Source organism: Dactylosporangium sp. NPDC051087, from assembly GCF_055586325.1.
In genome coordinates, this window is record NZ_JBVJIJ010000012.1 from 1 (window position 1) to 53,344 (window position 53,344).

Below are 53,344 nucleotides of genomic sequence, written 5' to 3' on the forward strand. Positions count from 1 at the left end.
GGTAATGCTTCATAGCCATAGTCTTCCAGGACTCCCATCCACCCGAACCACTCAAGATCCAGGTTCCAGGTGTCCAAGATCAGGGGTCAACTCCCGGTCTGGCTGTGAGCGCGGGTGCCTCGTTGTGCGTCGTGGTTGGTGTTGCGCTCGCCCGTCGGGTGGCTCCTGGGTGTCGGCGCCCCGTTGGCCCGGGTGGGTGGCGCTCTGTGGCGGGCTGGCCGTGGGTCCGGCTGTGAGTCGTGGCGAGCCTCGCTGAGCGTCGCCGTCGGTGTCGTGCTCAGGGCCACCGGCACCCGCTGCCTTTCGATCGGCCCCAATCCAGGGATGCTCTGTCGCCGGGCCTCGAATGACCTGGTGCCCCCGTCGTGGTGGCGGGGTGGGGCTCTTCGTGAGGTGGCTGCGGGGCAGTCGACGCCGGGGGCGGGGGCCGTGATCCGTCGCGGTGAGGCGATGTGCACGGCGATCATCGGGTGTTCCCGGTTCGATGCCGGTAAGGACGGTCATCATGCCGTTGCGGTGCGCCGTGAGGACAAGCGGCCGCGAGCCCGGGCTGTGGCGAGGCCGTGACCGGCGTTCGACCGGCTCGCCCGCGGCGGCCAGATCCAGATGGTGGTCGACCGGCTCGCTGCCGGTCGCGCTCTTACCAGGGCGCGTCGCGGACCTGCATCCCCGGCAACGCGAGAACCTGCACCCGCCACGGCCACGTGACCGCCCGTGGCCCGTTGCACACCGTGCCGGGCCCGATCCGACGACGGCCCGGGCCCGGTCATCGGCCGCTCCGGCAGGCCGGGGTGCCTACCTGGTCGCGGGGCCGGTCCAGCAACGCTGGGGAAGCTGTTCGGCTGGTTGCGTTCGTCCCGGTGGCCTGCCGAGTCGTGGGCACGAACGGGCGCCGGTGCGCCACGGCGCAGGAACATGCCCGGCCCTGGAACAGCGGGGCCGGGCACGTGCTGGGCGGGGTCAGTGGCGGCAGTCCCAGCGGAACGGGTCGTACGAGCCGCCGTTCTGCTTGCCGGCCGCGCCTGCGAGGACCCGGCCGTCGGCGGTCATCGAGGTGATGTTGATCCGGTCGTACGTGGGGGGCAGGGGCAGTTGGAGCAGGGTGGTGCCGTTCCAGAGGGCCGCGTCGGTGAAGCGGTTGACGACGACCGTGCCGTCGGCGGCGATGCTGTTGCCGCCCGCGAACACGTCGGGCGCTTCGAGGAACTCGACTTTGCCGGTGGACAGTTGCCAGCGGGCCGGTTTGACCGGGCCGCTGCCGGTGCGCCGGCCGGTCGACGGGTCGAACTTGTCGAGCACCAGGACGTTGACCATGCCGACGGCCCAGTCGCCGGCGACGCGTTGCGGGGTGCCGCCCGGCATTCCCGGCGGGACGGGCATGGGGGAGCCGGTGCCGTCGGGCTTCCACAGGTACGGCTGCTCGCCCTGGTTGAGGTGGCCGACGATGCGGCCGTCGTCGGTGATGTCCTCGGCCGCCGACGACTTGCCCGAGGGGGTGGCGAGCAGCACCGGCGTGCCGGGTGCGGTGTGCCGCCACAGGACGGCGCGGAACTTCCGGTCCGGCATGGTCGCCTCGCCGACGATGTCGCCGGCGGCGTTGATGCCGGACGGGGCGACCGACAGCGCGCCCGGCGGCTTCGGCAGCGGGACGCGGGTGCCCTCGGCGGTGGTGCGGAAACCGTTGGTGCCCGACGCTTCGACGCCGACGGTGATGCCGGACGGGTTCATGCCGGTGACGTGGATGCGCGCGCCGGCGGTGTACTGCTGGACGGGTACGCCGTCGCGGTACAGCACCAGCAGGCCGGGGTCGGGGGCGCGGCTGAACGCCGTGTAGTGCCCGCTCGGGTCGGTGTACACGCCGCCGATCTCGCCGCCGACGTCCAGCGCCGTGACGGTGCAGCCGGTCGGATGGACGCCCGAAGAAGATGACGGCGACGAAGGTGACGGCGAGGAAGGTGACGGCGAAAAAGGCGAAGGCGACGGCAGGGACGGCAACGGCGACGACGTCGGGCGGACCGCGACGGCGACCCCGGCGAGGGTGGCGAGCACGGCCAGCGCCGCGCACACCCCGGCCGCGACGCCGCGGCGGCGGCGGACCCGCGCCCGGCCGGCCGTGATGACGTCGTCGACGCGGACCCGGCTGTCGGGGACGGCCTCGTCCGTCAGGATCGCGAACGGGTTGTCGGTCATGCCCCACTCCTAAGGCTCTCGCCGAGCATGCGGCGCAGGCTGCCCAGACCGGTGAACGTCTGCCGCTTCACGGTGCCCTCCGACCGGTTCAGCAGCCGCGCGACCTCGGCGATCGGCAGGTCGCACAGGAAGCGCAGCACGACGACCGTGCGCTGCCCCTCGGGCAGGCGGCGCAGCGCGGCCCGCAGCACCATCCGCTGCTCCACGAGTGGGTCGTCGGCGGCGACCGGCAGGTCCGGTGTGGTCTCGCGCAGCTGGACCTTCGCCCACCAGCGGCGCCGGTCGCTGAGGCAGGACCGCACGATCATCGTGTGCACGTAGGCGTCGAGGTTCTCCACCTCGCGCATCCGGTTCCAGCGCTGGTACAGCACGGTCAGCGTGTTCTGCACGGCGTCGTCGGCCCTGTCCCGGTCGCCGAGCAGCTGGTAGGCGACCCGGTGCAGCCGTGGTATCCGGGCCTGCGCGTAGAGGCTGAAGTCATGTTCCCGATCCGGGCGCACGTGGTGGGTCCCTTCCCTGGACGTTCCACCAGGTTTGATGCCGCCCGGCACCCGCGGGGTTGACGGTGCCCCGGAAAAAGATCAAGGGAGTGATCATTACAGATACTGCGAAAGGCGATGGTGGCGCCGGCGGGACCGTCCGGAATAGCATCGACCGGTATCTTGGCAGCAGGACCGATACATCGGTATCGGCCCTGCCGCGGATCATTGATGTTCGGGATTTGAGGAATCGGGAAAAGCGTCAGCCGGTCACATCGAAAACGCCGTGCTTGGTGTCGGACACGAACGACTTCCAAGCGGCTGGACTGAACCGTAGAACGGCTCCGTCCGGATTCTTGCTGTCGCGCACGCCGACAGCGGTGGCAACGACCGCGACCTCAACGCAGTTGTTGCCGCCGTTGCCGTTGCTGTGACTGCTTTTACGCCAGCCGGCATCGGTGAATTGGGCGGACAATCGGATACACCTCCTTTCCCGTGAGCGGACCTGAACGGACCTGAACGGACCTGAGCGGGATGCTCAGTCGAGCAGGCGTTCGATCAAGGTCACCGTCTCGGACTCGCTGAGGGTCTTCGTCTCCAGCCGCTCGAACTCGTCGCGGTAGCGGGTGACCTCCGCAGGCTGCTCCTCGTAGTAGTCCCCGGCAAGGCCCTCCAGGTAGATGACATCCAAGTGGGCGACGTCCGGGAACTCGAGGAACGTGATCGATCCGCCCATGAACGGGTGCTCGCCCGCGGTGAACGGCACGATCCGCAGCGACACGTTGGGCAGCGCCCCGACCCGCAGCAGCTTGCGCCGCTGCTCCTGCATCACTGACGGACCGCCGACCACCCGGTGGATCACCGACTCGTCGATCAGGGCCACCAGCTGCAGCGGGTTCGCCGAGGTCAGCCGCTCCTGGCGGAGCCGGCGCAGGGACACCCGCCGCTCGATGGACTCCCTGGTGTCGTTGCGCCGGCCGATGCCGATCAGCGCCCGCATGTAGTCCTCGCTCTGCAGCAGGCCGGGCAGCACGATCGGCTCCCACACGCGGGTGATCGACGCGTCCGCCTCCATGCCGACGAAGTTGCCGGGCCGCATGACGTCGCGGTAGTCCGTCCACCACGTGCGCTGCTTGCTCTGCCGGGCCAGGGCGAGCAGGGCCTCGCGGTAGGCCGGGTCGCTGACCCCGTAGAGGGTCAGCAGGTCGTTGACGTCCCGGGCGTTGACCGGCACGCGCGCGTTCTCAATTCTGGTGACCTTGGCCGAGTGCCACTCGAAGTGCCGGGACACGGATTCCTGCGTGAATCCGGCTTCTTCGCGACTTTTCTTCAGTTCCGCGGCCAGTCGACGGCGGCGAAGCGTCGGGCCCTCGTCCTTTGCGGCGTCAATGTCCACGGTATTGATCATATGCAATTTGCGGGATGCGCATACCCCGAGTCTAGTACTCGTTGCACTACGCGCCGTGTCTGGTACATGATGCTCGGGACATCGAAGCCAGCACATTCGCATGCTGGTCCGTTTCGCTGACGTGCTCGGGGCAGACTCGAGGGAGCGTGGTCGCGATGCTTGCCAACAGCTATTACCTGATTGCCCACGATGATCGAACCGGACGTTCGCGGCTGCACCCACGGGCCGCCGGACTGGGACTGGCCTCCGCGCTGCTCGGCGAGCTGATGCTGTACGGACGGCTGCGCGCGATGACAGGGGACCTCTACGTCGTGAGCCAGGAGCCGCCCGGCGACTCCCTGGCGCACACCGTCCTGGACCTGCTGATCGCGCAGCCGCAGCACCGTGAGATCCGCACCTGGCTGGCGTATCTGGCCGCCGACGCGACCGACCAGGTCGGCGAGCGGCTGCTGCGGGCCGGCGTGGTCGAGCCGGTCACCCGGCGCAAGCTGCTCAGCGCGCAGACGCTGTACCTGCCGCTGTCCGCCGAGCAGCGCAACACCGCCGCGTGGGAGTCGATCCGGCTGTCCGAGGCGCTCGCGCACCGCCGCTCCATGGCGCTCAACGACCGGGCCCTCATCGCCATCGTCGTCGCGACCGGGCTGACCCGGCACGTGTTCGCCGGCGTGCAGGAGCAGCGCGAGTGCATGCGGCAGCTGCCCGCGATCATGGCGTCGCTCCCGGACGACCTGGTCCAGCTCGTGCAGTACACCGAGGCCGCGGTGGGCTCCGCCCTGGCCGTGGGCCGCCGGTGACCCGCACGGTGGGCCGTCACCACTATCACCGCGGGAAGCTGCGCACCAGCACGGCCGACCGCGTGAGGAGACCGAACATGGCACGTTTCTCCCCGAGCGGGCCCGACATCGTGACCCGGGGGCTGGCCAGCAACCGGCTCGGCGTGCCGTCCGTGGTGTTCTTCGGGGTCGCCGGCGCGGCCCCGCTGACCGTGATCCTCGGCGCCATCTCGACGATCTACGCGGTGGTGGGCAACACCGCCGTGCCGCTGGTGTACTTCGTGGCGGCGCTCATCCTGTCGCTGTTCACCGTCGGGTTCGTGGCGATGAGCCGGCACATCGTCAACTCCGGCGCGTTCTACTCCTACATCAGCCACGGGCTGGGCCGCGTCGTCGGGGTCGCCGCCGCGTTCGTCGCGCTGCCGGCGTACGCCGCCATGCAGATCGGCCTGTTCGGGCTGCTCGGCGTCGTCGCCTCCGGGATCCTCGCCGCCAGCGGCATCAAGGCGAGCTGGTTCGTGTGCGCGCTCGTCGGCTGGTTCCTCGTCGCGGTGCTCGGCGTGCTGTGGGTCGACCTCAGCGGCAAGGTCCTCGCCGTGCTGCTCACCGCCGAGATCACCATCGTGCTCATCTACGACGCGATCATGGTCGCCCACCCGGCCGGCGGCAAGGTCAGCACCGAGGCCCTGGCACCGGCGCAGCTGCTGACCCCCGAGGTCGCGGCGATGCTGGTGCTCGCGATCGCCGGGTTCGTCGGCTTCGAGGCGACCGTCGTGCTGTCGGAGGAGGCGAAGGACCCGAAACGCACCATCGGGCGGGCCACGCACTGGGCGGTCCTGCTGCCCGGGCTGCTGTGCGGGGTCTCCGCCTGGGCGATGTCGGTCAACACCGGCGCGGGCAACATCGTGCAGGCCGCCAAGGACGAGGAGACCGACCTGGTCTTCACGCTCGTCACGCCGTACGTGCCCGAGGCGCTCATCAACGTCGGGTACATCCTGTTCCTCACCAGCGTGTTCGCCGCGGCCCTGGCGTTCCACGCGGCCGTCGCCCGCTACCAGTTCGCCCTCGGCCGGGAGCGGGTGCTGCCCAGGCTGTGGGGCGTGGCGCACCCACGCACCGGCGCCCCGCTGATGGGCTCGATCACGCAGAGCCTGCTCGCGCTCGGGGTGCTCATCGTGTACTGGTTGACGAACACCAACGCGCTCATCCACCTCTTCGCGTGGGGCACCACCGTCGGCGGGCTCGGCGTGCTGATGCTCATGTGGGGCGCGTCCGCGGCGGTCATCGCGTTCTTCGTCCGGCACCGCCGGCGGGAGAACTTCTGGCGCGCGCAGCTCGCCCCGACGCTCGCGTTCCTGCTCCTCAGCGCGGTCCTGGCGGCGACGATCATCGGCCTGGGCGACCTGCTGCAGGTCGAGGGGGACTCGATCTTCAACTGGGTCTTCTCCGCCGCGTACGCCGCCTTCGCGCTCGTCGGCGTCGTCTGGGCGCTCGTCATGCGGGCCGCCCGGCCGGAGGCGTACGCCGGGATCGGCCGAGGCGCCGAGCAACGGGTGATCCCCGACGGCGCCGGGCTGCCCGTCTCGCACTCGCTGCCGCGGACCGCGGACGTCGCCCACCACTCATAGCTCGTCTGCGCACACCGAGAAAGGATGCTCATGACGCACGCCATTCAGGATGTCGTCGTGCGCGACATCGAGCCGGTCGACACCGGCGACATCACCGAGGTCCTGGTCGCCGCCATGAGCGACGGCCCGGTCGCCCGCTGGATGGCGCCGGACACCGACGACCGCCGCGAGTACAGCCCCGAGTACTTCGCCATCTTCGCCGAGCACGCCGTGCGCTTCGGCGAGGTGTACGTGACCCACGACCCGCTCGACGGCCGGCTGTCCGGGGTCGCCCTGTGGTTCCCGCTGACCCGGGCGATCCCGCCGCCGGTGGACTACGACCGGCGGCTCAAGGAGGCGGCGGGCCCCGCGTTCGACCGGGCGTGCCGGCTCGACGCGCTCCTGGACGAGGAACACCCGATCGTGCCGCACCACTACCTGGCGTTCCTCGCCGTGCGACCGGAGCGGCAGAACCTCGGCATCGGCAGTTCCCTGCTCGCCCGGCACCACTGGCGGCTCGACCGGGCCGGCCTTCCCGCGTACCTGGAGTCCAACGACCCGCGCAACCGGGAGCTGTACCTGCGGCACGGGTACGAGAGCCGCCCGCCGATCATGCTGCCCGACGGCCCGCCCGTCTGGCCGATGTGGCGCCCGCCGCACCCGTGAGCGACCGTCCCGCGGCACCGGAACTCCTCATCGACCTCGACCGCGTGGCGGCCGGCTACCGTGCCGTGACCGAGGGCCTGCCCGGGGTCGCGGTGCACTACGCCGTGAAGTGCAACCCGCACCCGGAGGTCCTGGCCGAGCTGCACGGGCTCGGCTGCCGGTTCGAGGTCGCCTCGGCGCCGGAGCTCGACCTGCTGGCCGGGCTCGGCGTCGACCCGGCCGGCGTGCTGTACAGCAACCCGGTGAAACCCGTCGCGCACATCGCCCGCGCGCACGCGAAAGGCCTGTGGCGCTTCGCCTTCGACGCCGAGGAGGAGCTCGACAAGCTCGCCGCCGCCGCACCCGGCTGCGCGGTGTTCGTGCGGCTCGCCGCGCACCAGATCCGCAGCGGCGTGCCCAGCGAGGGCAAGTTCGGCGTCGACGCCGCCACCGCGACGGCGTTGCTGCTCGCCGCCCGCGACCGTGGGTTGCGCCCGCTCGGCGTCGCCTTCCACGTCGGCTCGCAGATGCTGCTGCCGCAGGCGTGGCGGGCGCCGCTGCGCGCCGTCGCGCAGATCATGGACAAGCTCGCCGCCGAGCAGGTGATGCTGGAGATGGTGAACGTCGGCGGCGGCTTCCCCGCCCGGTACACGGGCCCGGTGCCGCCCCTGTCCGACTACGCCGCGGCGATCGCCGCAGGCCTCGCCGGCCTGCCCTACGAGGTCCCGGTCGTCGCCGAGCCGGGCCGCGCCGTCGTCGCCGGGGCGGGCACCCTGCGGGCCACCGTCATCGGCACCGCGCTGCGCCACGGCCGGCGCTGGGTCCACCTCGACGTCGGCGCCTTCAACGGCCTGATGGAGAGCCTGGAGACCGGCAACGAACTGCGCTTCCCGGTCACCGACTCACTGGCCGCCACCGCCCGCGAGCGCTGCCACCTCACCGGCCCGACCTGCGACAGCCAGGACACCATCCTGTTCGACGTCGAGCTGTCCGCCGGCCTGCGCGCGGGCGACGAGGTGTTCATCGGCAGCGCCGGCGCGTACACCAGCGTCTACGCCTCGTCGTTCAACGGCTTCGCGCCGCCGCCGGTCAGGTGCGTGCGGGGGAGCTAGCCAGGCACTGGACCGGTACTGGACGGGCACTAGACGGGGGTCCTGGCGGCGCTGGCCCGCACGACCAGTGACGGCGCGAGGTGCACCGGGCCGTCGGGCAGGGGCGTGCCGTCGAGCCGGGCGACGAGCAGGTCGACGCTGCGCCGGCCGAGCTCGGCGAAGTCCTGGTGGACGGTGGTGAGCGGGGGCAGGAAGTAGCCGGACTCGGGCATGTCGTCGAAGCCCACGATGCTGACGTCGTCCGGCACCGTACGACCCGCCTCGTGGAACGCCCGCAGCACGCCCAGCGCGATGTGGTCGTTGCCGCAGAACACGGCCGTGACGCCCGGGTCGGCGGCGAGGACCTGGCCGCGCAGGTAGCCGGACCGCGCGGACCAGTCACCGGCGGCGACCGGCGGCACGGGGGCGCCCGCCGCGTGCAGGGTCTGCCGCCAGCCGTCGATGCGGTCCCGGCCCTCGGGCCAGTCGGCCGGGCCGGGCACGTGGTGGACGGTGCGGTGGCCGAGGTCCAGCAGGTGCCGGGTGGCGAGGCAGGCGCCGCGGACGTTGTCGACGCGCAGCATCGGCACGGCCCCGTCGTCGGCGCCGCCGACCCCGACGGCGGGGGTGCCCGGCGGCGCCTGCGCGAGCGCGTCGGCGACGGAGTTCTTCGGCGCGATCGCGATGATGCCCTCGACGGCCTGCGCGCACAGCTGCTCGACGGCGTCGAGCACGGCGTGCCGGTCCAGGGACCGGACGGTGGCGATGCTGACGTAATAGCCCGCCTCGCGGGCCGCCTTCTCGATGCCGTAGATCATCGAGGCGGGACCGGCGAGGGTGGTCTCGAAGCCGATCAGCCCGATCGTGCGGGACCGGCTGGTGACCAGGGTCCGCGCGGCGAGGTTGCGACGATAGTTGAGGATCCGCACGGCGTCCAGGACCCGGCTCCGGGTGCCGTCGCTGACGTTCGGCAGGTCGTTGAGCACCCGCGACACGGTCTGGTGCGACACCCCGGCCAGGCGGGCCACGTCCCGCATCCCGACCTTCCTCGGCGGCGGCACCGGCACGGCGTCGGGTGCGGCCCCACCGGCGTGCGCGACCGGTCCCCGCCGGCTGCGGTCCGGCCCGGCGGGGGAGGGGAACCCGGCCCGCCGCACCGGCGCGGCCATGAAACTTCCACCGCCGGCGGACCCGTCGCCGGCCGGGCCCCCGGCCGGGCCGGTGGGCGCGGTGCCGGGCGTGAACGGCGCCCCGGGGCGTCCCGGCACCGGGCGGCCGATGTCCGGGGACATCCGCCGGGTGGCGGAAAAGTCACGCGAAGGAGGCGTTGCGTGACGTTCCGTCGAACCGTCGCCGTTCTGCGTGCCGGGAGCGATACGTTCCGTAGCGATGGGAGCGCGTTCGGTTGATTCGGGGGCGGCAGCGGCGGCGCGAGCGGAGGCTCCGCGGTCCCGCCCGGAGCGCGCGGGGTGGGCCAACGGGCACCTCCGGTCACGAATCGACGTCACAGACTTGACGCCGGGGATGAGAACGCTAACACTCTCGACATACAACCGCGATGGCCAATGTAATCCAGGCCGGAGCGAGGTACCCCCATCGCCACACACCCCGGCGGTGGGGTGGTCCGCCCTTGAATGTGAACGTTCACTCGTACCCGCGCAGGACACCCCGTGAGGAGAAGTAGTGCTGAAGAAGTGGTCCGCGGCCGTGCTCAGCGGCCTGTTGGTGGTCGGTGCGCTCAGCGCGTGCGGCGGCGAAGGTGACGACGCCGGCAGCGGCAAGAAGGACGACGGCAAGATCACGATGGGCTTCGCCCAGGTCGGCGCCGAGTCCGGCTGGCGCACGGCGAACACGAAGTCGGTCCAGGAGGCCGCCACGGCCGCCGGGATCGACCTGAAGTTCTCCGACGCGCAGCAGAAGCAGGAGAACCAGATCAAGGCGATCCGCAGCTACATCGCGCAGAAGGTGGACATCATCGCCTTCTCGCCGGTCGTCGAGTCGGGCTGGGACACCGTGCTCAAGGAGGCCAAGGACGCCAAGATCCCGGTGATCCTGACCGACCGCGCGGTCGACTCGAAGGACACCTCGCTCTACAAGACGTTCATCGGCTCCGACTTCGTCCTCGAGGGCAAGAAGGCCGGCGAGTGGCTGGTCAAGGAGTACACCGGCAAGACCGACACGGTGAACATCGTCGAGCTGCAGGGCACCACCGGCTCCGCCCCCGCCAACGACCGCAAGTCCGGCTTCGCCGACGTCATCAAGGCCGACCCGAAGTTCAAGGTCATCGCCTCGCAGACCGGTGACTTCACCCGCGCCAAGGGCAAGGAGGTCATGGAGGCCTTCCTGAAGGCCAACCCGAAGATCGACGTGCTCTACGCGCACAACGACGACATGGGTCTCGGCGCCATCGAGGCGATCGTGGCGGCCGGCAAGAAGCCCGGCGTCGACATCAAGATCATCACGGTCGACGCGGTCAAGGACGGCATGACGGCCCTGTCCGAGGGCAAGATCAACTACATCGTCGAGTGCTCGCCGCTGCTCGGCCCTCAGCTGATGGACCTGGCCAAGAAGGTCCTCGCCGGTGAGACGATCCCGCAGCGGGTGCTGACCGAGGAGACCACGTTCACGCCGGAGCAGGCCAAGGCCGCGCTGCCGGACCGCAAGTACTGAGAGGCGCAACCATGGGGACCGCAATGCTGAGCATGAGCGGCATCAGCAAGCAGTTCCCCGGCGTCAAGGCCCTCGAGGGTGTGGATTTCCGCCTGTACCAAGGGGAGATCCACGCCCTCATGGGTGAGAACGGCGCCGGGAAGTCGACGCTGATCAAGGTGCTGACCGGTGTCTACGACATCGACGAGGGCGAGATCACCCTCGAGGGCCGGCCGGTCCGGTTCGCCGGGCCGCAGCAGGCCACCGAGGCCGGGATCAGCACCGTGTACCAGGAGGTCAACCTCTGCGCGAACCTTTCCGTCGCGGAGAACATCTTCATCGGCCGTGAGCCGACGAAGTTCGGCCGGATCCAGTGGGGCGTCATGCGCCGCCGCGCGACCGACCTGCTCCAGCGCATGGAGCTCGACCTCGACGTCACCGCACAGCTGTCGACCTACTCCCTCGCCGTGCAACAGCTCGTCGCCATCGCCCGCGCCATCGACGTCGACGCGAAGGTCCTCGTCCTCGACGAGCCGACCTCCAGCCTCGACGCCGGCGAGGTCGCTCAGCTCTTCCGCATCATGCGGCAGCTCAAGGCGCAGGGCATCGCGATCGTGTTCGTCTCACACTTCCTCGACCAGATCTACGAGATCTGCGACCGCATGACCATCCTGCGCAACGGCCGGCTGGTCGGGGAGCATCTCGTCGCCGACATCAGCCAGGTCCAGCTGGTCAGCCTCATGATCGGCAAGGAGCTGGCGCTGCTGGAGCGCCTGGAGGACGCCGGCAAGCGCTCGTTCGAAGCGGCCCCCGCGGTCGCCCGGGCACACGACCTCGGCCGCACCGGCGCCGTCGAGCCGTTCAGCCTCACCATCCACAAGGGCGAGGTCGTCGGGCTCGCCGGCCTGCTCGGCTCCGGCCGCACCGAGCTCGCCCGGCTGTTCTTCGGCGCGGACAAGGCCGACAGCGGCCGGCTGGAGATCGACGGCAAGCCGGTCGCCATGCACGGACCGCGCGCCGCCATGAACCACGACATCGCCTACTGCTCCGAGAACCGCAAGACCGAAGGCCTCGTCGAGGAGCTGTCGGTCCGGGAGAACATCATCCTGGCCATGCAGGCGGCCCGCGGCTGGACCCGCCCGCTGCCCCGCCGCCGCCAGGACGAACTGGTCCAGAAGTACATCGACGTCCTGAACATCAACCCGAAGGACCCGGAGCTGCCGGTCCGCAACCTCAGCGGCGGCAACCAGCAGAAGGTCCTCCTCGCCAGGTGGCTCATCACGGAGCCGCGGCTGCTGATCCTCGACGAGCCGACCCGCGGCATCGACATCGGCGCCAAGGCCGAGATCCAGCGGCTCGTCGTCGAGCTCTCCGACGGGGGCATGGCCGTGCTGTTCATCTCCGCCGAGCTGGAGGAGGTGCTGCGGCTCAGCCACCGCATCGGCGTCCTGCGCGACCGGCGCCTGGTGACGCAGCTGGACAACACCGACGCGGTCGACCTGGACCGCCTCACCGAGACGATTGCGAGCGGCACCTGATGGCGGCGATCACCAAGCACAGGCTGTTCTGGCCGGCGGCGGTCACAAGGCTATTGTGGCCGACAGTGATCTTGGTCGTGCTCCTCGTCACCAACGTGTTCTTCTCCGGCGGCTTCTTCAAGGTCGAGCTCCGCGACGGCCACCTGTACGGCAGCATCATCGACATCCTGCGTGCCAGCGCGCCCCTGGGCCTGGTCGCACTCGGCATGACGCTTGTGATCGCGACCGGCGGCATCGACCTGTCCGTCGGCGCCGTCGTCGCCATCGCCGGCGCCCTCGCCTGCCTGCGCATCAGCGAGCTCGACAACCAGAACAGCGTCACCGGCGTGCTGCTCGCCGTCGGGCTCGCGCTGCTGCTGTCGCTGGTGCTCGGCGTCTGGAACGGGTTCCTCGTCGCCACCGTCGGCATCCAGCCGATCATCGCGACCCTGATCCTCATGGTCGCCGGCCGCGGCCTCGCCCAGCTCATCACCGACGGGCAGATCATCACGATCAACAGCAGCCCGTACAAGATGATCGGCGCGGGCTACTGGCTCGGGCTGCCGCTCAGCGTCATCATCGCCGTCGGCGTCGCCGTCCTCGCCGGCCTGATCGTCCGCCGCTCGGCGCTCGGCCTGCTGCTGGAATCCGTCGGCGGCAACGCCGAGGCGTCCCGGCTCGCCGGCATCAAGTCCCGCTGGCTGATCCTCATCGTCTACGTGTTCGCCGGGCTCTGCGCCGGCATCGCCGGACTGATGATCAGCTCCAACGTGTCCAGCGCCGACGGCAACAACGCCGGCCTGCTCATCGAGCTCGACGCGATCCTCGCCGTCGTCATCGGCGGCACGTCCCTGGCGGGCGGCCGCTTCTCGATCGCCGGCACGATCCTCGGCGCCGTGATCATCAAGACGCTCGACATCACGATCTACACCGTCGGCATCCCGCCCGAGGTGACGCTGCTGTTCAAGGCGGTCGTCGTGGTCGTCCTGTGCCTCGCCCAGGCGCCGAAGTTCCGCGAGAAGTTCCAGCGCCGCCGCCCGTCCACGCCCGCCGCACCGCAGGCCGCCCAGAAGGTGGAGGTGACCGCATGACGACGTTCGAGACGTTGCAGAAACGCATCATCCGCAGACCGCAGCAGCGCCACATCCCCGTCCTGGCCACCCTCGCGCTGCTGTGCCTCATGTACGGCGCCGGCGTGGTGCGGTACACCGGCTTCAGCGACACGCAGATCGTGCTGAACGTGTTCATCGACAACGGGTTCCTGCTCGTCGTCGGCGTCGGCATGACGTTCGTGATCCTGACCGGCGGCATCGACCTGTCGGTCGGCGCGGTCGTCGCGCTCACCACGATGATCTTCGCGTCGCTGGTGCGGGCCGGGTGGTCGCCGATCGCGGTCCTGCCGGTGGTGCTGCTCGTCGGCGCCGTCATCGGCCTCGCGATGGGCTGCATCATCCACTTCTTCGACATCCAGCCCTTCATCGCCACGCTCGCCGGCATGTTCCTCGCCCGCGGCCTCTGCTACGTCATCAGCACCGAGGCGATCCGGATCGACAACGCGCTCTGGACGTCCCTCGCCGACTACAAGATCCGCTTCGGTGGGTTCCACATCTCGTGGAGCGTCGTCATCTCGATCGTCGTGGTGCTCGTCGCGGCATACGTCCTGGCGTACACCAGACTCGGCCGCAACATCTACGCCATCGGCGGCAACCAGCAGTCCGCGATGCTCATGGGCCTGCCCGTCGGCCGGACGAAGATCGCGGTCTACACGATCAGCGGCCTGTGCTCCGCGCTCGGCGGCGTGCTGCTGACCTTCTACACCTCCTCCGGCTACGGGCTGCACGCCCTGGGCATGGAGCTCGACGCGATCGCGGCCGTCGTCATCGGCGGCACCGTCCTCACCGGCGGCTCGGGCTTCCTCTTCGGCACCGTCCTCGGAGTCCTCGTGCTCGGCCTCATCCAGACCATCATCACGTTCGAGGGCACCCTCAGCTCGTGGTGGACCAAGATCGTCATCGGTGCGCTGCTGTTCGCGTTCATCGTGCTGCAGCGGGCCGTGGCGCGGAGAACCTCATGACGAGATATGTAGTCGGCGTCGACTTCGGTACCCTCTCCGGCCGGGCCGTCGTGGTCCGGGTTTCCGACGGCGCCGAGGTGGGCACCGCGGTCCACGAGTACCGGCACGGCGCGGTCGAACAGGCCCTGCCGGCGACCGGCGAGGCGCTGCCCCCGCACTGGGCGCTGCAGATGCCCGGCGACTGGATCGACGTGCTGCGGTTCGCGGTCCCCGCCGCGCTGCAGGGCATCGACCCCGCTGCGGTTGTCGGCATCGCCACGGACTTCACGGCGTGCACGTTCCTGCCGGTGCTCGCCGACGGCACCCCCCTCGGCGACGTGCTGCCCGACCGCCCGCACGCCTATCCGAAGCTGTGGAAGCACCACGCCGCGCAGCGGCAGGCGGACCGGATCAACGCGCTCGCCGCATCCCGTGGCGAGGCGTGGCTCAGCCGGTACGGTGGCAAACTCTCCTCGGAGTGGCAGCTGGCGAAGGCCCTGCAGGTCCTCGAGGAGGACCCGGACGTGTTCGCCCGGGCCGACCGCTTCATCGAGGCCGCCGACTGGATCGTGTGGCAGCTCGCCGGCATCGAGACCCGCAACGCGTGCACCGCCGGGTACAAGGGCGCCCATCAGGACGGCGGCTACCCGTCCAGGGACTACTTCGAGGCGCTGCACCCCGGCTTCGGCGCGTTCCTCGACAAGACCGACGGCCCGCTGGCGCCGCTCGGCGGGCTCGCCGGCCGGCTCACCGCCGAGGCCGCCGCGTGGACCGGGCTGCCGGAGGGGATCGCGGTCGCCGTCGGCAACGTCGACGCCCACGTGACCGCCCCGGCCGCCCAGGCCGTCGACGCCGGGCAGCTCGTCGCCATCATGGGCACCTCCACCTGCCACGTGATGAGCGGCGCCGTCCTCGCCGACGTGCCCGGCATGTGCGGGGTCGTCGCCGACGGGATCGTCCCCGGCCTGTACGGCTACGAGGCCGGCCAGTCCGGCGTCGGCGACATCTTCGGCTGGTTCGCCGGCTTTGCGTCCGCGGACCACGACCGGCTCACCGCCGCGGCCGCCGCGCAGCGCCCCGGCCAGCACGGCCTCGTCGCGCTTGACTGGCACAACGGCAACCGGTCGGTCCTCGTCGACCACCACCTGTCCGGCGTCATCGTCGGGCAGACCCTCGCGACCCGTCCGGAGGACATGTACCGGGCGCTGATCGAGGCGACCGCCTACGGCACCCGCACCATCGTGGAGACCCTGGAGACCGCCGGCGTGCCGGTCACCGAGTTCATCGCCGCGGGCGGGCTGCTCAAGAACACATTCCTGATGCAGCTCTACAGCGACGTGCTGCGCCGCCCGATCAGCGTCATCGACTCCGAGCAGGGCCCGGCGCTCGGCTCGGCGATCCACGCCGCGGTCGCCGCGGGCGAATACCCCGACGTGCGGGCCGCCGCGGCGGCGATGGGCAAGGTCAAGCGGGCCGTCTACACACCCGACGAGGCCGCCGCCGACGTCTACGACCGACTCTACGCCGAGTACCGGCAGCTGCATGACTACTTCGGCCGCCCCGGCGGCAACGAGGTGCTGCACCGCCTGCGGGAGCTGCGCGAAGAGGTGGCCCGATGATCGCTCAGCTGCGGCAGGAGGTCTGCGAGCTGCATGCCGAGCTGATCCGCTGGGGGCTGGTCACCTGGACGTCCGGCAACGTCTCGGCCCGCGTCCCCGGTGAGGACCTCCTCGTCATCAAGCCGTCCGGGGTCGGCTACCACGAGCTGACCCCGCAGAAGATGGTGGTCTGCGACCTCGACGGCAACCTCGTCGAAGGGGAGCACGCACCGTCGAGCGACACCGCGGCGCACGCCTACGTGTACAAGCACATGCCGCACGTCGGTGGGGTCGTGCACACGCACAGCCCCTACGCGACGGCGTGGGCCGCCCGCGGCGAGCCGATCCCGTGCTCGATCACCGCCATGGCCGACGAGTTCGGCGGCGACATCCCGGTCGGCCCGTTCGCGCTGATCGGCTCCGACGCGATCGGCCGCGGCATCGTCGACACGCTCACCGGCCACCCCTCGCCGGCGGTGCTGATGCTGCAGCACGGCCCCTTCACCATCGGCGCCACCGCGAAGGCCGCCGTCAAGGCCGCCGTCATGTGCGAGGACGTCGCCAGGACCATGCACTTCGCCCGGCAGCTGGGCGCCGTCGAGCGGCTGCCGGACCAGGCCGTCGCCTCGCTGCACGACCGCTACCAGAACGTCTACGGCCAGCCGCAGGGCGGGCAGAGGAGCACATCATGACGCACGAGGTCTGGTTCCTGACCGGCAGCCAGGGGCTCTACGGCCCCGAGACGCTCGACCAGGTCGCGACCCAGTCGAAGCAGATCGCCGCGACGCTCGACGAGTCGCCGGACATCGCGGTGCGCGTGGTGTGGAAGCCGGTGCTCACCAGCGCCGGCGACATCCTGAGGGTCTGTCTGGAGGCCAACGCCGACCCGTCGGTCGTCGGCGTGGTCGCCTGGATGCACACGTTCTCGCCGGCCAAGATGTGGATCGCCGGCCTGGACGCGCTGCGCACGCCGCTGCTGCACCTGCACACGCAGGCCAACGTGGCGCTGCCGTGGGCAGACATCGACATGGACTTCATGAACCTCAACCAGGCCGCGCACGGCGACCGCGAGTTCGGCTACATCCAGTCCCGGCTCGGCGTGGCCCGCAAGACCGTCGCCGGGCACGTCACCGACCCGCGGGTCACCGCCCGCATCGGCGCCTGGGCCCGCGCGGCCGCCGGCTACACGGAGATGCGGTCGCTGCGACTGGCCCGCTTCGGCGACAACATGCGCGACGTTGCCGTCACCGAGGGCGACAAGGTCGAGGCGCAGCTGCGCTTCGGGGTCTCCGTCAACACGTACGGCGTGAACGACCTCGTCGAGGCCGTCGACGCGACCCTCGACGCCGACGTGGACAACCTGGTCAAGGAGTATCACGACACCTACCGGGTGTCCGCCGCGCTGCGCGAGGACCGGGCCGACTCCCTGCGCTACGCGGCCCGCATCGAGCTGGGGCTGCGGGCGTTCCTCACCGCCGGCGGGTTCAAGGCCTTCACCACCAACTTCGAGGACCTCGGCGGGCTGCGCCAGCTGCCCGGCCTCGCCGTGCAGCGGCTCATGGCCGACGGCTACGGCTTCGGCGGCGAGGGCGACTGGAAGACCTCCGTTTTGGTGCGCACCCTCAAGGCGATGGCCCCCGGCGGCGGCACGTCGTTCATGGAGGACTACACCTACGACCTCACGCCGGGCAGCGAGGTCATCCTCGGCGCGCACATGCTGGAGGTGTGCCCGAGCATCGCCTTCGACACCCCGTCGTGCGAGATCCACCCGCTCGGCATCGGCGGCCGCGAGGACCCGGTCCGGCTCGTCTTCGACGCCACGCCCGGCCCCGCCGTCGTCCTCGGCCTCGCCGACCTCGGCGAACGCTTCCGCCTGGTGGCCAACGAGATCGACGTGGTCACGCCGACCGCGCCGCTGCCGAAGCTGCCCGTCGCCCGTGCCGTCTGGAAGCCGCGGCCGGACCTGTCGACGTCGGCGGAGTCGTGGCTCACCGCCGGCGGACCGCACCACACGGTGCTGTCCTTCGCCGTCGGTACCGAGGAGCTGCAGGACCTCGCCGACATGACCGGCACGGAGCTGCTCGTCATCGACGGCGACACGACCGTCCGGCAGTTCACGAAGGAGGTCCGGTGGAACCAGGCGTATCATCGTCTCGCCCGGGGATTCTAGAAATCTCGCTTGCCTGATCTGGTGAGGTGGTCCTATGACCGTTCGCATCAGGCACATCACCGTCGACTGCGCCAAGTGTTACGACCTGTCCCTGTTCTGGGCCGCGGTCACCGGCTTCCGCGAGGATCCCGACGATCCGAACCTGCCCGAGCACACCGAGGCGGCGCTCAACGCACCGGACGGCTCCACCGGGATGCTGTTCATCCAGGTGCCCGAGGGCAAGACCGTCAAGAACCGGATCCATCTCGACCTGCAGCCCACCGACGCGGGCCGGGACGCCGAGGTGGAGCGGATCCTCGGGCTGGGTGCGACCATCTCCGGGGACTTCCGCAAGCCCGACGGCACCGGCTGGGTCACCATGCTGGACCCCGAGGGCAACGAGTTCTGCGTGGAGCGCAGCGCCGCCGAGCGCGCCGCGTCCTGAGCCTGTCCCTGCGCCGTTTCTTGCGGACGGCGCAGGGGCAGCCTTGCCTCGCATCCGTCCGAGGCGGCGTCTCGCGGGGGCCGGTCGCTTGCTTCGCATTGGTTGAGGGCGGACCATTCAGCCATGCAGCGTGAGGAGCTCAGCTTCACCGGTGGCGGCGGGGTCCGCATCGTCTACGACGCCTGGACGCCGCCCAGCGTCGAGGGTGTGGTCGTGCTGTCCCACGGCATGGGGGAGCACGCCCGGCGCTACGACCACGTCGTCGCCCGGCTCGGCGAGCTCGGCCTGGCCGTCTACGCCCCCGACCACCGCGGCCACGGCCGGTCCGGCGGGAAGCGGATGTATCTGCGCCGCATCGACGAATACACCGGCGACCTGCACCTGCTCTTCGGCGAGGTGGCCACCAGGCACCCCGGCCAGGTGCCGTTCCTCATCGGGCACAGCATGGGCGCGATGATCGCCCTCGCCTACGCGCTGGACCACCAGGCGTCGCTGCGGGCGCTCGCGCTGTCCGGCACACCGGTCGTGCCCGGCTCCGGCATCGGCAAGCCCGCGATCGCCGTCGCGAAGGTCCTCGGCCGGATCGCGCCCGCGACGCCGGTGCAGGCGCTCAACTCGGCGTACATCTCGAAGGACCCGGCGGTCGTCGCCGCCTACGACGCCGACCCGCTCGTCTACCACGGCAAGGTCCCCGCCGGCGTCGGCGGCGCCATGCTCACCCAGATGGCCGAGTTCCAGCGCCGCCTGCCGGAGCTCACGCTGCCGGCGCTCGTCCTGCACGGCGCGGCGGACAAGCTCGTCGACCCGGCCGGCAGCCGGCTCATCGCCGACACCGCCGGCTCGCAGGACCTCACCCTGCACATCTACGAGGGCCTGCACCACGAGGTCTTCAACGAGCCCGAGCAGGACCGCGTCCTCGACGACCTGATCGGGTGGCTGAAGAGCCACTAGGAATGTCCCGGCGTCCCGGACGGTTGATTCCGGTCATGAACGACGTCATGGCCGAATACCGCAGGGGAGTCCTCTACTTCGACGCCGGCGACCCGATCGAGGCCGCGAAGATCCTCGCCACCGTGCTGGACGAGGAGCCCGGCAACGCGGAGGTGCGGCTGTGGCTGGCCCGCGCCTACTTCGCCTCGGCGCAGCTGCACCGCGCCGAGACGCACCTGCGCGCCCTGGTGGACCGCGACCCGACCGACCACTACGCCCACCACCTGCTCGGCCGCACCCTGGAGCGGCAGAGCAGGCAGCGTGAGGCGCTGCCGTTCCTGCGCCTGGCGGCGGCGATGGCCGCCGTGCCCGACTACGCCGACGCCGTCCGCCGCTGCGAGGGCGCCTGCTGACGGTCTAGCCCGGCAGCTCCCGGCGACCTGTCGCCGGGAGCAGGGCCGCGGTGAGCGCGATGAGCGTGAGCAGCCCGGCGGCGGCGATGACCGCGTCGTCGCCGGCCGGCTCGGTGGCCAGGGCGGCCTCGACCACGCCGGGGTGCAGCTGCGCCGGCGGCAGGTCCCCCTGGGGCGGGGCCGTCTCCACGTACCGGTAGCTGTGCAGGACGATCACCGAGGGCGGCGGGTCCGGGCTGAACCGCGGATCCGCCCCCCGGTGCCACGCCACCGGCACGGCCAGGAGGACGAACGCGACCGCGACCCACGCCTTCCGGGGAGCGCGCACGCCCAGGCCCGCGGCCACGGTCGCGGCGGCCACGGCGAGCAGCACCGGCACGGTCGCGAGCAGCATCTCCGCGCGGTCCGGCGAGTCGACGACCGGGATCTGACCCCAGAAGTCCGGCCACCACATCGGCCACGCGGCGACCACGACGGCGGCCGCGGCGGCCAGCACCGTCACGGTCGTCGCCGGCCCCGGCAACGACCGTCTCCGCGTCTGCCGCTCCGGCCCGGGGTCTTCCGGGGCGGTGCCGTGCGGTTGGAGGAGGCCGAGGTCGAGCACGACCGGGCCGGTGGCCACCGGCTCCGGCGGGGGAGCGAGCAGGTCGAGGACCCCGGCGCGGCGTTCCGAGTACCAGGCGGCGAGACGGTCCCGCAGCGCCCGCAGCCGGTCCTCGCCGCCGCGCTCCGGCAGCACCGCCGCCGCCGACAGCCCCGCGACCGCGACGACGATCAGGCCCGCCTCGATCCACGCGTCCGCGCCACCCTCCGGCGCAGCGGTCAGGAAGAACGGCCAGCCGATCCCGCCGCCGCGGTACTCCACCCACGCGACCAGCCCGGCCGCCGCGCCGAGCCCGGCCACGAGCGAAGCACGCCGTAGTGGGCCGGTCGCCGCTCGTACCATGGCGGCGGAGGCGACGACGAGCAACGACACCGCCGTGAGCGACCCCGTCCACGGCACCGGATGCCCGCTCAGCAACCCCAGCAGATGCGCGGCGGCGAACACCACCACCGCCCACCGCGACCCACGCTCGACCAGCACGCCGGCGATCATGTCACCGCGCGGACCGGCCGGATGTCCGTCGTCCGGGTGGCAGGTCCGGCCCGTCAGCCCAGGGTGCCGTCCTGGCGGGCGTCGAGAATCCGGCGGGTCTCCCGGTTCATCTCGGTGGTGCGGCGCTGCATCGCCTCGAGGTCGAAGCGCGGGTCGCCGTCGAGGTCGAGGATCACCTTCAGGCTGGACGGGTCGTACTTCACGCCGATCACGTCCGCCTCGACGGGCTTGCGCTCGGCGATGTAGAACGCCTGCCTGACGGTCGCCTGGAACGGTGCCCGGCCCTCGGGCCGGACCTCGAGGACGAAGTCGTATTTGGGCTTCTCGTTGGAGCTGAACGTGGAGTGTTCCTTCGCGGACAGCACCAGCGCCTGCGCGCCGATGCCGTGCCTGCGGATCCGCCGGTTGTCGAACATGACTGCACTGTATTGATCATTCCGCGGCCGCGGTTGTCGGTGTCGCGACTCAGGCGGGCAGGGTGCAGCGGAACGTCGAGCCGGCGCCCAGCGTGCTCTGCACGGTGAGGTCGCCGCCGTGGTCGAGGACGATCTGCCGGGCGATGGTCAGGCCCAGGCCGCTGCCGCCGGTCGCGCGGTCGCGGGCCGGGTCGGCGCGCCAGAAGCGCTGGAAGACGAACGGCAGGTCGTCGGCGGCGATGCCGCAGCCGGTGTCGCTGACCTCGACGGCGAAGCGGTCCGCCTCGGGGAACGCGCGCAGGGCGACATGGCCGCCGGGGTCGGTGTACCGGATGGCGTTGCCGATCAGGTTGCCCAGCACCTGGCGGAGCCGGTCGTGGTCGGCGTGGACGGGCAGCGGGCCGGCGGTCTCCGCGGTCAGGCGGACGCCGGCCGCCTCGGCGACGGCGAGGTGCGCCACCCTGGCCGTGTCGACGAGGTCCGCCAGGTCGAAGTCGCTGCGGCGGTACGTGAGATGCCCCGCCTCGGCGAGCGTCAGGTCCTGCAGGTCGTCGAGGATCCGACGCTGCAGCTCGGCCTCGTCGTGCAGCGAGCCGAACAGCTCCCGGCTCGGCGGGACGAGCCCGTCCTGCAGCGCCTCGAGGTAGCCGAGCAGGTTGGACAGCGGCGTGCGCAGCTCGTGCGCGACGCTGGCGACGAGGCGGCGCTGCGCCTGCTCGGAGGCCTGCAACGCGGCCGCCATCCGGTTGAAGGAGTCCGACAGCTGGCCGAGCTCGTCGCGCCCGGCCCGGCTGACCCGGGTGTCGAGGTGCCCGTCGGCGAGCCGGCGGGACGCCGCGGTGAGATCGCGCACGGGCAGGCTCACATGCCGGGCGATGAGGGCCGTGCCGAGGATGACCAGGACGAGCACCCCGCCCCCGGCGGCCAGGCCGGGACGGCTCAGCAGGGTCGTGGCGTCGTCGTCGACGGCGCCGAGGTACAGCTGCAACGGCTCCGGGGTGAAGGCGACGACCCGCTCGCCGAACGTCCTGATCAGGCACTGCGCGCGGTCCTTCTCGGCGCGGCAGCGGGCGACGAACGGCCCGTCGCCGGGCTGCTCCTCGTTGGTCGAGACGGTGGCCTGCTGGTGGCAGCCGTGGTCGTCGGCGACGTCCGCGGTGGCGACCGGGATGCCGTACTCGTTGAGGTTCACCGGCGGCGGCACGGCCTGCAGGTCGGTGAGGCAGCGGGCGAAGAGCGTCGTCTGGCGGAACTCGACCAGCTCCAGCAGGGTCACGTGCTCGAGCTTGCCGACGCCGGTCTTCTCCTCGCCGGCCGACGGCACGGAGGCGAGCATGTCCTGGGGGAACTTCAGCGTCGGCCGCGGGTCGATGAGGGCGGGCGGGCTGACGACCGGGCGGGCGGCGCGGTTGGCGAGGTGGTCGCTGTCGACGGTGACCTGGCCGTACAGGTTGGTCAGCCGGATCCGCTGCTGGTTGGCCCTGGACAGCCGGCCGACGAGGGAGTCGATGCCGGCCCAGGTGCCGTGCCGCAGGGCGTACGCCTGCATCGCCGCGACCGTGGTGACCTCGTTGCGGGTGGCGGTCTGCTGCGACTCGGCGATCTGCAGGCTGGTCAGCCGCACGCTCAGCCACGCGGTGACCCCGATCGCGATGACGGCGACGAGCAGTACCAAACCAAAAACCCGGAATCTGAAGCTCATGCTTGCTCGTTCAGGCGGTAGCCGCGGCCGTAGACCGTCTGCACGTAGCGCGGCTCCGCCGGGTCGGACTCGATCTTGCGGCGCAGGTTGACGACGTGCGCGTCGACGGTACGTTCGGAGACGTCGCGTTCGAAGCCGAACACCCGGTTGATGATCTCGCCGCGGGTGAACACCCGGCCCGGCTCGCCGGCGAGGAGCTCCAGGATCCCGAACTCCTTCGCCGTCAGCACGACCGTGCTGCCGTCCACGCGGACCTCGAAGCGGCCGGCGTCCACCACGAGGTCCCCGACGTGCAGGACCTGCTGGTGGCCGGGGCTGCCGATGCCGGAGCGGCGCAGCAGCGCCCGGACCCGGGCGGCCAGCTCCCGCGGCGACACCGGCTTCGTCATGTAGTCGTCGGCGCCGAGGTCCAGCCCGAGCAGCAGGTCGTCCTCCGTGGAGCGGGCCGTGACCAGCAGGATCGCCACCGTCGACTCGGCGCGGATGATCCGGCACACGTCGAGCCCGTCGACCAACGGCATCATCACGTCCAGGACCAGCAGGTCCGGCCGCCGGGACCGGCACTGCTCCAGGGCCAGCCGGCCGTTGGGGACGGTCAGCACGCTGTGGCCGTCCCGCTCCAGGTACAGCCGGATCAGCTCGGCCTGCTTCGGGTCGTCTTCGGCGACCAGGATCCGTGCGCTCATCGCCGATCATTGTCGCGCGCCGGTTGTGAAGAACCTGCGAAACCTCCTTCGGGTTTCGATCCGGCGCACACTTCTTCATCAGTTCCCAACCACCGGCTCCGCACCATCACCGGCATGTGTGGATTCCTGGTGTACGTGAGTGCCGACGGCGCCGCCGGCGAGGTCGCGGCCGACGAGCTGGCCGCCGCGCTGGACCTGCTGCGCCACCGCGGACCCGACGAGACGACCCTGGACGTGCGGGGCGGTGCCGCGTTCGGCTTCCAGCGGCTCGCCATCGTCGACGTCGCGCACGGCCGGCAGCCGGTGACGTGGGGCGCGTGGACGGTCGTGTTCAACGGCGAGATCTACAACTTCCTGCAGCTGCGCGCCGAACTGGTCCGCGACCACGCGGCGGTCTTCGCCACCGAGGGGGAGGCGGAGGTCCTCGCGGCGGCGTTGCACCACTGGGGGCCGTCGGCGGTCCGGCGCCTGCGCGGCATGTTCGCGATCGTGGCGCTGGACCGCGCGACGGGCACGGTGCACGCCTTCCGGGACCCGTTCGGGATCAAGCCGCTCTATCACCTGAGCACGGCGGACGGCATCTACCTGGCGAGCGAGAAGAAGGCGCTGCTGCCGTTCGCCGGCACGGCCACCAGGGTGGACACGGCGGCGCTGTCGCACTATCTGACGCTGCAGTACGTGCCGGAGCCGGCGACCCTGCACCCCGCGATCCGCCGGCTCGCGGCCGGACACGTCCTGACCTGGACACCCGACACCACCGACATTTCTGCATATTTCCGGCATGTACTGCGGCCGGTGGCGCGACCGGAGCAGGACGCCGTCGCCGCCGTACGGGATGCGCTGCGCGACAGCGTGCACGCCCACCTGCAGTCCGAGGTGCCCCTGGGCGCGTTCCTGTCCAGCGGCATCGACTCGACCGCCGTGGTCGCGCTGGCCCGCGAGAAGCATCCCGGGATCCGCACGTACACCGTCGGCTTCGACGACGAGCGCTACAGCGAGATCGAGGCCGCCGCGGAGACCGCCGCCGCGCTCGGCGTCGACCTGACCGCGACCCTCGTTCACGACGCCGACGTGATCGCCGCCCTGCCGCGCATCGTGTGGCACCTCGACGACCCCGTCGCGGATCCGGCGATCGTGCCGCTGTGGTTCCTCGCGCGTACCGCCGCCAGAGACGTCACCGTCGTGCTGTCCGGCGAGGGCGCCGACGAGCTCTTCGCCGGCTACGAGATCTACCGCGAGCCGGCCGCCCTCGCCCGCGTCGCCGCCCTGCCGGCCACCCTGCGCCGCGGCCTGCGCGCCGTCTCGGCGGTCATGCCCGAAGGGGTGCGCGGCAAGAGCTTCCTGGACCGCGCCACCACCCCGATCGACGAGCGCTACTACGGCAACGCCCGCATCTTCGGCACCACCGAGAAGGCCCGCCTCATGCGCGGCCCCGCCGACCCGCACACGTCGGTCACGGCGCCGCTGTACGAGGCGGCCGCCGGTCTCGACGACGTGGCCACGATGCAGTACGTGGACCTGCACACCTGGCTGCCCGGCGACATCCTCACCAAGGCCGACCGGATCTCGATGGCACACTCGCTGGAGCTGCGGGTGCCGTTCCTGGACCGGGCCGTCTACGCCGCCGCCGCGTCCCTGCCGACGTCGCTCAAGCTGGCCCGCACCACGAAGTACGCGCTGCGCGAGGCGATGCGCGGCATCGTGCCGGACGCGGTCGTCGACCGGCGCAAGCTCGGCTTCCCCACCCCGACCCGGGTCTGGCTGCGCGGCGAGATCGGCGCCTGGGCCGGCGACATGTTCGCCGACTCCCGCGTCGACCACCTGCTCGACCTCGGCCACGTCCAGCGCCTCCTCACCGCCCACCGCCGCGGCGACGCCGACCACTCCCGCAAGCTCTGGACGGTGCTGATGTTCTGCCTCTGGTACGGGACCGCGTCGTCCCCGGCTTCTGTCGTACCCGGGGGCCAGAATCGCGGGCACGGGGGTGGTCGAGCGCTGGTTGCCGGGGCAGGAGCTTGACCCGGTGCCGCCTGCCCCGCCGGACGCGGCACGGGCCGGCCCTCGGGAGAGGACCGGCCCGCCGTGGTGCGGTGCGTGGTGTCAGAGGCCGTTCGGGCCGCTGACGTAGCGTGCGACCGGCGCGGAGAATCCGGTGCCGGTGGACATGAAGCCCCACAGGGTGAACTGCTTGCTGCCCTGCGTGGTCCGGATCGCGAGAAGGTCCTTGTCGGCGTCGCCGTCGTAGTTGCCGGCGACGAACTGCAGGTCCGCCCAGCTGTCCATGGCCGTGGTGCAGCCGGTGCAGGTTTCCGTGTCGGTCCACACGGCACCCGTGGCGATGCCGCTGCGGCCCTTGGACGCGAAGACGTGCAGCACCCTGTGCATGCCGAAGTCGTTGTAGGTCACCACGTCGGCCTTGCCGTCGCCGGTGACGTCGGCGACGACAGCCTTGGTCAGCTGCATCGAGTAGTAGTCGGTGCTGGGGTCGAGATACTTCGTCCGGCCGGTGAACTGGGTGCCGTCGGAGTAGTTGACCCAGATCGACATGCCGGAGTCGTCCTGGTGGTACAGCTGGATGATGTCGGCCTTGCCGTCGTTGTCGAAGTCGGCGACCCGGTTGGTGATGCGGCGCGGGTCCGCGTTGGTCGCCGTCGGGCCGAGGCCGTACCACTGGGCCGGCGGCAGCAGCCCGGAGGCCGTGCCGGCGAGCGTGTAGATGTGGAAGCCGACCGGCCCGTCCTCGCGCATGACGACGAGGTCGCCCTTGCCGTCGCCGGTGACGTCACCGGCGTCGACCTTCAGGTGGTCCAGCGGCCACGTCCCGTCGGTGCTGCTCCAGACCATCTGTGGGTAGTCGAACCCGGCGCCGTTGGCGTAGAAGATCCACACCTGGGTGTTGCGGACCCACACGCCGCCCTCATCGGCGTCGCTGCGCAACGCCACGGAGATGTCGGCCTTGCCGTCGCCGTTGAAGTCCGCGGCGTTCCACCGGGCGCCGTCGTGGTGCCAGCCCGTCGGCATCTCCCACGGCGCCTCCTGGCTGTCCCACACCTGGATGGGGTTCTCCAGCTGCTGGCCGGTGGCGGTGGTGAGCTGCCACAGCTTCATCTGCTGGTCGGGATAGCCCTGGATGACCACGGAGTCGAACTTGCCGTCGCCGGTGAAGTCGCCGCTGAGCTGCTGGGACGCCGGCAGGCGCAGGGTGCGGTCCGCCAGGACGGCGATCTCCTGTGCGTTGAGGGCACCGGTGTGCATCATGACCTCGTCGATGTCGCCGTACATCCAGTCGACGTTGTTGCCCGCCGTCCGCCCCCGGCCGACCGCGAGCTCTCCGGTCGCGTTCCACATCGGCGGGATGGTCGCGGTGCCCTGCGACGCACCGTCGACCCACAGCTGGATCTGGTGGTTCTCCGCGCTGTAGGTGCCCGCGACGTGGGTCCACTCACCGATGCGGGCCGGTCCGGAGGACTGGACGCTGCCGTGCCACGTCGGGTTGTCGGAGTCCTGCCCCGGTAGGTGGAACTCCCACCGCTTGGTGCCGCCGTTGTACTTGAGGAAGAACGCGCTGACCCGGTCGCCGTCCTGGCTCACGATGGTCTGCCAGTTCTCGCCGCGGTTGAGCCGGACCCAGGCGCTGACGGTGAAGCTGCCGTCGGTGCGCACCGACGGGCCGTTGGTGACGACCTGGCTGATCGAGCCGTTCAAGGTCGCGCCGTGCCCGGTGAACCCGGGGCTGATGACCGAGTCCCACAGGGCACCGTTGCGCTCGTGGCCGGTGCGGTCCACGGTCGTGGTCAGGCCGTCGTCGAAGCTCAGCCACTGCTCGGCCCGCTTCGTCGCGGCGAGGAACTCGGCGGGCTGGACCAGGCGGTTGTAGACGCGCACGTCGTCGATGTCGCCGTTGAACGGGCTGCCGGACTGCCCGGCCCACATGATGGAGCCGATGTCCAGCGGGCCGTTCGCCTTCCAGGTCGCGCTCACGTTCGCGGACGCGACCTGCACGCCGTTGAGGTACAGCAACGCCTTGTTGCTTCCGGCGTCGTACGCGCCGGCGACGTGCGTCCAGACGCCGTACTGGGCCTCGTCCGGCGCGACCGCGTACGCCCACTGCCCGCTGTCGGCCGTGGAGTCGCTCCGGGACACCTGGAACACCCAGGAGCGGCTGTTCATCCCGTACATGAGGCCGAACGCGCCGACCTGGCTGCCGCCCTGGCTGATGACCGGCTCGTTGGTGTCCCGTCCCTCTGGCATCCGGACCCATGCGGCGACGGTGTAGCTGCGGGTCGTGTCCAGCACGGGTCCGGTGGTGCTGGCCCGCTGGTTGGCGCCGTTGCCGCGCAGGTAGGTGCCGTGCAGCATCTTGGCGTCGCCGGAGTCGGTGACCCACTGCAGGCCGCCGCCGGTGCTGGTGATGGACAGCGGCTTGTTCACGTCGTCCGGGTTTCCGGCGTACGCCGTGTCGGCCGCCGTGGAGCCGGTGCCCTCGTCGAGCTTCCAGTGCCCGACCGGGTCGCTGGGGGCGCCGACCACGTACTGGTAGTGGTACGTGGTACTCAGGTTGCCGGCCGCGTCGACCGTCTTGACGTGCACGAAGTTGACGCCCTGCGCGGTCGGGGTGAGCCGGACCGTGCTGTTGACCCCGTTGACGGTCAGTTCCTTCGTCGGCGGGTCGCTGGCGCCGTACAGGATCTTCACCGCGTCGACGGGCACCTTGACCAGGAACTCACCGGTGCGGCCCACGCTGCCGTGCGGCGCGGCGTCATCGGGGTATTCGGTCGAGTCGACGTCGGCGACCGCCGGTGGCGTGTTGTCCATCGTCAGGTTGCACATGGCGCTCCACGAGTTGGCCGCCGTGTCGTTGGTCATCACCTGCATCGGGTAGGTCCGCCCGCTGACCAGCCATGACGAGCTGACCTGCCAGTTCGCCCGGGTGTTGTTGCCGATGTAGCCGCTGTCGAGCAGCTTGTTGACCGACATGTCCGGGTTGAAGACGTGCAGCACGCCCTGCACGTTGTCGCCGTCGGGGTCGCTGAGCAGCGCGCTGACCGCGTACGAGGCGCCCGCCCCGACGGTGATCGCGCCGTTGCACGGCCGGCCGTCGACCTTGATGTCCGAGGCCGCGTTCGGCACGGCGTTGTAGCGGACCGACAGCCGCATGACCGCCCCGCCGTCCGGCGCGGTGCCGGCCTCCTTGAAGCGCCGCCAGCCCATGCAGTGGACGCTGTCGCACGACTCGTTCTCGCTGCGCAGGCCGAACTGCATGTCGCCCCAGCCCTGGCTGGACGCCGTCTGCGCCAGGCCGGTGACGTCGGTGGCGACGAGCAGGTCGTTGGGGCAGCTGCCGGACGGGTGGCCGTAGGTCTCGCTGCGGGTCGACAGCTGACCGCCCCAGCCGCCGCCGTGGTTGTTCCAGTTCAGGCCGGGCTGCATCCCGCTGTAGTGGTAGATGCCCAGCTTGTAGTTCGTCTGGGTGCACGAGCCGCTCCAGGAGTAGCTCATCACCGTGTAGAAGTCGGCGTCGAGGACCTGCCTGCCGCGGAAGAACCCGATGTCGAAGCGCATGAAGGCGCGGAAGTTGTACTCGTCGCCGCCGGTCTTGGTCCGCCCGACCGACACCTTGCCCTCGGGGTCGCTGGGCCGGTCGCCGCCGTTCCAGTAGGACTTGCCGGTGTCCTGGGTGCTGACCAGCTGCCACGCGTTCTGCCCGGCCCAGTTGAACTGCGGGTCGATGCGCAGCGGGTAGACCGCGTCCTTCGCCTCCAGCACCGCCCGGTCCGGGGTCAGCAGCAGCCGGTCGCCGTCGACGCGCACGCCGACCCGGCCGACCTTCGCCGCGTCGGACGGCTCCCACTCGCCGGTCTGCTTCGTGCCGGTCTCGCTGACCGCGGTGGTGGCGTCCCAGACGCTCGCCGTCGGCGTGGCGAAGACCAGCTTGCCGGCCGCGTCGGTGGCGGACAGGGTCCCGGAGCCGCTCTCCTTGACGGTCACCCCGACCGTGCGCAGCCCGAACGAGATCTCCCGCAGTTCCTTGCTGCGCGCCGCCTCCGGCGTCTTGACCAGCAGCACCTTGCGGGCGCCGGTCCGGTCGCCGCGCACCAGCAGGTCGACGCCGGGCAGCACCTCGGCGAACGTGGCCGTGTCGCCGGCCACCGTCGGCTTCGGCAGCGGCGCCGGCCAGGTCAGTGACAGTTCGTGACCGTGCCCGTCGCGCAATGACATCACCGGCGCGGTGCCGCCGCCGGAGATGGTGACGGCCGCCGCGGTCGCCGTCGTCCGGTACGTGCCGTCGGCCTGCGCCTGCAGCGTGGTGTCGATGGCGCCCCAGGACCCGTCCGCCCTCCGCGCGCGGACCGGCTCGATCCCCTGCTCGGCGGTGAACTCGCCGTTGGGCTCCGCGAACACCTGACCGTACGGCGAGCGCAGGTCACCGACCTCGATACGGCGTTTCGTCGCCGCCGCCACGACCGACGCCGACCGCTCGTCGGGCTGCTCGGTGACGCCCGCGTACCGCGCCGCGGCATCGTCCCGGCCGGTCCCCGATCGCGCCAGCACGGCGACGCCGAGCCCGGCGACGACCGCCAGGGTGGTGCCGGCGACGATCAGTCGCCGCCTCTTCCATCGATGCAAGTTCAACGTTTCCTTCTTTCGACCGGACGGGCGCAGCACGGATCGAGGCCGTCCGTAGCGGGCGGCCTCGATGGGTGTGATCAAGATGACTGTCTACTGTGGATTCAAAAGGGCACGGCGACGGGCCGGTTCACGTCCGGCGCGAAAGCGTGCTGACCTGGCATTATGGCGTCTGGCGTTCCTCCCCGTGACGGCCTCTGACGCGGGAGGCCGCGCGGAGCTTCTCACATTCGGCCCGATTTTGTGACCCCTTGACCAGAGATCGACATGGGCCGTAGCGTGCGCGTCGCATCGACAGCTCTGACGGGGAGGGTCGCCGTGCGCGGCAGCAGCATGCCCACAGTCCACTTTGGACAATCAATCGACCCGCCGGTCGTTCCTGGACGGGTCGCGTGGCGCCGCAGGCTCCGCGACGGCATCGCCTGCGCGGTCATCCTGACGTTCGCCGCAGTGCTCGGCCAGGGGCCCGCGTTCGCGGCGCCGCTCGCGCCGCCGCCGCTGAAGGTCGAGCAGTCGGTCCCCGGCGGTGCGGTCCCGGCACTGCCGCGCGAGGCGGACCCGGCGATGGCCGCGGCGCTGCACGGCAACCAGGGCGCGGCGCTGCTGCCCGCCGCGATGAGCGCCGAGACCGCGCTGCCGGCCACCGCCGGGAAGTCCCCGGCCCGGGTCAAGGCGGGCACGTCGCCGCTGTCCGTGGGCGCGCCCGCCGACGCGCAGCTGCGCGGCGCGGGCCTGACGCCCGGCAAGCTGCGGGTGGAGTTCCTGGCCCCGGCCGTCGCGGCGAAGGCGCGGACCGGCGGCCCCGTCTGGCGGATCGCCCGCGCCGACGGCAGCACCGCAGCGGCGGCCGCCTCGGTCGAGCTGGACTACTCCTCGTTCCGCAACGCCTACGGCGGCGACTGGTCGCAGCGGCTGCGCCTGGTCCGGCTGCCGGAATGCGCGCTGACCAGCCCCGGCGTGGCGGGCTGCGGCCCGGTCGAGGTCGTCGGCGCCCGCAACGACGCCAAGGCCGGCAAGCTCACCGCCGACGTGACCCTGCCGGCGCGGTCCGGCGCGGTCCCGCACCGCATGCAGGACTCGTCCATCGCGGCCCTGTCGGGGTCGTCCGGGGCGCTGTTCGCGGCGGTCGCCGGCGCGTCGTCGCCGTCGGGGTCCTTCGCGGCCACCTCGCTCTCGCCGTCGGCGACCTGGAGCGGCGGCAACCCGACCGGCAACTTCGGCTGGAGCTACCCGCTGCGGGTGCCGCCGGCGATCGGCGGGCCGGTGCCGTCGATCGCGCTCGACTACTCCTCGTCGTCGATGGACGGCCGCTCGAACGCCACGAACAACCAGCCGTCGATGATCGGCGAAGGGTTCGACTTCCACCCGGGCTTCATCGAGCGGCGGTACAAGCCGTGCGCCGAGGACATGACCGACAGCAACGGCACCGAGAAGACCGGTGACCAGTGCTGGGGCACCGAGAACGCCACGATCTCGCTCAACGGCAAGGGCGGCGAGCTCGTCCGCGACGACGCGACCGGCGTCTGGAAGCTGCGCAGCGACGACGGCTCGAAGATCGAGCTGCTGACCGGCGCGGGCAACGGCGACAACAACGGCGAGTACTGGAAGGTCACCACCAGCGACGGCACCCAGTACTTCATGGGCCGCAACCGTCTCGACGGCTGGAGCGACGGCAAGCGGGAGACCAACTCCACCTGGACCATGCCGGTCTTCGGCAACCACTCCGGCGAGCAGTGCTACAAGGCCGGCAACTACGCCGGATCCTGGTGCCAGCAGGCCTACCGGTGGCAGCTGGACCAGGTCATCGACCCGTACGGCAACGTCATGACGTACTGGTACGAGAAGGAGAGCAACCTCTACGCGCTGAACCTGAAGAAGGACCAGCCGGTCTCCTACACCCGTGGCGGCTGGCTCAAGCGCGCCGAGTACGGCCAGCGCACGGACAACATCTACACCGCCACGCCGATCGCGCAGGTCCTGTTCCAGGAGGCGGAGCGCTGCATCCCGGGCTCCGCCTGCGACTACGGCCACCCGGAGAACTACCCCGACACGCCGTTGGACCAGAAGTGCGACGCGGCGCCGTGTGACGAGAAGTGGTCGCCGACCTTCTGGACCACCAAGCGGCTGGCGAAGATCACCACCCAGGTGTCCGACGGCGCCGGCGGCTTCCGCAACGTCGACTCGTGGACGCTGCGGCACGAGTTCCCCTCGCCGGGCGACGGCACCCGGGCCGGCCTGTGGCTGGAGGCGATCACCCACACCGGCCACGTCGGCGGCGACGCCTCCCTGCCCGAGATCAACTTCGACGGCATCCAGCTGTCCAACCGCGTGATGCGCGACAACGACACCAACTCCACCATGAACTGGTGGCGGGTCAACCGCATCAACAACGAGACCGGCGGCCAGCTCACCATCGCCTACTCGGCGCCCGAGTGCTCCTATGCCGCCGGCCTGCCGGCCCCGGAGTCCAACACCAAGCGGTGCATGCCGGTGAAGTCGCCCCGCCCGGGCAGCGACACGCTCACCGATACGGACTGGTTCCACAAGTACGTGGTCACCGACGTCGTCGAGACCGACCGCGTCGCCGGCTCCCCGCCGGTGGTGACGCACTACGACTACGTGGGCTCGGCCGCGTGGCGGCTCGACGACAACGACGGCCTTGTCGACCCCAAGTACAAGACCTATGGCCAGTGGCGCGGCTACCCGCTGGTGCGCACCACGACCGGCGCCACGAACACCACGCCCTCGGTGTCCGAGGTGCGCTACTTCCAGGGCATGAACGGCGACAAGCTGCCGGGCACGAACAACTACCGCAGCGTCTCCGTCACCGACTCCTTCGGCGGCACGTACGCCGACGAGGACGAGTACGCGGGCATGCCGCGGGAGGAGATCGGCTACGGGCCGGGCGGCGTGAAGGTCTCCTCGACCGTCACCGACCCGTGGCGCTCGGGCGCGACCGCCACCCGCAACCGGACCTGGGCCAACGTCACCGCCCGCAAGGTCGACACCAGCCGGACCGTCGTGCGCAGCCTGCGCTCCGACAACACCTGGCAGCGGATGGAGACCAGCAAGCACTTCGACGCCCACGGCATGGCCGACCAGGTCGAGGACCTCGGCGACATCACGACCACCGCCGACGACAAGTGCACCCGCCTGACGTACGTGCGCAACACCGACAAATGGATCATGAACCGCCCGTCGCGGACCGAGGTGGTCTCCGTATCGTGCGGCGCCACCGTGACCCGCCCGGACGACGTCCTCTCCGACGCGCTCACCTCGTACGACGGCCAGGACTACGGCGTCGCGCCGACGAAGGGCGCCGCCACCGAGTCCCGCACGCTGCGCGGCTACGTGGGCGGCCAGCCGGAGTACTACACCGTCGGCAAGGTCACCGTCGACGGCTACGGCCGCGGCACCACCAGCACCGACACGAACAACTACACGACCACCACCGAGTACGTGCCGTCGACCGGTGGCCCGGTCACCCAGGTGAAGACGAAGAACGCGCTGGATCACGTCTCCTCGCTGACCCTGGAGCCGGCCTGGGGTCTCGCGACCAGGCAGACCGACGCCAACAACCGCTTCACCGAGCTGGAGTACGACCCGCTCGGCCGGCTGTCGAAGGCGTGGTCGATCGACCGCCCCAGGTCCTCCTACGGGCCGATGTCGGAGTTCACCTACCGGGTCGAGGCCGACAAGCCGATCGTCACGGCCACCAAGGCCCTCGGTCCCAACGGCAACTACACCACCACGTACGACATCTTCGACGGCCTGCTGCGGCCCCGGCAGACCCAGGTCCCGGCGCCCGGCGGCGGCCGGATCATGAGTGACACCATCTACGACTCCCGCGGCAAGGTGGTCAAGGAGTACGGCGCCTACTACAACGCCGACCCGCCGGCCGCCGAGCTGCTCGGCGTCGCCGACAACGTCGTGCCCGGCATGAACGTCACCGAGTACGACGCCGCCGGCCGCCCCACCGTCGAGGCCTTCTACCGCCTCGGCGTGGAGCAGTGGCGCACCACGAACATCTACCGCGCGGAGAAGACCACGGTCGTCCCGCCCGCCGGCGCCGCCGCCACGACGGTCAAGGGCGCCCGCGGTCAGACGCTGAAGGTGATCCAGCACCCCAACCTGACCGACCTGGTCAACGGCGACGAGACCAGCTACACGTACACGAGGTCCGGCCAGCTGGAGACGGTCACCGACCCGCTCGGCACCGTCTGGAGGAACCACTACGACAGCCGCGGCCGCCTGGTCAAGACCGAGGACCCGGACCAGGGCGACTCGGAGTTCACCTACAACGACGCGGGTCAGCTCGTCACGAGCAAGGACGCCCGGCAGAACGTGATCGCGTACGTCTTCGACAAGCTGGGCCGGCTCAAGTCCACCCACGACGGCTCGGTGACCGGGGCGAAACGCACCGAGATGTTCTACGACCCGGCCGGGTTCAAGGGGCTGCCGTCGCGCTCCGTGCGCTACGTCGACGGCGCGCAGTACATCACCGGCGTCACGAGCTTCGACGCCGGCTACCGGCCGCTGACCACCCGGCTGCAGATCCTCCCGCCGAGCGGCAAGACCGTGCCGTTCCAGGGCGCGTACGACACGTCGTTCACCTACAACGTGGACGGGTCGGTCGCCTCGACGACCTACCCCAAGGCGGGTGGCGACCTCGACGCCGAGCAGGTGCGGTACTCCTACAACGACCTGGGCCTGCCCACGCAGACCTACTCGTCGCTCGGCTACTACGTCTCCGCCACCGACTACACCAAGTACAGCGAGGTCGAGCGGCTCACTCTCGACTTCGACGGGCCGGAGCAGGAGCTCAGCAAGGTCGTCACGCAGACGTACACCTACACCGACGGCACCCGCCGGCTGGACGGCACCTCCGTCTACGCGCAGACCGCACCTTCGCTGCTGTCCGACGTCAAGTACGAGTACGACGCCAAGGGCCTGATCAACAAGATCAAGGACACCGGTCTCGCGGCGGGATCGGGCGACACGCAGTGCTTCACCCATGACCACCGCAACCGGCTGACCGAGGCGTGGACACCCACGTCCGGGGACTGCGGGGCGACCCGTGCGGCAAGCGCCCTCGCCGGGCCCGCGCCGTACTGGACGAGCTGGACCTACGACAAGATCGGCAGCCGGCAGACCCAGACGCAGCACACCACGGCCGGCAACGTCCTCAACGAGTACAAGTACGACGACCCGGCGCAGCCGCACTCCGTCACCGGCGTGAAGATCACCGACGCCGGTGGCACGGTCCGCAACCTGCAGTACGGCTACGACGAGCTCGGCAACACGACGAACCGGCTCGGCGCCACCGGCGTGCCGCAGGAGCTCACCTGGGGCAAGGAAGGCGAGCTCAGCAAGGTCGTCGAGGCCGGCAACAGCACCGAGTACATCTACGACGCCAACGGCAACCGGGTCGTGCGCAAGGACGCGTCGGGCGCCACGCTGTTCCTCGGCACCGAGGACCTGCGGTTGCCCACGGCCGGCGGCACGCCGAAGACGACCCGGTACTACTCCCACGCCGGCAAGCTCGTCGCCGTCCGGGACAGCACGGGTCTCACCTGGTCCTGCTCCGACCACCTCGGCACCACGAACCTGGTCATCAAGGAGGGCACCCAGCAGTACTCGGTCCGCCGCTCGACACCGTTCGGCGAGCAGCGGGGCGCCCAGCCCGCGAGCTGGCCGACGACCAAGGGGTACCTCGGCGGCGAGCAGGACCCGACCGGCCTGACGCATCTCGGCGCGCGCGAGTACGACCCGGTCCTCGGCAGGTTCATCTCCGTCGACCCGGAGCAGGACTTCTACAACCCGCAGATGATGCAGGGCTACTCGTACGCCAACAACAGCCCGGTCTCCAACAGCGACCCGTCGGGCCGGCGCACCGAGTCCGACGGCGAGGTGATGGAGCGCAAGCGCGAGGAGAAGCAGGCCGCCGGCGGCAACACCAATACGACGACCTCCAACAGCAACAGCAACACGGGCGGGGTCTCGCAGGAGGAGATCGACAAGGCCAAGAAGATCAAGGATCAGGGCCTGCTCGACATCGTCATCGACGCCGGCGGCGAGATCATCCTCGAGGTCCTCGGCATCAACGACCTGCTCGGCTGCATCGACGGCGACGTCATCGGCTGCATCAGCCTGGCCAGCAACGTCATCCCCTGGGCCAAGGTCGCCAAGATCCCGAAGATCGCCGGCGCGATCAAGAAGGCCTACAAGGCGTGGAACGCGTTCAAGGAGAAGCTCGCCTGGGCGAAGGGCATCCTGAAGAAGGCGGACGACGCGGCGGCCGCCGCCGAGGCCGCCGGCAAGAAGGCCGACGACGTCGCGGAGACGGCGGCCAAGAGCGGTGACGAGGTCGCGGCCGCGGCGGACGACGCCGGTGAGGCGGTCGCCGACGCGGGGAAGGCCGCCGACACCTGCAACAGCCTGCTTCCCGGCACGCCCGTCCTCATGGCCGACGGCACCACCAAGGCCATCGAGACCGTGCGGGTCGGCGACGAGGTCGTCGCCACCGACCCGGCGACGGGCGGCACCGGGACCAGGTCGGTGACCACCACGATCGACGGCACCGGTGACAAGGTGCTGGTCGACGTCACCGTCGACGTCGACGGTGACACCGGTGACCAGACGGCCACCTTCACCGCGACGGACCACCACCCGGTCTGGGTCGCCTCCCAGTCCGAGTGGCGCAACGCCTCCGGCCTGCGGGCGGGCGACTACCTCCTGGCGCCGGACGGTGCCCGGGTCCGGGTGCTGGCGGTCGTCGCGTACGGCGCTGTCGCCACGGTGCACAACCTCACCGTCGAAGACACGCACACGTACTACGTGGTCGCCGGCGCGACGCCGGTGCTGGTGCACAACTGCGACGTCACCGTCTACCGGGTGGAAGGTGCCGCCAACGAGCGGGTCCGGATCCACGACGACGGTTCGGTGCTGATCCGTGGCGCCAAGAAGACGCTCTTCGTCGGCTTCGACAACAGGGCGCGCGCGGAGGAGTTCCTGGCGCAGCGACTGGCACAGGGCCACGCCGACTCGGTGATCAAGACGTTCAAGGTCCGGCGCGAGTTCCTGGAGTACCTGCGGGAGGACATGGTGCCGGAGTCGATGTCGAAGCAGTTCCCGACCAGGCCGATCTCCGTCGACCACCCCGCCACGGACCAGTACGGTCTGAAGCCGTTCAATATCAAGCTGATGCTGGAATACATCGTGCCGGGCAGTGGGAAGGTCGGATGAGGACACGCGTGGAGTTGGTCGGTGAGCCCGGTGCGCGGCAGCGGGTCCGCGAGATCGCGGAGCTGCTGGTGACGCTCCGCGACCACGACCACGACGATGACGACGATCTGGACGGTGTGCTGCTCGGCGCGCCGCGGTGGCTCGCCGAGGCGTTCTCGCCGGAGCGGACCATGGAGGAGGCCGAGGCGTGGCTCGCGCAGTGGCGGGCGGCGCCGGACAAGCTGGCCTTCGAGCGGGACTCCGGCTGGACGGCGTCGAGCTGGCTGCACTGGTTCTCGCCGGACAACGAGTTCTGGACGCTCGGCGAGGTCCGGGTCGACGACGACGGCCTCCGGATGGTGGTCGAACTCGAGCACGACGACGACCCGATCCCCTTCGAGGCGCTGCGCTGGCTGGCGCTCGCCGGCGGCCTCCGGGTCGGCGGCGAGGCGCGGGTCGCCTGAGCGGGGATCACCGCGGTGCTGGTGGCGGAGTGGCCGGAGGGCCGCCCCGCCACCGGCCGGGCAGCGACGAAGGACGCTACGTCGTGGCGGTGCGGCGGTGGGCGCCGATGCTGCCGAGGGCGCCGCACAGGACGGTGCCGATGGCGCCGGCGACGGTGAAGGTGCCGACGACGGCGCCGATGAAGCCCCACGGGTCAGGGCCGGTGGTGACGAACCAGCCGCGCGGGTCGTAGCGGATCTGGGTGTAGTCGCCGACGCGCGGGGTCCGGTCCGCCGGGTAGCGCAGCTCGCCCCAGCCCGCCAGCTCGATGTCGGGGTTGTCCCGGTGGTCCTCGTCGATGGCGACCACGGAGCTGACCACGCCGACGGCCGGGACGCCGTGCACCGCCATGTACAGCGGGCAGATCGAGAACGCGGCGCCGAGCGTGAACGCGGCCAGGAAGAGCCCGACACCCCGCGTCCCGACCCAGGTGGCGTCGCCGACCCCGGAGGAGTAGGTCCACCAGCCGTGGACCGCGCCGACGGAGACGATCAGGATGCCGAGCACCAGCCAGCCGAGCCCCTGCCGGCCGCCGAGAACCCCGGCGACGCACACCGCGGGCAGGGTCGCGACGAGGCCGACGAATGCCCAGCCGGCCGAGTGGAGGAAGTTCACGGCGGGCATCGTACTGAGGCGGTGATCACTTCACGGCGCGGGGCCGGGACGGCGGGCTCGGGCGGGGTGGAGGCTGGAGGGCATGCGCGCGGAGCCTGCAGTGAAGACGCCACGGAAGTTCGCCGCGCTGCGCAACAAGGACTGCCGGCCCTACCTGTTCGGCGCGGCGCTGTCGATGATGGCCGACAACATCGAGCACGTCATCACGTACTGGGTGCTGTGGGAGAAGTTCCATTCCCCGGCGCTGTCCGGGTTCCAGGTGATCAGCCACTGGGTGCCGTTCCTGCTGTTCTCGGTCTACTTCGGCTCGCTCGCCGACCGGTTCGACTGCCGGCGGGTCATCCAGGCCGCGCAGATCCTGTTCGCCTCGGTGTCGGTCGCGTGGGGGGTCCTGTTCGTCACCGGCACGCTGCAGGTGTGGCACGCGTGTGTCCTGCTCGTCCTGCACGGCCTGGCCGGGTCGCTGTGGGGGCCGGGCGAGCAGCTGATGCTGCACGACTTCGTCGGTGACGAGGACCTGCCCAGCGCGGTCCGGCTCAACGCCACGTTCCGCAGCCTCGGCGTGCTGTTCGGCCCGGTCGTCGGGTCGGCGCTGCTGCTCGGGCTCGGCGCGACCGCCGGCATCTTCGTCAACGTGCTGTTCTTCCTGCCGCTGACGCTGTTCCTGTTCCGCACGAAGTTCACCGGGCACACCCGCGACCACGGGGCGCCGCGGGCCAGGGTCGGGATCCTGGACTCCGTGCGGGTGCTCAAGGCCGTCGGCGGCAACCACACGCTGGTCAGCATGATCATCCTGGGTGGGCTCGGGTCGTTCTTCGTCGGCGCGTCGATGCAGTCCGCGATGCCGATCTTCGCCCAAGACCTCGGGGCCGGCGGCGCCCCGGCGGGGGAGGGCGTCGACGGCGCCAGCCTCGCCTACGGCGTGCTCCTGTTCGCCAACGGCGCCGGTGGGGTCCTCGGCGGGCTCCTCCTCGAGGCGACGGGCCGGGTGAAGGCCACCGTCCTCGCCGCCGTGGTCAGCACCGCCGTGTACGGCGTCACCAGCCTGTGCTTCGCGGTCACCACCAGCTACCCCCTCGCGGTCGCGCTGCTGGTGGTCGGCGGGGTGGCGAACCTGGCCGCGATGTCGATCGGGCAGACCGTCGTGCAGCTGCTCGCGCCGCCCGCCGACCGGGGCCGGGTGATCGGCGTCTACGGCGTGTCCGCGCAGGGGTTGCGGGCCGGCAGCGGTTTCACCGTCGGGCTGCTCGGCGCCGCGATCGGCGTGCACTGGTCCCTGGCGCTGAGCTCGGCCGCCCTCTGCGTGGGCACGGTCCTCGCCGGGGTGTACGCGCTGCGGGGCGGAAAAGCGGTTCCCCCGGCGGCGCCGGCGTCCGTATGATCCTGCGTACCGTGCTGAGGAAGGGGGAGCCATGCGTTACCGCGTCGTCGTCCCCCAGTCCCGGCACGAGGTGATCCTGGTGTCTTCCTGCCCGCTGGTGTAAGCCCGCGCGGCTGCACCGGCTGGACCCTGCTCCCGAGGCGAGCGGGGTAATCGCGCTGCCCTGTTCAGATTCTCTGAAAGGCCGCAGAGCCGTGCGCACCAACTTGGCTACGACCCGCAACATCGGCATCCTCGCCCACGTCGACGCCGGCAAGACCACCACCACCGAACGGATCCTGTTCCTCACCGGCGCCACGTACAAGCAGGGCGAGGTCCACGACGGCACCACCGTCACCGACTTCGACGCCCAGGAGCGCCAGCGGGGCATCACGATCTTCGCCGCGGCCGTCAGCTGCACCTGGGACGGCCACCGGATCAACCTCATCGACACACCCGGCCACGTCGACTTCTCCGCCGAGGTCGAGCGCTCGCTGCGCGTCCTCGACGGCGCCGTCGCCGTGTTCGACGGGGTCGCCGGGGTCGAGCCGCAGAGCGAGTCGGTGTGGCGCCAGGCCGACCTGCACGGGGTGCCGCGCATCGCGTTCGTCAACAAGCTCGACCGGGCCGGCGCCGACCTCGCCGCCGCGGTCGGCTCGATCCGGGCGCGGCTGCACGTGACGCCGCTGGTCGTCCAGCTGCCGATCGGGACGGAGGACGCCTTCACCGGCGTCGTCGACCTGGTGACCCGCCGCGCCTTCGTCTGGCGGGACGGGGTGATGACCGAGGTCGACGTCCCCGACCCGGCGGCGCTGGACGCCGGGCGGCGGGCGCTGGAGGAGGCGGTCGCCGAGCTGCACGCCGGTGCCCTGGAGGAGTTCGTCGCCGATGACGCCCTCAAGGACGCCACGCTGCGCGGCGCGCTGCGGGACCTGACCATCGCCAGGGCCGCCGTCGTCGTGCTGTGCGGCTCGGCGTACCGCAACCGCGGCGTCGAACCGTTGCTGGAGGCGGTCGTGGCCTACCTGCCGTCGCCGCTGGACGTCCCACCGGTCCACCCGGAGCGCCCCGCCACCGTGGACGCGCCGTTCGCCGGCCTGGTCTTCAAGGTGCACGCCGCCACGACCGGGCGCCTCACCTACGTCCGGGTCTACTCCGGCACGATCGCGAATGGAGCCACCGTGCTCGACACCGGCACCGGCCGCACCGAACGGGTCGCCCGGATCCTGCACGTCCAGGCGGACCGGCACACCGAGCTGGACACCGCCGCCGCGGGCGACATCGTCGCGGTCGTCGGCGTCAAGCACGCGAAGGTCGGCGCGACCCTCTGCGCTCCCGATGCGCCGCTGGTACTGGAGCGGGCCGCGACGACGGAGCCCGTGGTGTCGGTGGCGGTGGAGGCGCGTGCCGCCGCCGACACGGACCGGCTGTCGGCGGCCCTGGCGCGGCTGGTCGACGAGGACCCGTCGCTGGTCGTGCGGGGCGACCCGGAGACGGGCCAGACGGTCCTGTCGGGGCTCGGCGAGCTGCATCTGGAGGTGGCCGTGGAGACGCTGCGCCGCTCCGGCGTGTCCGTCACCGTCGGCCGCCCGCAGGTCTCCTACCGCGAGACCGTCGTCGCCGGGGTCAGCGGCCTGCTGTACCGGCACGTCAAGCAGGACGGCGGCGCCGGCCAGTACGCGCACGTGCTCATCGACGTCGCCCCGGCGGACGAGCCGTTCGTGTTCGGCTCGGCGGTCGTCGGCGGGCGGGTCCCGAAGGAGTACGTCAAGGCGGTCGAGGCCGGCTGCCGCGACGCGCTCGCCGAGGGTCCGCTCGGCGGTCACCCGGTGACGGGCGTGCGGGTGACGCTCGTGGACGGCCAGACCCACTCGAAGGACTCCTCCGAGCTGGCCTTCCGCACCGCTGGGCGGCTCGCCCTGCAGCAGGCGCTGCGGCAGAGCGGCATGGCGCTGCTCGAGCCGGTCGCGGAGGTCACCGTGACCGCGCCCGACGACGCCGCCGGCGCGGTCCTGGGTGACCTCGCGGCCCGCCGCGGCCGGGTCACCGACTCGACCACCCGCCCCGGCACGGTGGTCGTGACGGCGACCGTGCCACTGGCGGAGCTGTTCGGCTACGCGACCCGGCTGCGCAGCCGCACCCAGGGCCGGGGCACGTTCACCACCAGGCCGGCCGGCTACCAGCCGGCCCCCGCCGGCACCGGCTGAGCAAACAACGGCGCCGCCCGGAGCGATTCCGGGCGGCGCCGTCCTGCGAACACGTCAGCGGCTCATCACCGAATACAAGAAGCCGACGATCACCAGCACGCCGATCACCGCGTAGAGGATCAGCGCACCGGAGCCGGTGGTGCTGGCGCCACCGTCGTGGATATCGGACGTCTCGGGCTCTTCGTCGGAAGTCACGGGATCTCCCTATACGGACTTGCGGGACATCCTACTCCCGGGCCGCGGTCCCCAGGTGGTCAGGCCCTCCGTTCGACCGGCAGCCGGGCCCTGGTGAACAGCGCCGTCCCGGCCATCGCGACCAGCGGCACGACCAGCACCGCGACGGCGACGTTGGACCAGGGCACGACGAGGGGGTACGGGTTGTCGCTCGGCCACACGCTCAGCGCCTTGCGGTTGAGCGCGGCGAGGACCGCCCACCCGGCGCCGAACCCGGCGACGGCACCGAGCAGCGACCCGAGTCCGGCGATCACCCCCGCCTGGCTCAGCGTCAGCCGGCGGCGCACGCCGGGCGACGCGCCGATCGCGCCGAGGGTCGCGAGGTCCGGGCGGCTGTCGACGGCCGCGAGGCCGGTGGCGATGCCGGCCGCGCCGAGCGCGATGACGGCCGCGACGATCGTCAGCACGATCAGGTTGACGGTGGCGTCCGGGACGTACGGGAACGAGACCGACCCGTGGTAGTGGTTGCCGAGGGCCTCGACGGCGGCGTTGAAGTTGCCCGACTCCGTCCTGGTCGGCATCCGCGACGTCGCCACGACGATGCCCTTGACCTCGACGGCGAGACCGGCCGCGGCGACGGCCTGCGGCGAGATCGCCACGAAGACCCGCGACACGGCGGTCGTGGTGCGGTACCCGGGGACGGTGACGGTGTGCCGCTCACCCTCCGGGTCGTCCGCGGAGGCGACCGCGAGGATGACCTTGCCGTCCTCGATGAGGTCCGGGTCGGCGACGACGACGCCGCCGGCCCGCAGGGTCGCCTCGGCGCGGGCGAGGTCGTCGCCGGTCGCGGCCGAGATGAGCCCGACCGCCGAGCCGTCGTCGACGACGGTGGTGGCGTTGCCGCCGCCGTTCATCACGTACGAGTTCTCGTGGCAGCGCGGGTCCCGGGCCGCCTTGCGCTGGTCCGCCGCGCTGACCTCGCCGACCTTGTACGGGCAGCGCCGGTGCGCCGGCCGGACCGGGTGCAGGTAGCAGTACCCGTCGGCGGGCGCGGTCGCCGGGCAGGTCGCGCCGCGCAGCTCGGCGGTCCCCGCCACCGGCAGGGTGGCGGTGGCCGCGTCGACGAGGCGCCGGGTGGGCAGCGCCCCGGCCCGCTCGCCGCGGTCGCCGAAGCCCCGGGTGATCTCCGCGTAGCCGTCGGGCAGGGCCTTGACCTGCATGTCGAGCTGCATCTGGACGTCGCTGGCGAGGAACACGCCGACGGTGACGGCGCCGAGCACGGCCGCCATGACCGCGGAGATCGCCGGCGCGGTCGAGGACCGGTTGCGGGCCAGGTCCCGCACCGCGATGCGGGGCGCGAGCGGCAGCCGGCGGCCGAGCCGGGCGATCAGCCCGACCAGCGACGGCGTGCACACGACGAGCCCGAGCTCGGCGAGGACGAGCCCGGCCATGACGACGGTCGAGTCGATCGCGACGACGCCGTAGGTCGCGGCGGCCGCGCCGGCGCCGATGGCGCACAGCCCGGCGACGAGCCAGCGCCTGCCGGGCCCGGTCGGGTTGCGCCGCCCGGCGAGCGCCGCGACGACGTCGGTGCGGGCCGCCGTGAACGCCGGCACCAGCGCCGCGCCGACCCCGGCGACGAGGGCGAGCCCGGCGATGCCGAGCAGGGCGAGGGGGAAGACCCGGTAGCCGCCGGCCCGGGCCTGCGCGACGTGCTCCTCGAACAGGCCCCTCGTCGCGAACGCGGCCGCGATCGCGAGGAGGGTGCCGGCGACGGCGGCGACGACGCCGAGCAGGACCCCGTCGGCGAGGACGATGCGTCGCAGCTGCGCCGGGGTGCCGCCGTTCGCGGCGACGAGGGCCAGCTCGCGCCGCCGGCGGCGGGCGCCGACCGCGAACGCCGGGCCGGCGAGGAGCACGACCTCCAGGACGCCGAGGCCGAACACGAGGATGCCGAGCCGGAAGACATTGCCGTCGCTCTGCTCCCAGGTCCGGGCGTCCGGCGGCGGGTCGAGCACGACGGTCCGGGACCGCACGACGACGCCGTGCCGGTTGAGGTCCAGCACCTGGGCCCAGGCGATCGGGGCGGGGGTGTCGACCAGCCAGGTCGTGGACCTGCCGGGCGGCTCCGCCGCGAAGGTGCCGGGGCGCAGCACGGCGACGGGCTTGAGGTCGGCGGGGAACTCGACCTCGGCGACGACCCGCAGGTCGCCCCCACCGGGTTCGCCGCCGGGGAGCCCGACGGTGCCGCCGAGCCGCACGCCGAGCAGTCGCATGGCGCGCGCGTTGAGGGCGATCTCGCCGGCGGTCGCCGGGGCCGTGCCGCGCAGGACCGACACCCTGCCCCGGTACGTGGCGTCGGCGAGGTCGAGCTGGTGCGCGCGGAGCTTCTGCTCGCCGGTGGTGCCCTTCAGGCGGACGTCGCGCTCGTCGACGAGGGCGGCGCGGGAGCCGGCGGGCAGCAGCGCGAGCAGCGCCTCGGTGCCGGGCGCCGACGGCTCGCCGGTGCCGGGGTCCATCACGCCGTAACCCTCGGCGTCCTGGACGATCTGCCCGGCGAACGGCCAGTGCACGGCGGCGTCGAAGGCGCCCAGCTCCCGGTCGAGCTGCTCGGCCCGGGTGAGGGTGAACATGTCGTAGTTGACCGCGGCGAACGACAGCCCGAGCACCGGCAGCAGGATCAGCCCCAGCACGAGCGCGGTGCGGCCCTTTGCCCGGCGCGCCTCCCGCCGGGCGATCCGCAGCGACACCAGCCAGCTCCTCACGACGCCGCCCCGTCGAGCAGGTGCTCCGGCCCGGTCAGCGGACCCGAGGTGTCCACGACGATCCCGTCGCGCAGGAACACGACCCGGTCGGCCCACGCCGCGTGCCGGGCCTCGTGGGTGACGAGGACCCCGGCGGCGCCGGCGTCGACCTTCGCCCGCAGCAGCCGCAGGACCGCCTCACCCGTCGTGGAGTCCAGGGCGCCGGTCGGCTCGTCGGCGAGGATGAGCCGCCGCCCGCCGACGAGCGCCCTGGCGATCGCGACCCGCTGCTGCTGCCCGCCGGACATCTCGTCGGGGAAGCGCTGGGCGTACCCCTCGAGATCCACCTCGGCGAGGGAGGCGAGCGCGGCCCGCCGGGCCCGGCGGACCCCGACGCCGTCCAGCTCCAGGGGCAGCGCGATGTTCTCCGCCGCCGTCAGGCTCGGCAGCAGGTTGAGGTCCTGGAACACGTAGCCGATCCGGCGCCGCCGCAGCCCGGCGAGGGCCTTGCGGCCGAGCCCGCCGAGGACGGTCCCCTCGACGGCGACCTCGCCCCGCGTCGGCGAGTCGAGCCCGCCGGCGAGGTTGAGCAGCGTCGACTTGCCGGAGCCGGACGGCCCCATCACCGCGATCAGCTCACCCGGGGCGACGGTCAGCGACACGCCCCGGACGGCGAGGACCGTCGCCTCGCCGTGCCCGTGGGTGCGGTGGACGTCGCGCAGCTCGAGCACGCTCATGTCGTCGTCTCCTTCGCCGGTACGGGCTCGGTCTGCGGCACGGTCTGCGGCTCGGTGGGGGGCGCCGGCGCGGGCAGGGGAGCGTGCCGGGCGAGGCTGGTCTCGCAGTGGTCCAGCCACCGCACCTCGGCCTCCGCCTGGAAGATCATGGATTCGAGGACGAGCCGCCACGACAGGTCGGCGGGGCCGCCCGCCCGTTGCTTCATCCGCGTGTACTCCTGCAGCATCCGCATCGTGGCGGTCCGCTGCGCCTGGATGATGCCGGGCACGTCGACGCCCGGTGTGGTCAGCGCGAGCGCCAGCTTGATCGCCAGCTCGTCGCGGGGCCGGTCACCCCGCCCGATCGGGGTGGCGAACCAGGTGGCGAGCTCGGCCCGGCCGGCATCGGTGATCGCGTACGGTCGCTGCCCCCCGTCGTGCTCCGGCAGCGACCGGACGAGGTCGTCACGCTCCAGCCGGGACAGGGTCGTGTACACCTGCCCGATGTTCAGCGGCCAGGTCCCGCCGGTGGACTCCTCGAACGAGGTCCGCAGCTGGTAGCCGTACATCGTGCCGCGCTGCAGCAGCGCCAGCAGACCGTACTTGATGGACATGGATACGGAGTATGCATACCCGGTATGCGTCCGCGCAACCCGTTCGCCCGCCGGCGGGGTGGCCCGATAGGGTCGGTGGCCATGGGGGCTGAGATCGACGTCCGGCTCGACGACGGGCGGACACTGCGGGCGCACGACACCGGCGAAGGCGACGTCGTGGTGTTCTGGCACCACGGCACACCCGGCACCGGTGCACCGCCGTCGCCGCTGTTCGAGGTGTCCGACGAGCTCGGCATCCGGTGGATCTCCTACGACCGGCCCGGCTACGGCGGATCCACGCCACGCCCGGACCGCACGGTCGCCTCGGCCGCGGCGGACGCCGCCGCGGTCGCCGACGCGCTCGGCGTGCCGCGGTTCGCCGTCATGGGCCACTCCGGCGGCGGGCCGCACGCCCTGGCCTGCGCGGCGCTGCTGCCGGACCGCGTCGCGGCCGTGCTGGCCGTGTCGTCGCCCAGTCCGTACACGGGCGGCGACGACTACTTCGAGGGCATGGCCGAGGGCGCGGAGGCGTCACTGCGCGCCGCGGTCGCCGGGCGCGAGGAGCGGGAGCGGCGCGCCGCGGCGCCGAACGACGGCGCCGACATCGGCTTCCTGGCCGCCGACTGGATCGCCCTGGACACCGACTGGAGCTACTTCCAGACGGTCGTGGCCGCCGCGGCCGAGGCCGGCCCGGCCCCGATGGTCGACGACGACCTGGCGTATGTGCGGCCGTGGGGCTTCCCCCTCGCCGCCGTCACCGCCCCGGTCCTGCTCATGCACGGCGCCGCCGACCGGATGGTGCCCAGCGTCCACACCACCCGACTCGCCGCGCACCTCCCGGGCGCGGACGTGCGGATCGTCCCGTCGGAAGGGCACCTCACCGTCATGCGGCACGTCGCTCCCGCCCTGCGCTGGCTGCACGCGGAGACCACCCGATGAGTGACGGCTACGAGCTGACCGCCGACCCGGCGCGCGTCGACGTCGACACCGTGCACCGCTGGCTGTCGGAGGAGTCCTACTGGGCCGCCGGCCGCGAACGCGACCTCGTCGTCCGCTCGATCGAAGGGTCCATGCCCTACAGCGTGTGGCGCGACGGCGGCCAGGTCGCGTTCGCCAGGGTCGTCACCGACCGGGCCACGTTCGCCTGGATCTGCGACGTCTTCGTCGACCCCGCGCACCGCGGCCGCGGGCTGGGCCAGTGGCTCGTCGACACGATCGTCGCCGACCTGTCCGCCGCCGGCCTGCGCCGCTTCCTGCTCGCCACCCGCGACGCCCACGAGGTGTATCGCCGCTCCGGCTTCGAACCGGTCGCCGGCCCCGGCCGCTTCATGGAGATCGACCGCCGCCCCACCCGCGACGCGATCATCCCGGCGGTCAGTCCTCCCCCAGCAGCGCCGTGATGTAGCGGCCGATGACGGCGACGACCGGCGCCGGCGGCTTCACGAACTCGATGCCGACCTCGCCGGCGGTGTCCGTGTCGAGGTGGCGCACCGCGCGGCCCTGCAGCTGCAGCCGCTGGTCGCCGAGGCCCAGGGTGAGGTCCACGACGCTCTCCAGGGCGGGCCGCCAGCCGGACTTCGCGGCGCAGCGCATGCCGGAGATGCTCAGGTCGAGCAGGTCCGCCTCGGCGTGCGTGGTGCCCTGGGTGAGCACGACCGTGCCCTCCACGGCGGCCCGGTTGTGCCGGCGGCGTTCCAGCCGGTCGGTGACCTGAGCCAGGCTCTCGATCCGGGTGATCGCCGCCCGCACCGCGCCGACGAGCTGCTCCACCGACGCCCGCTGCTGGGCGGCGACCGCGGTCAGCTGCGCGGTGGCGTCCCCGACGGCGTGCACCCCCTGGCTCATGTCGGTGATGACCGACGCCATCGCGGACGCGTCCGAGCCGAGCGCCTCGACGGTGCTGGTGATCTCGCCGGTCGAGTCCTTCGTCTTCGTCGCCAGGTTCTTCACCTCGCCGGCGACGACGCTGAAGCCGCGCCCCGCCTCACCGGCGCGGGCCGCCTCGATGGTCGCGTTGAGGGCGAGGAGGTTCGTCTGGCCGGCCACCCCGGCGATGAGGTTGGCGATGCCGTCGACCCGGCCGAGGCTGGTGGTGACGGCGTCGATGACGGCGTCGGCGTCCGCGGCGCGCGACACGACGGTGCGGGTGACCCGGTCCGCGGTCGTCGCCTGCTGCTCGATCGCGTCGGCGGCGGCGAGCACGTCACCGGCGTCGGACATGACGGTGCGCAGCTCGGCGAGCGCCGACGCGCTGGTCTCGTCGATGACCTCACCGGCGCGGCGGCGGACGGTCTGCTCGGCGAGCTGCTGGCGCACGTTCGTCGTCATCAGCTGCGCCTCCTTCAGCTGCCGCTCCTCGGCGAGGCTGGCCTCCTGCACCTGCAGCGAGTCGAGCATCGCGTCGATCGCCTGGCCGAGGACCGCGATGTCGTCGGTGCCCGCCGGGTTGACCCGCAACCGGCGGTCGCCGGAGGCGATGATCTCCTCCGTGGTGCGCCGCAGCGGCCCCACCCGCCGGCGCAGCGCGGCTCGTACACCCACCAGCACCCCGACGACGAGCAGCACGGTCGCGACGGAGACGAACAGGAACAGCTTGACCGCCGTCGTGCTCGCCGCCGCGTGGATCGGCCGGGCCGCGACGACCTCCAGGACGATGCTGCCGCCGTTGACGGTGTCGATGACGGCGTCGACCGAGATGTGGTCGGCGCCGAGGACCTTCGTGCCGATGCGCAGGTCGCCGAGCTCGCTGTGCAGCGTCGGCTGCGCGTCGGTGCCGGGGCGGGCCTGCGGGGCGAGCCGCACCGGCAGGTCCAGGGCCTCGCTGAGCAGCGCGACACGGGCCTCGTCGAGGCGTTTGAGCAGGATCAGGCCACCGGACGGGGCGCCCTCGCCGCTGCTGGGGAACGAGCCGACGCCGCAGAACAGGTACGGCACGTCCGCCGACACGACGCCGCACCGCGACTCGCCGGGCCGCGCGGCCGGGTCGAACAGCTTGCGCAGCACCGCCGGGTCGCGCAGCTGCGCCGGCGCCTGGACGAACGCCGGCTGGTCCGTGGTCATCCCGCCGACCCGCAGCGTGCCGTCCAGGCCCACGCCGAGCATGCCGTCGATGTCGTTGACGGACTGCTGCGCCTCGGGCGGGAAGTCGGCCGCGAACCCGGCCTTGTCGCTGCTGCCGATGTCGTGGAACGAGTTGTCCCACACCGCGTTCGTGGCGCCGAACGCGGTGAGCAGCTGCGCCTGCGAGTTGAGCCCGATGCGTATCCGGTCGGCGTCCTGCGCGACCTGGCGCGCCTCCAACTGCTCGAACGCCCCGGTGGTGATCAGCTGCATCATGAGAAACGCCACGGCGAGACCGCCGAACCCGCCTGCTACCGGCAGCAGCAGGCGGGACAAGCGGCGTACGTTGGGACCCACGATGACCATTTCGGCGCCGGAGGTCCGGACCTTACCCGTTCAGGTATCCGGACAGGTGGTACGCCTCGGAGTAGGCGTCATAGGCGTCGGCGCCCGGTTTCGCCTTCGCCGCCGCCTCCTCGGTCACGTACATGACCCAGTAGAGGTGACCCTGCCGCAGGCCGGGCCAGCCGCCGGGGCGGAACGTGAACGGCGGCTGCAGCGGCCCCTTCGCCCCGTCGACCGGCACGATCGGCCAGATGACCGCGTCACCGGGGTTGACGCCACCGTTGCCGCGGGCGGCGTCCAGCAGCCACAACCGGTCCAGCCGCATCGGCGGGCAGCCCCCACCGGGCAGCGCGGTGACCTTGAGCGTGTCACCGGCCGGCTCCAGCACCCACGAGTCCGCGCAGGACGACGGGAACGGGAACGGCCGGTGGTCGTCCGCCGAGACCGGTTGTGACGGGCCGGCGGACCCCGCGGGCGTCGGACCGCCGGTCGGCGACACCGGCCCGCCGCTGACCGGCTGCGGTGTCGGCGTCGCCGGCGTGCCGACCTCCTGCGGCCGCACCCCGGCGGACGCCGCGTAGACGGCCAGGATGGTGACGACGGCCGCGGCGAACGTGGCGACCGCCGCGAACCGCTTCCGCTGGGGCCTGCGGGGCTCCAGCGTGAGCACGTCGGCGTCGTGCTCGGCCCGCGGGCGCCCGGCCCGCCGGACCACGTCGGCGAGGCCGGTCTCACTGTCGAACTCGCCGGTGTGCCGGACGTCGGCGTACGCGCGGCGGATCAGGTCCCTGGTCGGGTCGTGCCGGTCAGTCGTCACCACTAGCCTCCACGATCTGCTGGAACCGCTGCACATACGGTTGAAGGAGCTTGCGCAGGGCCGACACGTGGCTGCGGACCGTCGACTCGCTCATGTCGAGCAGCCGCGCGATGTCCGCCGTCGTGTCGTCGTGCAGGAAGAACAGCAGCGCCACCTGCCGGCGGCGGGCCGGCTGCCCGTCGATGACCTGCCGCACCGCCTGCACCAGCCCGGTGCTGTCGGTGACCCGGTCCAGGTCGTTGTCGACGAGCCCGACGTCGTGCCGCTCGCCGTCCAGGGCGGTGAACCTCGCGTCGACGACGGCCACCCGCCGCACGTAGTTCTTCGCGGTCGTCAGCACGTACGCGCGCCGCTGCGCGTCACCGAGCCGCCGCAGCTGCGCCCACCGCTCCAGCATCCGCGCGAAACTCTCGGCGGTCGCCTCCACCCCGAGCTCCCGCCCGGCGAACGCGCACATGAAGCGCTGCACCCCTGGCGCGTCCCGCCGGTAGAACTCGGCGAAGTCCGGCGGCGCCACCCCGAGCTCGTGTGTCGTATCGATCATCCGATCCTCCCTCCTACGGGAGAGAGCACCGGACCCCCGGATCCGTCCAACTACGTCGGGCAGTTCGTCTCCAGCAGCTTCTCCGCCGTGCGCCGGAAGTCCTCGAGCCCGGCCACCGGCGGCCGCACCCGATCGGCCAGCCGGCCGGCCTCCGCGATCTGCTCCCGGGCGAGGTCGCAGTAGCGGTACGACGCCTCCGACGCCCCCCACACGTACCGGACCCGCGCGATGTACACCTCGCCGAGGTTCGCGTACGCGTTGCCCTCGGCCCGCTGCCGCTCCAGCCGCGCCGTGTAGATCGCGACGAGCTCGCCCGACTCCTCCCGCAACTGCCGCAGGTCGCCCGTCTGATGATGCACCGACACCGCACTCGTCAGCAGAATCACCCGCACGTCCTCAGGCGCCTCCCGCCCCAGCGCCAGCCCGATCGCCTCCCGCGCGTCCGCGATGATCCCCGACGCCGCGAGCGCCTGCGCCGTCAACGCCAGATCCACCGGCGACACCCGCTGCGCCCCCAGCTCCTTGATCAGCTCCCACGCCTCGATCGCATGCACCCCGAGCTGCAACGACGCCGCCTGCCGATCCCCGGCATCCCCGCGCAACGTGCTGTCGAGCTCGCCGAGCTTCGTGATGTCGTCCCGCAACCGCGCCCGCAGGTCATCCTCCCTGGCCTGATCGACCCTGCTGTTCCCGGCCGTCGCCGCCCACACCGACACCGCCACGGCCACCACCGCCGAGCTGATCGTGACCAGCTCCCCGGTCCGCGACCACACGGACCGCCGCCCTTCCTCCCCCTCCCCGGGAGCCGTCCGCCGCAACCGCCGCCGAACCCTGCCCCACCACCCGGTAGCACCCCCCGACCCAGGTGTGGGCCCGGGCCCGGGCGTCGGCTCGGGTTCAGGAGTGGGTCCGGGTCCGGGTCCGGGCATGGGTTCGGGTCCGGGTGTCGGCTCGGGTTCAGGAGTGGGCCCGGGTCCGGGCGTGGGTTCGGGTCCGGGTCCGGGCATGGGTTCGGGTCCGGGTGTCGGCCCGGGTGTGGGTTGAGGGCTGGGTGCAGAGGTGGGCTCGGATTCGGGCGTGGGTTCGGGTCCGGCTGTCGGCTCGGGCTGAGGTGCCGGCCGCGGTGCGGGGATCGGCCCCGGCGGGGGTGCCGGCCCGGGCTCAGCAGGTGCTGGTCGTGGCCCGGACGCCGGTCCCGGCAACAGTGCCGGTGGCGGCCCGGGTGTTGGTTGTGGGTCAGGGTCCGGTCCCGGCGCTGGTGCAGGCGCTGGGCTCGGCGAGGGTGTCGGCCGCGGCTCGGGTGCTGGTTGTGGGTCAGGGTCCGGCTCGGGTGCCGGCGGTGGCCCGGATGTGGGTGTTGGTTGTGGGTCAGGGTCCGGTCCCGGCGTTGGGCTCGGCGAGGGTGTCGTCCGCGGCTCGGGTGCTGGTTGTGGGTCAGGGTCCGGTCCCGGCGCAGGCGTAGGCGCTGGGCTCGGCGAGGGTGCAGGCCATGGCTCGGGTGCTGGTTGTGGGTCAGGGTCCGGCTCGGGTGCCGGCGGCGGGCCGGATGTGGGCACCGGTCGTGGATCGGATACCGGGCTGGGCACGGGCGTCCGGACCGGCGGCGGGCCGGACGGTGGGTTCGCACCGGGCACCGGGCCGGACCGGGGTGGTGAATCCGGCTCGGGAACAGGTGTGGGCAGCGGTCCCGGACGCGGCCCCGGTCCAGGTGAAGGGTCAGGATCAGGCTCTGGGCCGAGCGCAGGGCCGGGACCGGGCGCCGGCTCGTGGTCGTCCGCGGGTGCCGGCCGTGGCACGGGTGTGGGCAGCGGTGTGGGCAGCGGGTCCGGGTCGGCAGGCGGTTCCGGGGGGGGGGGGGGGGGGGGGGGGGGGGGGGGGGCGCGGGGGGGAGGGGGGGGGGGGGGGGGGGGGGGGGGGGGAGTGGGGGGGGGGGGGTGGTGCCCCCATCGGGAGAGAAATGAGGGTGC

Annotated in this window: 40 protein-coding genes; 21 read left to right on the plus strand and 19 right to left on the minus strand. The window is 71.9% G+C overall.

Going from position 1 to position 53,344, the window contains the following annotated elements; all coding sequences use genetic code 11:
* Positions 1-960: 960 nt before the first annotated feature.
* The 4 genes from ACZ6TV_RS23080 to ACZ6TV_RS23095 form a co-directional block, all read right to left on the minus strand.
* Entirely contained in the window at positions 961-2,190 is a 1,230-nt protein-coding gene (locus ACZ6TV_RS23080; RefSeq protein WP_465299287.1) for a hypothetical protein, read from the minus strand.
* On the minus strand, positions 2,187-2,690 hold the full coding sequence (locus ACZ6TV_RS23085) for a SigE family RNA polymerase sigma factor (protein ID WP_465299288.1): 504 nt from the start codon (positions 2,688-2,690) through the stop codon (positions 2,187-2,189). The genes ACZ6TV_RS23080 and ACZ6TV_RS23085 overlap by 4 nt, the downstream gene beginning before the upstream one ends.
* A 241-nt stretch (positions 2,691-2,931) precedes the next feature.
* The gene (locus ACZ6TV_RS23090) at positions 2,932-3,144 is read right to left on the minus strand and encodes a DUF397 domain-containing protein (protein ID WP_465299289.1); all 213 of its coding nucleotides are present in this window, start codon (positions 3,142-3,144) and stop codon (positions 2,932-2,934) included.
* A 63-nt stretch (positions 3,145-3,207) separates the two neighbouring features.
* A complete protein-coding gene (locus tag ACZ6TV_RS23095; protein ID WP_465299290.1) occupies positions 3,208-4,077 on the minus strand; it encodes a helix-turn-helix domain-containing protein in 870 nt (289 codons plus the stop codon).
* A 155-nt stretch (positions 4,078-4,232) separates the two neighbouring features.
* Between ACZ6TV_RS23095 and ACZ6TV_RS23100 the strand changes: the two genes are divergently transcribed.
* The 4 genes from ACZ6TV_RS23100 to ACZ6TV_RS23115 all read left to right on the plus strand — a co-directional run bounded on the left by ACZ6TV_RS23100 (position 4,233) and on the right by ACZ6TV_RS23115 (position 8,214).
* Positions 4,233-4,871 (plus strand): GOLPH3/VPS74 family protein, encoded by a 639-nt coding sequence (locus tag ACZ6TV_RS23100; protein WP_465299291.1) that lies wholly within the window; start codon positions 4,233-4,235, stop codon positions 4,869-4,871.
* 77 nt (positions 4,872-4,948) lie between these two features.
* The gene (locus ACZ6TV_RS23105; protein WP_465299292.1) at positions 4,949-6,478 is read left to right on the plus strand and encodes an APC family permease; all 1,530 of its coding nucleotides are present in this window, start codon (positions 4,949-4,951) and stop codon (positions 6,476-6,478) included.
* A gap of 30 nt (positions 6,479-6,508) precedes the next feature.
* Complete coding sequence (locus ACZ6TV_RS23110; RefSeq protein ID WP_465299293.1) at positions 6,509-7,123, plus strand: GNAT family N-acetyltransferase; 615 nt, start codon at positions 6,509-6,511, stop codon at positions 7,121-7,123.
* Positions 7,120-8,214, plus strand: coding sequence for a type III PLP-dependent enzyme (locus ACZ6TV_RS23115; protein ID WP_465299294.1), 1,095 nt, complete (start codon positions 7,120-7,122; stop codon positions 8,212-8,214). The genes ACZ6TV_RS23110 and ACZ6TV_RS23115 overlap by 4 nt, the downstream gene beginning before the upstream one ends.
* 29 nt (positions 8,215-8,243) lie before the next feature.
* Here the strand turns inward: ACZ6TV_RS23115 and ACZ6TV_RS23120 are convergent, their stop codons facing one another.
* A complete protein-coding gene (locus ACZ6TV_RS23120) occupies positions 8,244-9,485 on the minus strand; it encodes a LacI family DNA-binding transcriptional regulator (RefSeq protein ID WP_465299295.1) in 1,242 nt (413 codons plus the stop codon).
* Positions 9,486-9,876: 391 nt separating this feature from the next.
* Here ACZ6TV_RS23120 and ACZ6TV_RS23125 point away from each other — a divergent pair, with 391 nt between their 5' ends.
* The 10 genes from ACZ6TV_RS23125 (at position 9,877) to ACZ6TV_RS23170 (ending at position 19,947) form a co-directional block, all read left to right on the plus strand.
* Positions 9,877-10,863 (plus strand): ABC transporter substrate-binding protein, encoded by a 987-nt coding sequence (locus ACZ6TV_RS23125; RefSeq protein WP_465299296.1) that lies wholly within the window; start codon positions 9,877-9,879, stop codon positions 10,861-10,863.
* A 23-nt stretch (positions 10,864-10,886) separates the two neighbouring features.
* Complete coding sequence (locus ACZ6TV_RS23130; RefSeq protein WP_465299579.1) at positions 10,887-12,380, plus strand: sugar ABC transporter ATP-binding protein; 1,494 nt, start codon at positions 10,887-10,889, stop codon at positions 12,378-12,380.
* Positions 12,380-13,450 (plus strand): ABC transporter permease, encoded by a 1,071-nt coding sequence (locus ACZ6TV_RS23135; RefSeq protein WP_465299297.1) that lies wholly within the window; start codon positions 12,380-12,382, stop codon positions 13,448-13,450. Before ACZ6TV_RS23130 ends, ACZ6TV_RS23135 begins: the two co-directional genes overlap by 1 nt.
* A complete protein-coding gene (yjfF, locus tag ACZ6TV_RS23140; RefSeq protein WP_465299298.1) occupies positions 13,447-14,433 on the plus strand; it encodes a galactofuranose ABC transporter, permease protein YjfF in 987 nt (328 codons plus the stop codon). The genes ACZ6TV_RS23135 and yjfF overlap by 4 nt, the downstream gene beginning before the upstream one ends.
* On the plus strand, positions 14,430-16,031 hold the full coding sequence (araB, locus tag ACZ6TV_RS23145; protein ID WP_465299299.1) for a ribulokinase: 1,602 nt from the start codon (positions 14,430-14,432) through the stop codon (positions 16,029-16,031). Before yjfF ends, araB begins: the two co-directional genes overlap by 4 nt.
* Positions 16,028-16,702, plus strand: a complete 675-nt coding sequence (locus ACZ6TV_RS23150) for an L-ribulose-5-phosphate 4-epimerase (protein WP_465299300.1) — start codon at positions 16,028-16,030, stop codon at positions 16,700-16,702. The genes araB and ACZ6TV_RS23150 overlap by 4 nt, the downstream gene beginning before the upstream one ends.
* Positions 16,699-18,180: an L-arabinose isomerase gene (araA, locus tag ACZ6TV_RS23155; RefSeq protein ID WP_465299301.1), complete on the plus strand. Its 1,482-nt coding sequence runs from the start codon at positions 16,699-16,701 to the stop codon at positions 18,178-18,180. The genes ACZ6TV_RS23150 and araA overlap by 4 nt, the downstream gene beginning before the upstream one ends.
* Positions 18,181-18,214: 34 nt before the next feature.
* Entirely contained in the window at positions 18,215-18,604 is a 390-nt protein-coding gene (locus tag ACZ6TV_RS23160) for a VOC family protein (protein ID WP_465299302.1), read from the plus strand.
* A 123-nt stretch (positions 18,605-18,727) separates the two neighbouring features.
* The gene (locus ACZ6TV_RS23165) at positions 18,728-19,555 is read left to right on the plus strand and encodes an alpha/beta hydrolase (protein ID WP_465299303.1); all 828 of its coding nucleotides are present in this window, start codon (positions 18,728-18,730) and stop codon (positions 19,553-19,555) included.
* 35 nt (positions 19,556-19,590) lie between these two features.
* Complete coding sequence (locus ACZ6TV_RS23170; protein WP_465299304.1) at positions 19,591-19,947, plus strand: tetratricopeptide repeat protein; 357 nt, start codon at positions 19,591-19,593, stop codon at positions 19,945-19,947.
* A gap of 4 nt (positions 19,948-19,951) precedes the next feature.
* On the opposite strand, the gene ACZ6TV_RS23175 is transcribed toward ACZ6TV_RS23170, so the two are convergent.
* The 4 genes from ACZ6TV_RS23175 to ACZ6TV_RS23190 form a co-directional block, all read right to left on the minus strand.
* On the minus strand, positions 19,952-21,031 hold the full coding sequence (locus ACZ6TV_RS23175) for a hypothetical protein (RefSeq protein WP_465299305.1): 1,080 nt from the start codon (positions 21,029-21,031) through the stop codon (positions 19,952-19,954).
* Positions 21,032-21,096: 65 nt separating this feature from the next.
* A complete protein-coding gene (locus ACZ6TV_RS23180; protein ID WP_465299306.1) occupies positions 21,097-21,459 on the minus strand; it encodes a hypothetical protein in 363 nt (120 codons plus the stop codon).
* A gap of 49 nt (positions 21,460-21,508) precedes the next feature.
* Positions 21,509-23,161: a sensor histidine kinase gene (locus ACZ6TV_RS23185; protein ID WP_465299307.1), complete on the minus strand. Its 1,653-nt coding sequence runs from the start codon at positions 23,159-23,161 to the stop codon at positions 21,509-21,511.
* On the minus strand, positions 23,158-23,847 hold the full coding sequence (locus tag ACZ6TV_RS23190) for a response regulator transcription factor (protein ID WP_465299308.1): 690 nt from the start codon (positions 23,845-23,847) through the stop codon (positions 23,158-23,160). The genes ACZ6TV_RS23185 and ACZ6TV_RS23190 overlap by 4 nt, the downstream gene beginning before the upstream one ends.
* A 114-nt stretch (positions 23,848-23,961) precedes the next feature.
* On the opposite strand from ACZ6TV_RS23190, the gene asnB reads away from it, so the two are divergent.
* Positions 23,962-25,866, plus strand: a complete 1,905-nt coding sequence (gene asnB, locus ACZ6TV_RS23195) for an asparagine synthase (glutamine-hydrolyzing) (protein WP_465299309.1) — start codon at positions 23,962-23,964, stop codon at positions 25,864-25,866.
* Between the two features lie 81 nt (positions 25,867-25,947).
* Here the strand turns inward: asnB and ACZ6TV_RS23200 are convergent, their stop codons facing one another.
* Entirely contained in the window at positions 25,948-30,480 is a 4,533-nt protein-coding gene (locus ACZ6TV_RS23200) for a LamG-like jellyroll fold domain-containing protein (protein ID WP_465299310.1), read from the minus strand.
* A 312-nt stretch (positions 30,481-30,792) separates the two neighbouring features.
* Between ACZ6TV_RS23200 and ACZ6TV_RS23205 the strand changes: the two genes are divergently transcribed.
* On the plus strand, positions 30,793-37,719 hold the full coding sequence (locus ACZ6TV_RS23205; protein WP_465299311.1) for a polymorphic toxin-type HINT domain-containing protein: 6,927 nt from the start codon (positions 30,793-30,795) through the stop codon (positions 37,717-37,719).
* 8 nt (positions 37,720-37,727) lie between these two features.
* Positions 37,728-38,162, plus strand: coding sequence for a hypothetical protein (locus ACZ6TV_RS23210; protein ID WP_465299312.1), 435 nt, complete (start codon positions 37,728-37,730; stop codon positions 38,160-38,162).
* Positions 38,163-38,238: 76 nt separating this feature from the next.
* On the opposite strand, the gene ACZ6TV_RS23215 is transcribed toward ACZ6TV_RS23210, so the two are convergent.
* Positions 38,239-38,817, minus strand: a complete 579-nt coding sequence (locus ACZ6TV_RS23215) for a hypothetical protein (RefSeq protein WP_465299313.1) — start codon at positions 38,815-38,817, stop codon at positions 38,239-38,241.
* Between the two features lie 100 nt (positions 38,818-38,917).
* On the opposite strand from ACZ6TV_RS23215, the gene ACZ6TV_RS23220 reads away from it, so the two are divergent.
* Together ACZ6TV_RS23220 and fusA are read left to right on the plus strand one after the other, a co-directional pair.
* Complete coding sequence (locus ACZ6TV_RS23220; protein ID WP_465299314.1) at positions 38,918-40,198, plus strand: MFS transporter; 1,281 nt, start codon at positions 38,918-38,920, stop codon at positions 40,196-40,198.
* A gap of 194 nt (positions 40,199-40,392) precedes the next feature.
* Entirely contained in the window at positions 40,393-42,384 is a 1,992-nt protein-coding gene (gene fusA, locus ACZ6TV_RS23225) for an elongation factor G (RefSeq protein WP_465299315.1), read from the plus strand.
* A gap of 54 nt (positions 42,385-42,438) precedes the next feature.
* On the opposite strand, the gene ACZ6TV_RS23230 is transcribed toward fusA, so the two are convergent.
* Genes ACZ6TV_RS23230 through ACZ6TV_RS23245 form a run of 4 tightly spaced genes read right to left on the minus strand, consistent with a single transcriptional unit; the run spans position 42,439 to position 46,632 of the window.
* Complete coding sequence (locus ACZ6TV_RS23230; protein WP_465299316.1) at positions 42,439-42,579, minus strand: hypothetical protein; 141 nt, start codon at positions 42,577-42,579, stop codon at positions 42,439-42,441.
* A 59-nt stretch (positions 42,580-42,638) separates the two neighbouring features.
* Positions 42,639-45,323, minus strand: a complete 2,685-nt coding sequence (locus ACZ6TV_RS23235) for an FtsX-like permease family protein (protein WP_465299317.1) — start codon at positions 45,321-45,323, stop codon at positions 42,639-42,641.
* Positions 45,320-46,039 carry an ABC transporter ATP-binding protein gene (locus ACZ6TV_RS23240; RefSeq protein WP_465299318.1) on the minus strand — a complete coding sequence of 240 codons (720 nt, stop codon included), beginning with the start codon at positions 46,037-46,039 and terminating at the stop codon, positions 45,320-45,322. The genes ACZ6TV_RS23235 and ACZ6TV_RS23240 overlap by 4 nt, the downstream gene beginning before the upstream one ends.
* On the minus strand, positions 46,036-46,632 hold the full coding sequence (locus tag ACZ6TV_RS23245) for a PadR family transcriptional regulator (protein WP_465299319.1): 597 nt from the start codon (positions 46,630-46,632) through the stop codon (positions 46,036-46,038). The genes ACZ6TV_RS23240 and ACZ6TV_RS23245 overlap by 4 nt, the downstream gene beginning before the upstream one ends.
* Before the next feature lie 81 nt (positions 46,633-46,713).
* On the opposite strand from ACZ6TV_RS23245, the gene ACZ6TV_RS23250 reads away from it, so the two are divergent.
* Together ACZ6TV_RS23250 and ACZ6TV_RS23255 are read left to right on the plus strand one after the other, a co-directional pair.
* Positions 46,714-47,550: an alpha/beta fold hydrolase gene (locus ACZ6TV_RS23250; protein ID WP_465299320.1), complete on the plus strand. Its 837-nt coding sequence runs from the start codon at positions 46,714-46,716 to the stop codon at positions 47,548-47,550.
* On the plus strand, positions 47,547-48,011 hold the full coding sequence (locus ACZ6TV_RS23255; RefSeq protein ID WP_465299321.1) for a GNAT family N-acetyltransferase: 465 nt from the start codon (positions 47,547-47,549) through the stop codon (positions 48,009-48,011). Before ACZ6TV_RS23250 ends, ACZ6TV_RS23255 begins: the two co-directional genes overlap by 4 nt.
* On the opposite strand, the gene ACZ6TV_RS23260 is transcribed toward ACZ6TV_RS23255, so the two are convergent.
* The 4 genes from ACZ6TV_RS23260 to ACZ6TV_RS23275 are packed head-to-tail and all read right to left on the minus strand — an operon-like array spanning position 47,986 to position 52,150.
* Positions 47,986-50,007 carry a methyl-accepting chemotaxis protein gene (locus tag ACZ6TV_RS23260; RefSeq protein WP_465299322.1) on the minus strand — a complete coding sequence of 674 codons (2,022 nt, stop codon included), beginning with the start codon at positions 50,005-50,007 and terminating at the stop codon, positions 47,986-47,988. The genes ACZ6TV_RS23255 and ACZ6TV_RS23260 overlap by 26 nt on opposite strands.
* A gap of 52 nt (positions 50,008-50,059) precedes the next feature.
* Complete coding sequence (locus ACZ6TV_RS23265) at positions 50,060-50,833, minus strand: hypothetical protein (protein ID WP_465299323.1); 774 nt, start codon at positions 50,831-50,833, stop codon at positions 50,060-50,062.
* Positions 50,823-51,377, minus strand: coding sequence for an RNA polymerase sigma factor (locus tag ACZ6TV_RS23270; RefSeq protein ID WP_465299324.1), 555 nt, complete (start codon positions 51,375-51,377; stop codon positions 50,823-50,825). Before ACZ6TV_RS23270 ends, ACZ6TV_RS23265 begins: the two co-directional genes overlap by 11 nt.
* 50 nt (positions 51,378-51,427) lie before the next feature.
* A complete protein-coding gene (locus ACZ6TV_RS23275; RefSeq protein ID WP_465299325.1) occupies positions 51,428-52,150 on the minus strand; it encodes a hypothetical protein in 723 nt (240 codons plus the stop codon).
* Positions 52,151-53,344 lie beyond the last annotated feature (1,194 nt).

Bases quoted from the DNA above. Each gene is read 5' to 3' on its own strand.
- ACZ6TV_RS23255 (WP_465299321.1), top strand. From the start codon at position 47,547: ATGAGTGACGGCTACGAGCTGACCGCCGACCCGGCGCGCGTCGACGTC.
- ACZ6TV_RS23110 (WP_465299293.1), top strand. From the start codon at position 6,509: ATGACGCACGCCATTCAGGATGTCGTCGTGCGCGACATCGAGCCGGTC.
- ACZ6TV_RS23250 (WP_465299320.1), top strand. From the start codon at position 46,714: ATGGGGGCTGAGATCGACGTCCGGCTCGACGACGGGCGGACACTGCGG.
- ACZ6TV_RS23100 (WP_465299291.1), top strand. From the start codon at position 4,233: ATGCTTGCCAACAGCTATTACCTGATTGCCCACGATGATCGAACCGGA.
- ACZ6TV_RS23165 (WP_465299303.1), top strand. From the start codon at position 18,728: ATGCAGCGTGAGGAGCTCAGCTTCACCGGTGGCGGCGGGGTCCGCATC.
- ACZ6TV_RS23120 (WP_465299295.1), bottom strand. From the start codon at position 9,485: ATGTCCCCGGACATCGGCCGCCCGGTGCCGGGACGCCCCGGGGCGCCG.
- ACZ6TV_RS23095 (WP_465299290.1), bottom strand. From the start codon at position 4,077: ATGATCAATACCGTGGACATTGACGCCGCAAAGGACGAGGGCCCGACG.
- ACZ6TV_RS23180 (WP_465299306.1), bottom strand. From the start codon at position 21,459: ATGTTCGACAACCGGCGGATCCGCAGGCACGGCATCGGCGCGCAGGCG.
- ACZ6TV_RS23135 (WP_465299297.1), top strand. From the start codon at position 12,380: ATGGCGGCGATCACCAAGCACAGGCTGTTCTGGCCGGCGGCGGTCACA.
- ACZ6TV_RS23130 (WP_465299579.1), top strand. From the start codon at position 10,887: ATGCTGAGCATGAGCGGCATCAGCAAGCAGTTCCCCGGCGTCAAGGCC.
- araA (WP_465299301.1), top strand. From the start codon at position 16,699: ATGACGCACGAGGTCTGGTTCCTGACCGGCAGCCAGGGGCTCTACGGC.
- ACZ6TV_RS23270 (WP_465299324.1), bottom strand. From the start codon at position 51,377: ATGATCGATACGACACACGAGCTCGGGGTGGCGCCGCCGGACTTCGCC.
- ACZ6TV_RS23245 (WP_465299319.1), bottom strand. From the start codon at position 46,632: ATGTCCATCAAGTACGGTCTGCTGGCGCTGCTGCAGCGCGGCACGATG.
- araB (WP_465299299.1), top strand. From the start codon at position 14,430: ATGACGAGATATGTAGTCGGCGTCGACTTCGGTACCCTCTCCGGCCGG.
- ACZ6TV_RS23190 (WP_465299308.1), bottom strand. From the start codon at position 23,847: ATGAGCGCACGGATCCTGGTCGCCGAAGACGACCCGAAGCAGGCCGAG.
- yjfF (WP_465299298.1), top strand. From the start codon at position 13,447: ATGACGACGTTCGAGACGTTGCAGAAACGCATCATCCGCAGACCGCAG.
- ACZ6TV_RS23170 (WP_465299304.1), top strand. From the start codon at position 19,591: ATGAACGACGTCATGGCCGAATACCGCAGGGGAGTCCTCTACTTCGAC.
- ACZ6TV_RS23105 (WP_465299292.1), top strand. From the start codon at position 4,949: ATGGCACGTTTCTCCCCGAGCGGGCCCGACATCGTGACCCGGGGGCTG.
- ACZ6TV_RS23150 (WP_465299300.1), top strand. From the start codon at position 16,028: ATGATCGCTCAGCTGCGGCAGGAGGTCTGCGAGCTGCATGCCGAGCTG.
- asnB (WP_465299309.1), top strand. From the start codon at position 23,962: ATGTGTGGATTCCTGGTGTACGTGAGTGCCGACGGCGCCGCCGGCGAG.
- ACZ6TV_RS23160 (WP_465299302.1), top strand. From the start codon at position 18,215: ATGACCGTTCGCATCAGGCACATCACCGTCGACTGCGCCAAGTGTTAC.
- ACZ6TV_RS23185 (WP_465299307.1), bottom strand. From the start codon at position 23,161: ATGAGCTTCAGATTCCGGGTTTTTGGTTTGGTACTGCTCGTCGCCGTC.
- ACZ6TV_RS23240 (WP_465299318.1), bottom strand. From the start codon at position 46,039: ATGAGCGTGCTCGAGCTGCGCGACGTCCACCGCACCCACGGGCACGGC.
- ACZ6TV_RS23080 (WP_465299287.1), bottom strand. From the start codon at position 2,190: ATGACCGACAACCCGTTCGCGATCCTGACGGACGAGGCCGTCCCCGAC.